Source organism: Streptomyces agglomeratus, assembly GCF_001746415.1.
In the GTDB taxonomy this organism is placed as follows: domain Bacteria; phylum Actinomycetota; class Actinomycetes; order Streptomycetales; family Streptomycetaceae; genus Streptomyces; species Streptomyces agglomeratus.
The window spans coordinates 5,069,474-5,127,144 of sequence record NZ_MEHJ01000001.1 but is presented as its reverse complement, the minus strand read 5'-3'; the positions used below and the strand labels follow the sequence as shown (position 1 = coordinate 5,127,144).

Genomic DNA, 57,671 nt, shown 5'->3' with positions numbered 1-57,671 from the left:
TCCGTGCCGGTGGACGTGACCGCCGGGGACACCGTCACGGGCGCCACCGTCAACACCTCGGGCCGGATCGTCGTCGAGGCGACCGGCATCGGCTCCGACACCCGGCTCGCCCGGACGGCCCGCCTCGTCGAGGACGCCCAGAACGGCAAGGCGCAGGTGCAGCGCCTCGCCGACCGCGTCTCCGCGGTCTTCGTGCCGGTCGTCCTGCTCATCGCCCTCGGCACGCTCGTCACCTGGCTGCTGGTCACGGACGACGCGACGGCCTCCTTCACGGCCGCCGTGGCGGTGCTGATCATCGCGTGCCCGTGCGCGCTCGGCCTGGCCACGCCCACCGCGCTGATGGTCGGCACGGGGCGCGGAGCCCAGCTCGGCATCCTGATCAAGGGGCCGGAGGTGCTGGAGTCGACCCGGCGCGTGGACACCGTCGTACTCGACAAGACGGGGACAGTGACGACGGGCCGGATGGAGCTCCAGGACGTGGTCGCCGCGCCCGGCACCGACGAGGCGCTGCTGCTGCGCCTGGCCGGCGCGCTGGAGCACGCCTCCGAGCACCCGGTGGCGCGGGCCGTGGCGGCGGGCGCCGTGGCGCGGACCGGCCCGCTGCCCGCCGTGGAGGGGTTCCGGAACGTCGCGGGCCTCGGGGTGTGCGGCGTGGTCGACGGGCACGAGGTGCTCGTCGGGCGTGCGGCACTGCTCGCCGGAGCGGGCGTGGAGCTGCCGCCCGGGCTGGCCGCCGCGCAGGCCGCCGCCGAGGCGGAGGGGCGGACGGCGGTGGCCGTGGCGTGGGACGGCTCGGCACGCGGCGTACTGGCCGTCGCGGACGCGGTCAAGGAGACCAGCGCGGAGGCGGTGGCACTGCTGCGCGAGCTGGGCCTCACCCCGGTCCTGCTGACCGGCGACAACCGGGCGGTCGCCGAGTCGGTGGCGCGTGCGGTCGGGATCGGTCCCGGTGAGGTGTACGCCGAGGTACTGCCGCAGGACAAGGCCGACGTCGTGAAGCGGCTCCAGGCCGAGGGGCGCGGCGTGGCGATGGTCGGCGACGGCGTGAACGACGCGGCGGCGCTGGCCACGGCGGATCTCGGCCTCGCGATGGGGACGGGCACGGACGCCGCCATCGAGGCGGCCGATCTGACGCTCGTTCGTGGAGATCTCAGGGTGGCGGCGGACGCGATCCTGCTGTCGCGCCGGACGCTGGGCACCATCAGGGGCAACCTGCTCTGGGCCTTCGGTTACAACGTCGCAGCCTTGCCGCTGGCGGCCGCCGGGCTGCTCAACCCCATGATCGCCGGATTTACGATGGCGTTTTCCTCGGTGTTCGTAGTGACAAACAGCCTCCGGCTGCGTACCTTCACAGGACGCACACAAAGTGACACACGTCACTGAGATTTGAGGGTAACCATTCGGCTGGCTCGCGAGTCTAAGTGGGCGATGCCAAGAACGTCTTGGGGGACGTTCGCGGACATGTCTTGGGGGACATTCCGGGCAAGCGTTGGCCGGGACACGTGCACCGGGGAGCTATGAGCGGCCCTCCCGTACGTACGCGTCCCGGCAGACCGCGTGTGGAGCTTCTGCGCCCAACAGACGCCCGGCCGGATCCCGTGGGGGGAATCCGATCCGGGAAAAGGGAAGCGCCCCGCATCGTCGACCCGTGGGGGGATCGGCGGCGGGGCGCTTTCTGCACTGCGCCTGTACGAGGGACCGAGCGGTCAGCGACCCTCGACCGGGACGAAGTCGCGCAGGACCTCGCCGGTGTAGATCTGACGCGGGCGGCCGATGCGGGAACCCGGCTCCTTGATCATCTCGTGCCACTGGGCGATCCAGCCCGGCAGACGTCCCAGCGCGAAGAGCACCGTGAACATCTCGGTCGGGAAGCCCATGGCCCGGTAGATCAGACCGGTGTAGAAGTCGACGTTCGGGTACAGCTTGCGCTGCACGAAGTAGTCGTCGGCCAGCGCGTGCTCTTCAAGCTTGAGCGCGATGTCGAGCAGCTCGTCGTCCTTGCCCAGGGCGGAGAGGACGTCGTGCGCCGCAGCCTTGATGATCTTCGCCCGGGGGTCGAAGTTCTTGTAGACGCGGTGCCCGAAGCCCATGAGCTTCACGCCGTCTTCCTTGTTCTTCACCTTGCGGATGAAGTTGTCGACGTCGCCGCCGTCGGCCTGGATGCCTTCCAGCATCTCCAGCACCGACTGGTTGGCGCCACCGTGCAGCGGGCCCCACAGGGCGCTGATGCCGGCGGAGATCGAGGCGAACATGTTCGCCTGCGAGGAGCCGACCAGACGCACGGTGGACGTCGAACAGTTCTGCTCGTGGTCCGCGTGCAGGATCAGGAGCTTCTCCAGCGCCGCGACCACGACCGGGTCCGGCACGTACTCCTGCGCCGGGACCGAGAAGGTCATGCGCAGGAAGTTCTCGACGTACCCGAGGTCGTTGCTCGGGTAGACGAAGGGGTGCCCGATCGACTTCTTGTACGCGTACGCCGCGATGGTCGGAAGCTTGGCGAGGAGGCGGATCGTCGAAAGGTGACGCTGCTTCTCGTCGAACGGGTTGTGGCTGTCCTGGTAGAACGTCGACAGCGCGCTGACCACCGACGACAGCATGGCCATCGGGTGCGCGTCACGCGGGAAGCCGTCGAAGAACCGCTTCACGTCCTCGTGCAGCAGCGTGTGCTGGGTGATCTCGTTCCTGAAGGCGGCGAGCTCGTCGACCTTGGGAAGCTCACCGTTGATCAGCAGGTACGCCACCTCGACGAAAGTGGAGCGCTCGGCCAGCTGCTCGATGGGATATCCGCGGTAGCGCAGAATGCCCTGCTCACCGTCGAGGTAGGTGATCGCGGATTTATAGGCAGCCGTGTTGCCGTATCCGCTGTCGAGAGTCACCAGACCGGTCTGAGCCCGGAGCTTCCCGATGTCGAAGCCCTTGTCGCCGACGGTGCTGTCGATCACCGGGTAGGTGTACTCGCCATCGCCGTACCGCAGTACTACAGAGTTGTCGCTCACGTCATCCCTCACCGACGTAGTGCCTCTTCTTCGAGGTGCCCTGACTGTCTCTACCATCCCCCATTTGGCTCAGCAGAGTGCACTCGGGGTCGGCCATTAGGCCCATTCGCGGCACTCAGTGCCGCCAACCTGCTCATCCTGCCCCCTTACCCCCGGTTCTGGAAGTCGAGCGAGACGTTTGCCAGGAACAGTCCCTCTATGGTGCGGTTTGCTCCGTGGAGTGGCTCCTCACCATCCGCCCCGCGAGCCGGTGATCCAGCGCCGTGCACCGCCTGCCCGCCGAAACCGTGCGGACGGCCTGGCCGATGGCCTTGCGGGAGCCGACCAGCACGACCAGCTTCTTGGCCCGGGTCACCGCCGTGTAGAGCAGGTTCCGCTGGAGCATCATCCAGGCCCCGGTGGTGACCGGGATCACCACGGCCGGATACTCGCTGCCCTGCGAGCGGTGGATCGTCACGGCGTACGCGTGCGCCAGCTCGTCCAGCTCGTCGAAGTCGTACGGAACCTCCTCGTCCTCGTCGGTCAGCACCGTCAGGCGCTGGTCGTCCGGGTCGAGCGAGGTCACCACACCCACGGTGCCGTTGAAGACCCCGTTCTGCCCCTTCTCGTAATTGTTGCGAATCTGGGTCACCTTGTCTCCGACGCGGAACACCCTGCCGCCGAACCTCTTCTCCGGCAGGTCCGGTCTCGCCGGCGTGATCGCCTGCTGGAGCAGCCCGTTGAGCGTCCCGGCGCCGGCCGGCCCCCGGTGCATGGGGGCCAGCACCTGGATGTCCCGCCTCGGGTCGAGGCCGAACTTCGCGGGGATGCGGCGGGCGGCCACGTCGACCGTGACCCGCCCGGCGTCCTCGGTCTCGTCCTCGACGAAAAGGAAGAAGTCCGCGAGGCCCTGAGTGATCGGGTGGACGCCGGAGTTGATGCGGTGCGCGTTCGTGACGACGCCCGACTGCTGGGCCTGGCGGAAGATCCGGGTGAGCCGTACGGAGGGCACCGGTCCGCCGTCGGCGAGCAGGTCACGCAGCACCTCCCCCGCGCCCACCGAGGGAAGCTGGTCGACGTCCCCCACCAGCAGCAGGTGCGCGCCCGGCGCGACCGCCTTCACCAGCTTGTTCGCCAGCAGCAGGTCGAGCATGGACGCCTCGTCGACGACGACGAGGTCGGCATCGAGGGGGCGGTCCCTGTCGTACGCCGCGTCGCCGCCCGGCTTGAGCTCCAGCAGGCGGTGCACGGTGGACGCCTCGGCGCCGGTCAGCTCGGCCAGGCGCTTGGCCGCGCGCCCGGTGGGGGCGGCCAGGACGACCTTGGCCTTCTTGGCGCGGGCCAGCTCCACGATGGAGCGGACGGTGAACGACTTGCCGCAGCCGGGCCCCCCGGTCAGCACGGCGACCTTCTCGGTCAGCGCCAGCCTGACCGCCGCCTGCTGCTCGGGGGCCAGCTCGGCGCCCGTACGGCCCGCGAGCCACGCCAGCGCCTTGTCCCAGGCGACGTCCCGGAACGCCGGCATCCGGTCCTCCGGGGCGCGCAGGAGGCGCTGTGTCTGCGCGGCCAGGGACACCTCGGCCCGGTGGAAGGGAACGAGGTAGACGGCGGTGACCGGATCGCCTTCGCCGCCCTCCGGCGGCGGCACCTTCTCCCGTACGACGCCCTCGTCCGCCGCCAGTTCGGCGAGACAGTCGATCACCAGGCCGGTGTCCACCTGGAGCAGCTTCACGGCGTCGCTGATCAGCTGCTCCTCGGGGAGGTAGCAGTGGCCCTGGTCGGTGGACTGCGACAGCGCGTACTGGAGGCCGGCCTTCACGCGCTCCGGGCTGTCGTGCGGGATGCCGACGGACTGGGCGATCTTGTCGGCGGTCAGGAAGCCGATGCCCCAGACGTCGGCGGCCAGGCGGTACGGCTCGTTCTTCACGACGGAGATGGACGCGTCGGCGTACTTCTTGTAGATGCGCACCGCGATGGAGGTCGAGACCCCCACCCCCTGAAGGAAGATCATGACCTCCTTGATGGCCTTCTGTTCCTCCCAGGCCGCCGCGATCATCTTCGTCCGCTTCGGGCCGAGTCCCGGCACCTCGATCAGCCGCTTCGGCTCGGTCTCGATCACGTCCAGGGTGTCGACGCCGAAGTGCGTGGTGATCCGGTCGGCCATGACCGGCCCGATGCCCTTGATCAGCCCGGAACCGAGGTAACGGCGGATGCCCTGGATCGTGGCGGGCAGCACGGTGGTGTAGTTGTCCACGGTGAACTGCCGGCCGTACTGCGCGTGGGAGCCCCAGCGTCCTTCCATGCGCAGCGACTCGCCGGGCTGCGCGCCGAGCAGCGAGCCCACGACCGTGAGGAGATCGCCGCCGCGGCCGGTGTCGACGCGGGCGACCGTGTAGCCGTTCTCCTCGTTGGCGTAGGTGATCCGCTCCAGGACACCTTCGAGCACCGCCGGGGGCGCCACCGCCTGGGCCGCTGCTGGAACACCTGTGGGACTGGGCATGATCCGACGCTACCGCCAGGGTCCGACAGTGCGGCATGCCTGTGGACAGATCTCCCGCGGGCCGTCTCCCGCGGGCGATGGGCGGGCGGTGGGCGGCGATGGGGGACAAAAACCAAGGAGGCCCGGTCCGTCGACCGGGCCCCTCAGATTCCCCTCCGTACAGGCCTCCCTGAATCCCCCCGGATCCCCTCCCGGAAGCCCTGATGCCAAGTAGGACCCGCGGAGCGACGGAACGGTTGCACGGGGAGGCGGATTTATTTGAGGAGGACACGAGATGCCCGCAGGTGATCAACAAGTGATCAAAGATTGATCACTAGCTACAGCGTTTCGGTCATGTGGAAGGGATGGGAGGGGCGGGCAGGGCGTGCGTGACGTAGCGGTCCGCCACCTCCGCCAGCACTTCCGCGCCGTCCCGGGCCCACAGCCCCTCGTTGAAGATCTCCACCTCGATCGGGCCCGTGTAGCCGGTCGCGTCCACGAGTTCGCGAAAGCGGCGGAAGTCGACCACCCCGTCACCCAGTTGCCCCCGGCCCAGCAGAACGCCCGCGGGCAGTGGAGTGATCCAGTCCGCCAGCTGGAAGGCCGCGATGCGGTTCCCCGCGCGGGCGATGCCGGCCGCGACGCGGTCGTCCCACCACAGGTGGTACGTGTCGACGACCACCCCCACACGCTCCGCCGGGAAGCGTTCGGCGATGTCGAGGGCCTGACCCAGGGTCGACACCACGCAGCGGTCCGAGGCGAACATCGGGTGCAGCGGCTCGACGGCCAGCCGTACGCCCCGTTCGGCGGCGTAGGGCGCCAGCTCGGCCAGCGCGTCCGCGATGCGCTCGCGCGCCGCGTACAGATCGCGGCTGCCGGGCGGAAGCCCGCCCGAGACCAGGACCAGCGTCCCGGTGCCGAGGGTGGCCGCCTCGTCCACGGCCCGCCGGTTGTCGGCCAGCGCGGCGGCGCGCTCGGCGCCGGCGCCCGTGAGGAAGCCGCCCCGGCACAGGCTGGTGACGGCCAGCCCCGCGTCCCGCATCAGCCGGGCGGCGCGCTCGACGCCGTACTCCTGGACCGGGGCGCGCCACAGCCCCACCCCGGTCACGCCCGCCTTCACGCACCCCTCGGCGAGCTCCGGCAGCGACCACTGCCTGATGGTCTCCTGGTTGAGGCTGAGCCGGGAAAGGCCGCTCGGCGGTACGGCGCTCACTGGTCCACTCCGTGCAGTGTGAGGAAGGTCTTCATACGGGCTTCGGCAAGAAGCGGGTCCGGGAAGAGCCCCAGGCCGTCCGCCAGTTCGTACGCCTTCGACAGGTGCGGCAGCGAGCGCGCCGACTGGAGGCCGCCGACCATGGTGAAGTGCGACTGGTGACCCGCCAGCCACGCCAGGAGGACAACGCCCGTCTTGTAGAAGCGGGTGGGGGGCTCGAAGAGGTGCCGGGACAGCTCCACGGTGGGGTCGAGGAGTGCGCGGAAGGTCTTCGCGTCACCCGTGTCGAGGGTACGGACCGCTTCGGCGGCCAGCGGGCCCAGCGGGTCGAAGATGCCGAGGAGGGCGTGGCTGAAGCCGTGGTCGTCGCCCGCGATCAGTTCCGGGTAGTTGAAGTCGTCGCCCGTGTAGCAGCGCACACCCTTCGGCAGGCGGCGGCGCAGCTCGATCTCGCGCCGCGCGTCCAGCAACGAGACCTTGACGCCGTCGACCTTGTCCGGGTGCGCGGCGATGACCTCCAGGAGGGTCTCCGTGGCCGCGTCCAGGTCCGTACTGCCCCAGTAACCGGCGAGCGCCGGGTCGAACATCGGGCCCAGCCAGTGCAGGATCACCGGCTCGGCCGCCTGGCGCAGCAGGTGCCCGTACGCCGCCAGGTAGTCCTCGGGGCCGCGTGCCGCCGCCGCCAGGGCGCGGGACGCCATGAGGACGGCGCGGGCCCCGGTCGACTCGACGAGGGCGAGCTGCTCCTCGTACGCGGCGGTGACCGCCGGGAGGGTGGTCTCGCCGGGGGGCAACTGGTCGGTGCCGACGCCGCACGCGATCGCGCCGCCGGCCGCCTTCGCCTCCGCGGCCGAGCGGCGGATCAGCTCGGACGCCCCGGCCCAGTCGAGGCCCATGCCGCGCTGGGCCGTGTCCATGGCCTCCGCCACGCCCAGACCGTGCGACCACAGGTGGCGGCGGAAGGCGAGCGTGGCGTCCCAGTCGACCGCCGCCGGGGAGTCCGGCGACACATCGGCGTACGGATCGGCCACCACATGGGCCGCCGAGTAGACCCTGCGGGAGGTGAGGGGGGCGCCGTGCGGGGCCGGAGCCAGGGGCTCGGAGCGGGGTTCGTACGTGCCGTACGGGAGCCTGATCGTCACAGCGCCAGCTCCGGGACGTCGTAACGGCGGCCCTCGGCGGACGACTTGAGGCCCAGTTCGGCGAGCTGTACGCCGCGCGCTCCGGCCAGCAGGTCCCAGGTGTACGGCTCGTCGAGCGCGACATGGCGCAGGAACAGCTCCCACTGCGCCTTGAAGCCGTTGTCGTACGGCTCGTTGTCCGGGACCTCCTGCCACTGGTCGCGGAAGGAGTGCGACACCGGGAGGTCCGGGTTCCAGACCGGCTTGGGGGTCGCCGCGCGGTGCTGCATGCGGCAGTTGCGCAGGCCGGCGACGGCCGAGCCGTGCGTTCCGTCCACCTGGAACTCGACCAGTTCGTCGCGGTTGACGCGGACCGCCCAGGAGGAGTTGATCTGGGCCACCACGCCGCCTTCGAGCTGGAAGATCCCGTACGCCGCGTCGTCGGCCGTGGCGGCGTACGGCTTGCCGTGCTCGTCCCAGCGCTGCGGGATGTGCGTCGCGACGTGCGCCTGGACGGTCGTGACGCGGCCGAACAGCTCGTGCAGGACGTACTCCCAGTGCGGGAACATGTCGACGACGATGCCGCCGCCGTCCTCCGCGCGGTAGTTCCAGGAGGGGCGCTGGGCGTCCTGCCAGTCCCCCTCGAAGACCCAGTAGCCGAACTCGCCGCGGACGGAGAGGATCTCGCCGAAGAAGCCGCCGTCGATCAGGCGCTTCAGCTTGAGCAGGCCGGGAAGGAAGACCTTGTCCTGTACGACGCCGTGCTTGACGCCGGCGTCGCGGGCGAGGCGGGCCAGGCCGAGGGCGGCGTCGAGACCGGTGGCCGAGGGCTTCTCCGTGTAGATGTGCTTGCCCGCGGTGATGGCCTTTCTGATGGCGTCCTCGCGGGCGGACGTGACCTGCGCGTCGAAGTAGATGTCGATCGTCCCGTCGGCCAGGACCGCGTCGAGGTCCGTGGACCACTCGGTGAGGCCGTGGTGCCCGGCCATCTCCCTGAGCGCGTGTTCGCGGCGGCCCACCAGGACGGGCTCCGGCCACAGGACCGTGCCGTCGCCCAGCTCGAGACCGCCCTGTTCGCGGAGGGCGAGGACCGAGCGGACGAGGTGCTGGCGGTACCCCATCCGGCCCGTGACGCCGTTCATGGCGATGCGCACTGTCCTGCGTGTCACGAAAGTTCCCTTCGTACGGCCGTAGTACGTCGTAGCAAGCGCTTTCTATCCTTGATGAAGCTAGCCTGCGGGCAGTTGCTCGTACAAGACCCGGAGGTCGACCAGATGACAGTGACCTTGGCGGACGTGGCAGCCCGCGCCCAGGTGTCGCCGGCCACCGTCTCCCGCGTGCTCAACGGCAACTATCCGGTCGCCGCTGCCACCAGGGAACGGGTGCTGCGCGCGGTCGACGACCTCGATTACGTACTGAACGGCCCGGCGAGCGCGCTTGCCGCCGCGACCTCCGATCTGGTCGGGATCCTGGTGAACGACATCGCCGATCCCTTCTTCGGGATCATGGCCGGGGCGGCCCAGTCGCAGATAGGCGGGACGCAGGGGCCGGGTGCGGGGCGGGCGGGCGGCGAGAAGCTCGCGATCGTCTGCAATACGGGGGGCTCGCCGGAGCGGGAACTGACGTACCTGACGCTGTTGCAGCGCCAGCGCGCCGCCGCGGTGATCCTCACCGGGGGCGCGCTCGAGGACCCCGGGCACTCGGCGGCGGTCGCGGCGAAGCTCGGGAAGCTGGCGGACGGGGGCACGCGGGTGGTGCTGTGCGGGCGGCCGCCGCTGGCGCTGCCGGAGGGCGGGGACGGGGGGCCGGTGGCTGCCGCGCTCACCTTCGACAACCGGGGCGGGGCGCGGCGGCTCACCGAGCACCTGCTGGCGCTCGGGCACCGGACGATCGGGTACGTCGCCGGGCCGGTGGAGCGTACGACCACCCGCCACCGGCTGGAGGGGCACCGGGAGGCGATGGCGGCGGCCGGGCTGGGCGGCACGGTGGACGCCCTGACGGTGCACGGGCCGTACGACCGGCGGTCGGGGTACGACGCGACGCTGGAGCTGCTGCGGCGGGAGCCGGGACTGACGGCGGTGGTCGCCGCGAACGACACGGTGGCGCTTGGGGCGTGCGCGGCGCTGCGGGAGCGGGGGCGGAGCATTCCGGACGACGTGTCCGTGGCGGGCTTCGACGACCTGCCGTTCTCGGCGGACGCGATGCCGGCGCTGACGACCGTACGGCTGCCGCTGTACGAGGCGGGGGCGCGGGCGGGGCGGCTCGCGATGGGGCGGGAGGCGGTGCCGGGGGGTGTCGTGCCGGTGCCGGCGGAGCTGGTGGTGCGGGGGTCCACGGGGGTGGCCGCGGTTCGCGGGTGAGGCGGGGGTGCGGTTTCGCTGCGCGGAGCGGCGTGTGGTGCGGCTGTTGGTGCGAGCGGGGCAGGCTGGCGGTGGTGGTCGGTGCGGGCGGGCTCGCTCGCGGTGGTGGGCGCGGGCGGGGCTCGCTCGCGGTGGTGGGTGCGGGCGGGGCGGGCCGCTCCGGGGCGGCGTTCGGGACTGCATGATTTAGGCGCGCCGCCACCGCTCCTGGAACGAGTGGCCCGCGTCCTGCCCACAAATCACGCTTTACGTCCCGAACACCACCCCCTGCGCGTCCCGCCCCCTCGCGCCGGTGGGTGGGCGTCCCGGCCGCTCGCGCCGCCCCGCGCGTCGGTGGGTGGCTGTCCCGGCCGCTTGTGTTGTTGGGTGGCCTGGCGGCCTTGTGTCGGTGGGGGCCGGTCGGCCTTCGGGGTCAATGGGGCTTCAGGGCCTGGGCCGTTCGGGTGAAGAAGCGGGCGTGGGCCGCGCTGCTGGCGGGGAGTTCCGGGTTCCAGGGGATCACGCGGGCGCTGCCCAGGCGCGCGGCCTCCAGCGGGGCGGCGTTGGCGCGGGTGTCCGCCAGGACCACCTCGGGGGCGAGCGACCGCGCCTCGGTCCAGGTGACGGTGGACCAGTTGGCGCCGGCGCCGGTGGGCGGCTCCACCAGGCGTACGCCCAGTTCCGCCAGGGCGCGCAGGTCGGGCCAGGAGTGCGGGCGGGCCAGGTGGACCTGGTCGCCGCCCGCCGCGGAGAGGGCCAGGACGCGCGGCGCGTCGTCCGTGGCGGCCGTCCGCAGGCGCTCGCGCGCCGCGTCCAGGGAGACCGGGGGCTCCGCGCCGCCCAGGGAGGCCGCCAGGGCGGCGAAGCGCCCGCGGATCGCGTCGAGCGAACGGTCCTGCCCGACGTCCAGGACGACGACCGGCACCTGTTCCTCCAGACGCTTGGCGGCGTCGGGATCGATTCCGTACACCTGGCCGTTCTTGTAGCTGACAGCCACGACGAGATCGGCTCCGGAGGAGAGCAGACGACCGGGGTCGAAGGAGGCGCCGGCGCCGAAGTAGGTGACTTCGCCGAAGGGAAGGTGACCGGACTTGGCACGGTCGGGTGCGTCACCGTCGTGGTACGAGCCGAAGACACCCAGCGGGAGTAAGCCGTGGTCCCAGAGGGTGGCGCCGGCCTGGATGTAGGCGACGATCCGGGTGGCCAGCGCGAGGCGGACAGCACCTGTCCGCGGTCGTCGCTGAACTGCCATATCGCTTCTGCTGCTGTCATGGGCGAGTACTGCCCCGCCGCGAGCTCCCGTACGCCGCCGGGGGCACGGGGGCGGCTCCGGTGCCGGACGGGCCGGTGGTCCGTACGGTGATCGATTCGCTTACGCGGCGGGCTACAGGGAAGTCGTGCTGGGGACGAAGCATTGACCGGCGCGCCGGTTCACGCTCGTCGCCGCCGGCACCGGCGGCCTCGCTTCAGGAAGGAGCATCACAGTGAAGTACGCCTTCTCCACCCTCGGGGTGCCGGGCATGCCGATGAGCGATGTCGCACGGCTGGCCGACGCGACGGGTTACGACGGGGTGGAGCTGCGCGCGCACCCCGAGGAGCCCGTACATCCGTCCATCGGCGTGGAGGAACGGGCGGACGTCGTCGAGCAGTTCGACGCGGCGGGCGTAAGGATCCTGGCGGTGGCGGGGTACGCGCGAGTGGCGGCCCCGGGCGACGACGAGCCCGTGTACGAGGAGCTGCGCGGCCTGCTGGCGCTCGCGCGCGACCTCGGGGCGCCGTACGTCCGGGTCTTCCCCGGCGGCGGCGACGGACAGAGCCAGGAGGAGGCGGACGCGACGGCGGCCCGGCGCCTGGGGCTGGCGGCGGAGACCGCGGCCGACATGGGCGTACGGATCCTGCTGGAGACGCACGACTCGCACCGCACGGGCGCGGCGGCCGCGCGCGTCCTGGGGCCCGTGGGGCACAAGAACGTGGGCGCGCTGTGGGACGTGATGCACACCTGGCTGGGCGGTGAGACCCCGGTGGCGGCGCACGCCGTATTGGCCCCGCACCTGGGATACACCCAGGTCAAGGACATCGCGTCGGCCGACGACACGACCCCGCTGGCGCTGGGCGCGGGCGTCCTGCCGCTGGGCGAGTGCCTGGGGCTGCTGGACGACGACGCGTGGGTGTGCTGGGAGTACGAGAAGCGCTGGTACCCGCGGGCGGCGGACCTGCCGGACCTGCTTACGGTCGGCCGCGAGTACCTGGAGCAGGTGGGACGCTAGCGGGGGACCGGGCGCGTCCCGCCCCGGTGGTGGTGCCCCTCGCGCCTCGTCCGTACCCGTTCGGCGGAGGGCGCGCATTCGGCGGAACCCGCCGCCACCGGCCTTCGTCCAACCCGCGTACCGCCGGTGAGTCTCCGCGGGGCGGTGCCGGCGCTCGCCGGCTCCCCCTCTCCGGCCGCCCGCGGCCAGCGGTACGGCCGCCACTGGTGCGACGCCCCCTCCGAACGCGCCAGTGGCGGCGCCGTCCCTCCCCGGCCGGACCTGCCCGGATTCCGACACGAGCTCCTTTGTGCCGCCGCACCCTTGACCTGGCAGTTACTTTCCGGATATCCGTGACTCTCTGGAAGTTTCCTTCAACTCCCTTGTCGAGTACGGCCGTAAGGAGCTCACGTGCACCATCACCGCACCTCCAGACGCACCCTGCTCACCGCGACCGCCGCCGCAGTGGCCGCGACCGCCATCAGCACGACGCCGGCCGGGGCGGCGTCCGACGCGTCCGTCACGGCCTCCACCCGCGCCCGCCTCAAGCGCCTCGTCTCCCGGATGAGCCTGGAGGAGAAGGTCGGCCAGCTCTTCGTCATGCGGGTGTACGGGCACTCCGCGACCGAGCCCGACCAGGCCGACATCGACGCCAACCTGAAGGAGACGGGGGTCAGGACCGCCGCCGAACTCGTCGCGAAGTATCACGTCGGCGGCATCATCTACTTCGCCTGGGCGCACAACACCCGCGACCCCCACCAGATCGCCGACCTCTCCAACGGCATCCAGCGGGCCGGGCTCGCGCAGGACACGCCGGTCCCCCTGCTCATCTCCACCGACCAGGAGCACGGCATCGTCGCCCGCGTCGGCAAGCCCGTGACCCTCGTGCCGGGCGCGATGGCGCTCGGGGCCGGCGGGTCGCGCTCCGCCGCCCGCAAGGCGGCGCGGATCGCCGGGGCCGAGCTGGCCGCCATGGGCATCACGCAGAACTACGCGCCCGTCGCGGACGTCAACGTCAACCCCGCCAACCCGGTCATCGGCGTACGGTCCTTCGGCGCCGATCCGCAGGCGGTCGCGGGCATGGTCGCCGCGCAGGTCAAGGGCTACCAGGGGGCCGGGATCGCCGCCACGTCCAAGCACTTCCCCGGGCACGGCGACACCAAGGACGACAGCCACTACTCCCTGCCGACGATCCATCACACCGCCGAGCAGTGGGAGGAGCTGGACGCCCCGCCGTTCCGGGCCGCCATCGCCGCCGGCATCGACTCGATCATGACCGCCCACATCGTCGTACCGGCGCTGGACAAGAGCGAGGACCCGGCGACGCTCTCCAAGCCGATCCTCACCGGTGTGCTGCGCGAGCGGCTGGGCTACGACGGGGTCGTGGTGACCGACTCCCTCGCCATGGCGGGCGTGCGCCAGAAGTACGGCGACGACCGCGTGCCCGTCCTCGCGCTCCTCGCCGGGTGCGACCAACTGCTCAACCCGCCGGACCTGCCCGTCGCCTGGAACGCCGTCCTCAAGGCGGTGCGCGACGGCGAACTGAGCACGGAGCGGGTCGATGAATCGATCCTGCGCATCCTGCTGCTCAAGGCCAAGCTGGGCCTGTTCCGCGATCCCTACGTCTCCCACGAGGGTGTGGACCGGACCGTGGGCGTGCGTCCCCACCTCGCCGCGGCCGACCGGATCGCGGACGGGACGACCACGCTGCTCGCCAACGAGAGCGGTCTGCTGCCGCTCGGCCGTCGTACGCACCGGAACGTGCTCGTGGTCGGGGCCGACCCCGCTTCCCCCACCGCCTCCACCGGGCCGCCCACCACCGTCATCGCCAAGGCCCTCGGCGAACTGGGCTTCACCGCCACCGCGCTGTCCACCGGGATCACCCCGACCCCGGCGAAGATCAAGGAAGCGGTGGCGGCGGCCAAGGGCAGGGACGCGGTGATCGTGGCGACGTACAACGTCTCGGCGACCAGTCCGCAGCGCACCCTCGTGCGTGAGCTGGCCGCGACCGGCGTGCCCGTCGTGGCCCTCGCCATCCGCAATCCGTACGACATCGCCCAGCTCGCGGGGACCGGGTTCGGCGCGAGCGTCGCGGCGTACTCCTGGACCGATGTGGAACTGTGCGCGGCCGTACGCGTCATCACCGGCCATACGGTCCCCCGGGGGAAGCTGCCCGTTCCGATACAGCGCGCGGACGATCCGGCGAAGGTGCTGTATCCGCTCGGGCACGGTCTGACGTACCCGGTCGGCCGGGGAACGTAGGCGTCCGTACGCCGCTCCCCCGGCCGCCACCACCCCCAACTGGCGCAAAGCCCCCCGCACGCCTGGCGTGCGCCCGCTTCGGCGGGTCACGCTGGGCGGACGTACCCGGGGGGTTGTGGATGCGTCGCACGGATCGGTTCAGGGGGGCGGTGTGCGCGCTGCTGCTCGCGGCGGTGGGGGCCGCGGCGCTGACGGGCTGTCAGTCGGCACGCGGGGAGGGCTCCGGCGGCGGCCTCACCGGCACGGCACTCCCGTCGGGTTACGGCGCCACCTTCCTCGGCGCCGGCGAATGCAGCTCGCGCGGGGACGCGTTCAGGGAAGTGTCCTGCGGGAGCGAGAAGGCGGCGGCCCGGGTGCTGGCGCGGCACCAGGGGCTCCGGGCCGACGGGCCGGCCTGCCCGCCCCGTACGGACTTCGTGCTGCACATCTCGGAGAGCGTGCCCGCCTTCGACGAGGACGGCGACGGGGCCGTGCCGCGCGGGTTCGCGTGCATGCGCAACCTGGAGGCCCCGCATCCCGGCGATCCGGGGAAGGGCGGCGGGCCGCGAACGGTCGTCGGGGACTGCGTCCGCTCCGCCCGCGAGGGGCAGGTGAGGGAGACGCCGTGCGACGGGTCGGGCGGGGCCGCGCCGGAGTTCGAGGTGGCCGCCGCCGTGCAGCGGCGGGACCAGTGCCCGCCGGGGACGCGGTTGTACGTCCAGCTGGGCGGGGACAGGGCGGTGGGCTGCGCCCGGCGGGTGTGAGCCCGCCGGGCACATCCCGGCCGTACTACGGCCGCAGCGTCTGCCGCTGCTCGCGCTTGTCGAGCTTCGCGTCGTACGACGCCAGTGGCTTCGCCTTCGCCGGGTCCGCCTGGACGGCGGCCGGGGCCACGCCCGCCCATTCGAGGATCTCGGCGGTCGCCTTCGCCTTCTGCTCGGGCACGAGGCCCGCGACGTTGGCGCCGTGGTTGGCGCCGGGCGCGGTGTAGACGTACGAGTCGCGCGCGCCCTTGCCGAGGCGGAACGGCTCGGCGCTCCACGGGTCGTTCTGCCCGTTCACGAACAGCATCCGGGTGGCGTTGTGCCGCACCCAGCCGTCCACGTCACGCATGACGCGCGGGTCGAACTTCATCGGGATGTCGCGCGGCACGTAGACGCGCGGCTGGAAGAACTCCGGGCCGTACTTCATGAGCCCGTCGAGGTGCGGGTACTTCACCTGCGGCGCGCCCAGCTGGGTGCCCGCCTGGTAGTAGTACGGCGTGTACGTCGCCAGGCTCTCGTCGCTGTAGGCGGAGAAGCCGGAGATCGCGTCGACGTAGTCGTAGATGACCTGGTCGGACGAGTCGGCGGCGGGCACGTTCGCGCAGTCGCTCGCCCGGCTGTACTGCCAGAAGGCCCACACGAAGTCGAGGACCGTGGACTCGTACGCCTTGTCCAGGCTGCCGACGGTGTCGAAGGTGGCGTTGTTGGCGTCCGCCCACTCCTTGAGCTTCGCGGTCAGCGGACCGCGCCGCACGAGTGCCTCGCGCTGCACGGCGTTGAGCGCGTCGCGGCACTCCTTGGTGCCGACGTTCCGGAAGAAGCGGTCGTACGCCGCGTCCTCCTTGTTCACCACGTCGTTGGGGGCGACGTACGCGACGACGCCGTCCATGTCGCGCGGGTAGAAGCGCTCGTAGTACGTGGCGGTCATACCGCCCTTGGAGCCGCCGGTGGAGATCCACTTCTTGGAGTAGATCTTCTTCAGCTCCGTGAAGATGCGGTGCTGGTCGCTCGCGGCCTGCTTGATGTCGAGCTTCGACCAGTCGGCGGGCGACGGCCGGGACGGAGTGAAGAAGCGGTACTCCATCGACACCTGGTTGCCGTCGATGATCTGCGTCGGCTCACTGCGGCGCGGTGTCGTCGAGACGTTGTAGCCGCTGGTGAAGAAGACCGTCGGGCGGTTCGTGTCCTTGTGCAGCAGGGTGATCCGCTGCTTGAACGTGCCCTTGGACGGCTGCCGGTGGTCGACCGGCTGGGTGTAGTTCAGTACGAAATAGCGATAGCCGGTGTACGGCTTCTCCTCCACCAGGCTCATGCCCGGTATCGCGAGTATTCGCTCCTTGATGTCCTGCTGCTCCGGCTCCGCGGTGGTGACCGCCCCGGCCGGTGTGCTGCCGAGTCCTACGGTGCCTATGAGCACCGCGAACGACAGCAGCAAGCTGCGCGCCTTGCGCATTCGCCCTCCCCTGTTGAATCACAGACGACGGGGCGAACCTAGCGGTGCAACTCCCTTACCACCAGCCTCAGCAGAGAATCCAGCCGGTGGAAGCCTTCTCGGCGCCGACCGAACCGTGCGCCCGCACACAGCGGTTGAGGGCGTAGACGGTCACCGGTCCGGCGCGGTGGGTGAAACGGCCGCTGTCCTTTGCGGCGCGGCTGCCGCGCGCCTGGATGGTCACCTGCATGACCTGCCGTACGCCGGGGCGCTTGGAGACGGTGACGGCGCAGGCGTACCGGCGGCTCTTGTAGATGCGCAGCTCGCCGGTGGCGAAGCCGACCGTCTTCACCTTGCGGCCGGAGCAGGCGCCGAGCGCCTCGGCTCTCTCGGTGCCGGGGCCCGCGAGTGTCAGGCCGGCCACCGCTGTCAGGAGAGCAAGTCCGTACATCAGGTGTTTTCTCATCGCCCCGCTCACCGCATCGAACACACGTGTCCCCTTCCCCACTTGAGCGTACGTGCGTACGGACGCCGCGGAGGCCCGGCGCGGTTGCGGAGCAGCCGGGCGAAGAGCGCGGCTCGGGCGGCGGCGGGCCGGTTCGGGTGCCCGGGTTCTCCGCCGCCGTGCTCAGACGGCCGCCGGCTCGTCCTCTCCGACGAAGGTGCGCCACAGGCGGGCGTACGTCCCGTCCAGGGCCAGCAGTTCGTCGTGCGTGCCGTCCTCGACGACCCGGCCGCGGTCCATGACCACGACCCGGTCCGCGCGCGCCGCCGTCGTCAGGCGGTGGGCGACGACCAGCGTGGTGCGGCGGCCGGTGAGGCGGTCGGTGGCCTGGTTGACCAGGGCCTCCGTGGCCAGGTCGAGGGCCGCCGTCGCCTCGTCGAGCAGCAGGACGTCCGGGTCGACGAGCTCGGCGCGGGCGAGCGCGATGAGCTGGCGCTGTCCGGCGGACAGGTTGCGGCCGCGTTCGGCGACCTCGTGCAGGTAGCCGCCGTCCAGGGTCGCGATCATGTCGTGCGCGCCGACCGCGCGGGCCGCCGCCTCGACCTCGGCGTCGGTGGCGTCGTGCCGCCCGTACGCGATGGCGTCGCGGACCGTGCCCGCGAAGAGGTACGCCTCCTGCGGTACGACGCCGAGGCGGTGCCGGTACGCCGTGATGTCCAGGTCGCGCAGGTCGGTGCCGTCGGCGGTGACCCGCCCCGAGGTCGGGTCGTAGAAGCGGGCGACGAGCTTGACCACGGTGGACTTGCCCGCGCCCGTCTCGCCGACGAAGGCGACGGTCTGGCCCGCCGGGATGCGCAGGTCGATGCCGCTGAGCGCTTCCTCCGGCTGGTCGGCGGACCCGTACTGGAAGCGGACGTCCTCGAAGGCGATCTCTCCGCGCAGTGCCCCGACCTCCTTCGGCCGCTCGGCGGGGGCGGTCGAGGTGGGCTCCCGGAGGAGTTCCTGGATGCGCCGCAGGGAGACGGTGGCCTGCTGGTATCCGTCGAAGACCTGCGAGAGCTGCTGTACGGGAGCGAAGAACAGGTCGATGTAGAGGAGGTACGCGACGAGCGCGCCGGTGGTGAGCGTGCCCGCCTCTACCCGCCCGGCGCCGACGATCAGCACCGCGGCGGCGGCGACGGAGGACAGCAGCTGGACGAACGGGAAGTAGATCGATATCAGCCACTGGCCGCGTACCCGCGCCTGCCGGTAGCTGTCGCTGCGCCCGGCGAACCGCTCGGCGCCCGAGCGCTCGCGCCGGAACGCCTGGACGATGCGCAGTCCGGAGACCGACTCCTGGAGGTCGGCGTTGACGACACCGACGCGGTCGCGGGCGAGCTCGTACGCCTTGACGCTCGACTTGCGGAAGAAGTACGTGCCGATGATCAGGACCGGCAGCGTGGCGAAGACGACCAGGGCGAGCTGCACGTCGATGACGAGGAGGGCGACCATGATGCCGAAGAAGGTGACGACGGAGACGAAGGCGGTGACGAGTCCGGTCTGGAGGAACGTCGACAGGGCGTCGACGTCCGTCGTCATGCGGGTCATGATGCGGCCGGTCAGCTCGCGCTCGTAGTAGTCGAGGCCGAGGCGCTGGAGCTGGGCGAAGATCTTGAGCCGGAGCGCGTAGAGCACGCGCTCGCCGGTCCGGCCGGTCATCCGCATCTCGGCGGTCTGCGCGACCCACTGCGCGAGGACGGACAGCAGCGCCAGCCCGGCCGCCGCCCACACCGCGCCGAGCGCGAGCTGGGTGACGCCCTCGTCGATGCCGTGCCGGATCAGGACCGGCAGGAGCAGGCCCATGCCGGCGTCGACGGCGACGAGCACGAGGCTGACCAGCAGGGGAAGCCCGAAGCCGCGCAGCAGGCGGCGCAGGCCGTACGACTCCTCGGGGCGGACGGCGCGGGCCTCGTCGACGGCGGGTACGTCGTTCGCCGGCGGCAGCGCCTCGACCTGTGCGAGCAGCTCGGGGGTCGCGGGCATGCCGGGCGCGTGGTCGGCGGCCCGGTCGGCGGGCGAGGTCTCGTCCCGTACCCACAGGTCGGGCGTGATGCCGCGCTCGGCGTCGAACTCGGCGTCGAGCTCCGCCTGCACGGTCCGGTCGTCGGCCGGTTCGGGAGCCTTGGTGAGGATGTGGCCGGGCGATACGCCGCCGAGCTCGTCGGGGTCGGTGAGCAGCCGCCGGTAGAGGGCGGAGCGCTCCTGGAGTTCCTCGTGCGTACCGATGTCGGCGAGCCGGCCGCCGTCGAGCACGGCGATGCGGTCGGCGAGGTTGAGGGTGGAGCGGCGGTGGGCGATGAGCAGCGTCGTGCGCCCGGCCATGACGGACTTCAGCGCCTCGTGGATCTCGTGCTCGACGCGGGCGTCCACGGCGGACGTGGCGTCGTCGAGGAGGAGCAGGCGGGGGTCGGTGAGGATGGCGCGGGCGAGGGCGATGCGCTGGCGCTGGCCGCCGGAGAGGGTGAGGCCGTGCTCGCCGACGGTGGTGTCGTAGCCGTTCGGCAGCTCGGATATGAAGCCGTCGGCCTGGGCGGCGCGGGCGGCGGTCCTGACCTGCTCGTCGGTCGCGTCCGGCAGGCCGTACGCGATGTTGGCGCGGACGGTGTCGGAGAACAGGAAGCTGTCCTCCGGGACGAGCCCGATGGCGGCCCGCAGCGAGTCGAGCGTCAGCTCGCGCACGTCGTACCCGCCGACGAGGACGGCGCCCCGGGAGACGTCGTAGAAGCGCGGGAGGAGCATCGAGACGGTGGACTTGCCGCTGCCGGACGAGCCGACGACGGCGACGGTCTCGCCGGCCCGGATCTCCAGGGAGAAGCCGTCGAGGACCGGACGCTCGTCGTCGTAACCGAACGACACGTCGTCGAACTCGACGGTGGCCGGAGCGTCGGCGGGGAGCTCCTTGGTCCCGTCCTCGATGGACGGCTCGGTGTCGATCAGCTCCAGGACGCGCTCGACGCCGGCCCGTGCCTGCTGGCCGACGGTGAGCACCATGGCGAGCATGCGGACGGGCCCCACGAGCTGGGCGAGGTAGGTGGAGAAGGCCACGAACGTACCCAGGGTGATCTCCCCGCGCGTCGCGAGCCAGCCGCCGAGGGCGAGCATCGCGACCTGGCCGAGGGCGGGCACGGACTGGAGGGCGGGGGTGTAGCGCGAATTGAGCCGTACGGTCCGCATGCGCCCGGCGAACAGCCGGCGGCTGACCTCGCGCAGCTTGCCGGTCTCCTGGTCCTCCTGGCCGAAGCCCTTCACGACCCGTACGCCGGACACGGCCCCGTCGACGACACCCGCGACGGCGGCTACCTGGCCCTGGGCGTACCAGGTGGCCGGGAAGAGCCGGGTGCGGCTGCGCTTGGCGATGAACCACAGGGCGGGGGCCACGGCGAGGGCGACGAGGGTGAGCAGCGGCGAGAGCCACGCCATGATCACGAGCGAGATGAGGAAGAGCAGGATGTTCCCGATGGTCATCGGGAGCATGAACAGCAGGCCCTGGATGAGCTGGAGGTCGCTGGTGGCGCGGCCGACGACCTGGCCGGTGGACAGCTCGTCCTGTCGGCGTCCGTCGAGCCGGGTGATGGTCCCGTACATGTCGGTGCGCAGGTCGTGCTGGACGTCGAGGGCCAGGCGGCCGCCGTAGTAGCGCCGGATGTAGGTCAGGGCGTACACGACGACGGCGGCGGCTATGAGCAGGCCGGTCCAGACGGCGAGGGACCGCGTCCGCGCGCCGATGACGTCGTCGATGACGACCTTGGTGATCAGCGGGACGAGCGCCATGACGGCCATGCCGCCGAGCGACGATCCGAGCGCGAGCACGACATTGCGCCGGTACCTCCAGGCATAGCCCGCCAGCCGCCGTGCCCACCCCTGATCTGCCGCCACTGCTGCCTCCCGGTCGTCCTGATCTGCCGGAAGTCACCAACGCGGTAAGGTGCGGATTTCATCCCTCCGCAACAAATACGGGTCTCCGGTCCTAGGACCGAAGACCCGTTCGAACACCCGTCAGGGCTTGGGCACCGCCGGGATCGCCTCGCTCGGCGACTCGGTGGGGGCGTACAGGGTCGAGGGGGCGGCCGTCGGGTTGAGGGCCTTGTGGATCGCGCGGGACACGGCCTGGATGGTGTTCACGCCGTCGTTCATGGTCGGGTTGTCGTGGCTGAGCACGGTGATCCCGTAGTTGTGGCGGCCGCCCGTGAACGCGCCGATCGAGTGGACCCGCCAGCCGTGGGTGGAGCGGGGCAGCCAGCCGTTCTTCACCTGGATCTTGGCGGTGGAGGGGGCTCCGGCCGGGGTCCCCCAGCGCTGGGAGGAGATGACCTTGGCCATGAGGTTGAGGATGTACGCCCGCGAGTTGTCGCTCAGGACGGTGTTCTTCGCGGTGAGCAGCGAGAGCAGCTTCTGCTCGTCGCGCGCGGTGATCTGCGTCAGGCCCCAGTAGCCGCCGGTGCCGGGCACGGTGTCGGTCATTCTGGCGGCCGCCAGGAAGCCCTTGATCTTGGTCATGCCGAGCTGGCGCCAGAGCGTGCTGGTCGCGTTGTTGTCCGACTTGGTGATCATGGCACTGGCGAGCGTGTTCTCGCGTGCCGTCAGGTAGCGGTTCGTCTTCTTGGCGTCCCACAGCAGCGTGGCGAGGACGGTCACCTTGACCACGCTCGCGGAGTCGTACTTCTGCGCGGCGCGCAGGGTGCAGGTGGTCTTGGTGGTGCGGTCGTACATCGAGACCGCCGTCGTGGACTTCCGCCCTCTCAGCGCCGCGGTGATGTCCTTGGTCAGCTTCGCCGCGAGCCCCGCCTTGGCCGAGGTGCAGGTCACGGTCGGTGTGACGGCGGCGGCCGGCGCGGCCACGGCCACGGGCACGAGGACGGCCCCGGTCAGGGCTGCGGCCATCGCGGCGCGCGTTATTCGGCTGTGCGTCATGGTGTGGGTCCCTCCCCCTTGTGTTTCTGGTTCAGATGACCCACGAGGGGCGGAAAGGTTGTACGGCGGCGCGGGCGCCGAGGAACTGGGACGCGACCTTCCGCCCCCCTCTGACGAACAATGCCCGCCCGCAACCCACCCGACGCCGGGCTCAGCCGGGCCGGGTGCGGTGCGGGGTGCGGTGCTTCATGCGGTGCGGTGCGGGGTGCTGTTCAGAGGTGCGTCGGTGCGAACATCCGCAACAGCGCCGGGAGTACGAGCACCGAGGGGCCGGGCTGCGCGAGGGACTCGGCCAGGTCCTCGGTCAGGGTCTCCGATGTCGTCCGGCGGGCCGGTACGCCGAAGGACTCCGCCAGGGCCACGAAGTCCGGGCGGGCGAGCTCCGTGCCGGTGGCCTCGTCGAAGGCGTCGGTCATGTACTCGCGGAGGATGCCGTAACCGCCGTCGTCCACGATCAGCCAGGTCACCGGCAGATTGTGCTGGCGGGCCGTGGCCAGCTCGGCGATCGAGTACATCGCGCCGCCGTCGCCCGATACCGCGAGTACCGGACGGGTGCGGTCCGCCACCGCCGCGCCGATCGCCGCCGGGAAACCGTAGCCGAGCCCGCCCGCCCCCTGCGCCGAGTGCATGGTGTTGGGGCGGCGGGGGTCGAAGGCCGACCAGGCCCAGTACGCCAGAATCGTCATGTCCCAGAAGCTCGGGGACGCGGCCGGGAGCGCCTCGCGGATCGATGCGAGCAGCCGCTGCTCCAGCGGCAGGTCCTGGGACGCGATGCGGGCCCGTACCTTCGCCAGCACGTCGCTCACGCGCTCGCGCGCCTGTGCGTCCTCGCGGTCCTCCGCCGTCTCCAGCAACGCCGAGAGGGCGAGGCGGGCGTCCGCGTGGATGCCGAGCGCCGGGTGGTTGGACTCCAGCTTGCCGAGGTCGGCCTCGATCTGCACGACCCGGCCGCGCGGCTTGAACGTGTAGTAGTTGGAGGAGAGCTCGCCCAGTCCCGAGCCGACGACGAGCAGGACGTCCGCGTCCTCCAGGAAGTCCGTCGTGTGGCGGTCCTCCAGCCACGACTGGAGGGAGAGGGGGTGCTCCCACGGGAACGCTCCCTTGCCGCCGAAGGTCGTGACGACCGGCGCGTCCAGCTTCTCCGCGAGCGCGAGCAGCTTGCCGGAGGCGTCGGAGCGTACGACACCGCCACCCGCGATGATCGCCGGACGGGACGCCGTCGACAGCAGGTGGGCGGCGACCGCCGTCAGTTCGGGGCGCGGGGCCAGTTCGTGCGGGGTGGCGTCCATCGCCGTGACGACGGGCAGGGACGTCTGCGCCAGGAGTACGTCCTGGGGGATCTCGATCCACACCGGGCCGTGCGGGGCCGTGAGGGCCGATTCCCACGCCTCGGCGATCGCGGAGGGGATCTGCGACGCCGTACGGACGGTGTGGACCGACTTCACGATGTCGCGGAACGACGCCTTCTGGTCCCGCAGTTCGTGCAGGTAGCCGTGCCGGCCGCCGCCGATGCCCGGGGACGGGACCTGGCTGCTGATCGCGAGGACGGGGGCGGAGGCCGCCGCCGCCTCCTGGAGCGCGGCGAGCGACGTCAGGGCTCCGGGGCCGGTGGAGAGCAGCAGCGGGGCCGCCTCCCCGGTGATCCGGCCGTACGCGTCGGCGGCGAAGCCCGCGTTGTTCTCGACGCGCAGCCCGACGTACGAGAGCGAGGAGCGGCGCAGCGCGTCGAACATCCCCAGCGCGTGCTGTCCCGGAAGGCCGAAGACGGTGGTCGCGCCGAGGCCCTGGAGGGTCTCGACGACGAGGTCACCGCCGTTGCGGCCGGGGGGCGGGTTGAGCGCCGCGGCGGTCTGCGCCTCGGTGGGACGCAGGACCAGGTCGTGGTCGTGCGTCACTTGTCGGTCCTGGAGGCCGCGATCTGCCGGGACATGATCGTGGTCAGCTCGTACGCCGTGTGGGAGGCGGCCACGGAGGTGATCTCCGCGTGGTCGTACGCCGGGGCGACCTCGACGACGTCGGCCGACACCAGGTTGCAGGAGGACAGGCCGCGCAGGATCTCCAGCAGCTCGCGGGAGGTCATGCCGCCCGCCTCGGGGGTGCCGGTGCCGGGCGCGTGGGCCGGGTCGAGGCAGTCGATGTCGATGGAGATGTAGAGCGGGCGGTCGCCGATGCGCTGGCGGAGCTGGTCGGCGACCTCGTCGGCGCCGCGCCGGTAGACGTCGGAGGAGGTGACGATGCCGAAGCCCATCTTCTCGTCGTCGGTCAGGTCCTGCTTGCCGTAGAGGGGGCCGCGGATACCGACGTGGGAGAGCGCCTCGGTGTCGAGGATGCCCTCCTCGACAGCCCGGCGGAACGGCGTGCCGTGGGTGTACTCCGCGCCGAAGTACGTGTCCCAGGTGTCCAGGTGCGCGTCGAAGTGGAGCAGCGCGACCGGGCCGTGCTTCTTCGCGACCGAGCGCAGCAGCGGCAGCGCGATGGTGTGGTCGCCGCCGAGCGTCATCATGCGGGCGCCGGTGCCGAGGAGGTCGTCGGCGGCGGCCTCGATCGTCTCGACGGCCTCGTTGATGTTGAACGGGTTGGCGGCGATGTCACCGGCGTCCGCGACCTGCGCGAGCGCGAACGGCGACGCGTCCTGCGCCGGGTTGTACGGGCGCAGGAGGCGCGACGCCTCGCGGATGGCGTTGCCGCCGAAGCGGGCGCCGGGGCGGTAGGAGACCCCGGAGTCGAAGGGCACGCCGACGACGGCGACGTCGGCCGTGCCGACCTCGTCGAGGCGGGGCAGCCGCGCGAACGTCGCCGGGCCCGCGTACCGCGGGATGCGGGAGGAGTCGACGGGACCGCGGAACTGCTGCTCGCTGCTGCTGCTCATTGAATTGCCTTCTTTCCTACGCTTTGTTGCGTTATCTGACTTTAGCCCGGCGTGGGCACGGACTCGGGCTCGGGTTCCGCTTCGGCTCCCCGCCCGGCCAGCCGCTCGCGCCAGGCGGCGAGGACGGCCGCGTCGGTCGGGCGGGTGGCGAGGCTGACGACGACGTACGCCGCGAGGGACAGCAACAGGCCGTAGTAGACGGGCTCGTTGGCCAGGATGCCGTACCACGCCATGAGGCCGACGACCGCGAGACCGCCGACGGTCACGGACGCCAGGGCGCCGTGCACCGTGCCGCGCTTCCAGAGCAGACCGCCGAGAATCGGCACCAGCAGGCCGCCGACGAGGAGGTTGTAGGCGACGGTGAGGGCCTCGACGACGTTGTTGAGGGCGATGGCGATGCAGACGACCGCGATGCCCATGATCAGGATGAAGAGGCGGTTGCCGCGCACCTCGTCGTGGGTTTCGCCGTCCTTCTCGCGGGAGACCGCGCCGCGCAGCCGCGACCAGATGTCGTTGTTGGCGACGGTGGCGCAGGCGATCAGCGCGCCCGACGAGGTCGACATCACGGCCGCCAGCGCCGCCGCGAGGACCAGGCCGCGTACGCCCATGGGCAGCTCGTCCCGGACGATCGTGGCGAAGGCGTCGTCCGCGTGGGCGAGGTCCGGGTAGAGCACCTTGGCCGCGGTGCCGATGACGGCGCCGGCGAGCGCGTAGACCAGGCAGTACGTACCGGCTGCCGTGCCGCCGTAGCGGGCGACCTTGTCGCTGCGGGCGGTGAAGACGCGCTGCCAGATGTCCTGGCCGATGAGCATGCCGAACGTATAGATCAGTACGTACGTGAAGATCGTCTCGCCGCCGATGCCGAGTGGGTCGAAGTACTCGGTGGGCAGCTGCGCCTTCATCTCGCTGAAGCCGCCGGCCTTGACGACCGCGATCGGCAGCAGCAGGAGCAGCACACCGATCGTCTTGACGACGAACTGCACCATGTCCGTCAGCGTGATCGACCACATGCCGCCGAGCGTCGAGTACGCGACGACGATGGTGCCGCCGAGGATGATCGACAGTGCGCGGTCCATGTCGAAGATGACGTCGAAGATCGTGGCGTACGCGATGGTCGACGTGACGGCGAGCATGAGCGTGTAGGCCCACATGACGACGCCGGAGATGATGCCGGCCCGGCCGCCGCCGTAGCGGAGGTCGAGCATCTCGCTGACGGTGTAGACCTTCAGGCGGGCGATGCGCGCGGAGAAGAAGATGCTGAGCGCGAGGAGCCCGAGGCCGATGGTGAAGACCATCCAGGCACCGGAGAGGCCGTACTGGTAGCCGAGCCCGACGCCGCCGATGGTGGAGGCGCCGCCGAGGACGATGGCCGCCATCGTGCCGGAGTACATGCCGGGCCCGAGGCGGCGGCCGGCCACCAGGAATTCGCTCTTGGACTTGGCGCGGCGCATGCCCCACCAGCCCATGGCGAGCATTCCGGCCAGGTATATGACGATCACCGCGTAGTCGACGGCCATGGGCCATCCTCCTTCGAGCACCTCAGTGGCGTGTCGTGCAGGGGATACAGGGGAGCGGCGGCTCTTGTGCGGGGACATCCGCCCGTACCCGCGGCCGCCGGTCCGCTCGACATTAGGTGGCCGGAAGGCGACGCTGAAGTGTACGTTTCCTCCACTCCCCCGACCTCAGATGGATGGACCATCCATGCCGGACGCCCTGGCCTCCTCTTCCGCACCTCCGGCCCCTCCCACCCCGCCGATTCCGCTGGCCGCGCTGCTGGCGCGGGAGGAGCTCGGACTGCGGCTGATCGCGGGGCCCGAGGACACGGATCTGCACTGGGTGCACACCTCGGAGATGGGCGACCCGTACCCGTACCTCCTCGGCGGTGAGCTTCTGCTGACGGCGGGCGTCCAGCTCACCGACCCCGGCCATTACGTCTCCCGGGTCGTGGAGGCGGGCGCGGCGGCGCTCGGCTTCGGTGTGGCGCCGGTGTACGACACGGTGCCGCCGGCCCTGGTGGACGCCTGCGAGCGGCACGGGCTGCCGCTGGTGGAGGTGCCGCCGCCGACGACGTTCACGGCGATCGCCCGCGCGGTCTGGCGGCTGATGGCCGAGGCCCGCCACCGCGAGCTGCGCCGCGTCGCGCAGGCCCAGCAAGGGCTGGCCACGGCGGCGGCCCGCCCCGACCCCGTCCCGGCGGTGCTGCGCCAGCTCACGGCGCGGCTGGACGACGGGGCGTACGCGGTGCTGCTGTCGGCGGACGACGCGCCGCTGGCCACGGCGGGGCGGTCGCCGTCACCCCGGACGCACACGGCCCTGGCACGGCTCGCGCGCGTGGTCAGTCCGCCGCCGGAGCCGGCCGCGCCCGAGGGCGCAGGCCCCGCCGGCTCACCCCCGCCCAACGCCAGGACCGCGCCCGCCTCCGCCACCGACACGGCCGGTGGCAGTCATCTCGCCGCCTACGCCCTCGCGGGCGGCCGGCGGCTCGTGCTCGCGGTGGCCTCGGACCGGCGCGAGGCCGGGGACCACACCATCGCGGGGGTCGCCGTCGTCCTGCTGTCGCTGCTCACCACGCAGCACCAGGGCGCCGCCGAGTCCGACCGCGCCGCCGCGCTGGTACGGCTGCTGCTCGGGGCGGACGCGGGCGAGGTGGCGCCGCTGCTGGGCGCGGGCGAGTGGACCGTGGTGCACGCGCGGCCGGCGGCCGCTGCCGCCGCGCGCGATCCACTGGCCGCGGCGGCGCTCGGCGCGGCACTCGGCAGCGCGCTGGTGGACGCGACGGACGAGGGGGGCGTACGGGTGCTGTTTCCCGGCGGGGCCCGGGAGATCGAACCGCAGCCCGGCTGGACCCTCGGCGTCAGCTCCCCCGTGTCCCCGTCGGAGCTGCCCGCCGCCGGCCTCCGCGCCGAGCGGGCCGTACGCCGCGCCGAGGCGACCCGCAGCGCGCTCGTCCGCGACCGGGGTGAGGCGGGCTCGGGGTTCGCCTCGCTGGTCACGCCGGACGAGGCCCGCGCGCACGCCCGCACACAACTCGCCCCGATCGCCGCGTCGCCCGCGCTCGTCACGACCTTGCGCACCTGGCTCTCGCTGCACGGGAGCTGGGACCGTACGGCCGTCGCACTCGACGTGCACCGCAACACGGTCCGCCAGCGCGTCGCCCGCTGCGCGGCCCTCCTGGACGCCGACCTGGACGACGCGGACGTGCGGATGGACCTGTGGTTCGCGCTGCGCTGGCTGTGACGCGTACGACCGTCCCCAAGCCTGGACAGTGTTGGTGACTACCCGGTAACTTCGCCTGAGCAAGCGCTTAGACCAGTATCGCCAATGGAGCAAGAAGGGGGCGTCCCGTGCGCCGTAGCGTTTTCAACGAGGACCACGAGGCGTTCCGGAAGACCATCCGGGCCTTCATCGAGGCCGAGGTCGTCCCCGTCTACGACGAGTGGTTCGCCGCCGGCCAGGCGCCGCGCGACTTCTACTACAAGCTCGGCGAGCTGGGCGTCTTCGGCATCCGCGTCCCGGAGGAGTACGGCGGCGCCGGCATCGAGTCGCACAAGTACGAGGCCGTGATGTACGAGGAGACCTCGCGCGCGGGCGTCAACTTCGGCGGCTCCGGCGTGCACGTGCTGCTCGGCCTGCCCTACATCGAGATGCTCGCCACCGACGAGCAGAAGCAGCGCTTCCTGCCGAAGTTCGTCTCCGGCGAGGAGATGTGGGCGCTGGCGATGACCGAGCCGGGCACCGGCTCCGACGTCGCGGGCATGAAGACCACCGCCAAGCTCTCCGAGGACGGCACGCACTACGTCCTCAACGGCGCCAAGACCTTCATCACCGGCGGTGTGCACGCCGACCGTGTCATCGTGTGCGCCCGCACCTCCGCCCCGAGCGCCGAGGACCGCCGCTTCGGCATCTCGCTGTTCGCCGTGGACACCAAGTCCGAGGGCTACTCGGTGGGCCGCAAGCTGGACAAGCTCGGCCTGAAGACGTCCGACACCGCCGAGCTGGCGTTCGTCGACGTGAAGGTGCCGGTCGAGGACCTGCTCGGCGAGGAGAACAAGGGCTTCGGCTACCTCGGCAAGAACCTGGCCTCCGAGCGCTGGGGCATCGCGTTCGGCGCGTACGCCCAGGCGAAGGCCGCCATCCGGTTCGCCCAGCAGTACGTGCAGGAGCGCACCGTCTTCGGCAAGCCGGTCGCGTCCTTCCAGAACACCAAGTTCGAACTGGCCGGCTGCCAGGCCGAGGTGGACGCCGCCGAGGCCGTCGTCGACCGCGCCCTGGAGGCCCTGGACGCGGGCGAGCTGACCCCGGCCGAGGCCGCGTCCGCGAAGCTGTTCGCCACCGAGGTCGCGCACCGCGTCATCGACAAGTGCCTCCAGCTGCACGGCGGTTACGGGTTCATGAACGAGTACCCGATCGCCCGCCTGTACGCGGACAACCGCGTGAACCGCATCTACGGCGGCACCAGCGAGGTCATGAAGATGATCATCGCGAAGGACATGGGCCTCTAAGACCGCCCTGCCGGACCGCACTGTAGAACTGCCCGCATGAACAAGGCACTCGCAGCCCTCCTCGATCTGCTCGACCTGGAGCAGATCGAGGAGGACATCTTCCGAGGCGTGAGCCGCTCGGCGATCGTCCCCCGCGTCTTCGGCGGCCAGGTCGCGGCCCAGGCCCTCGTGGCCGCCGGCCGCACCGTCCCCGGCGACCGCCTCCCCCACTCGCTGCACGCGTACTTCCTGCGCCTCGGCGATCCGGGCGCGCCGATCGTCTACACGGTCGACCGGATCCGCGACGGCCGCTCCTTCACCACCCGGCGCGTCGTCGCCGTCCAGCACGGGCAGCCGATCTTCCACCTCTCCGCGTCGTTCCAGACGTACGAGGAGGGCCTGGAGCACCAGGCGCCCATGCCGCCCGCGCCGGACCCCGAGACCCTTCCGACGGCCGCCCAGATGCTGCCCCGGTACGCGGACCACTTCCTGGACTCCGGGGTCGTCGACCGCATGCTCGAAGCACGCGCGGCGGTCGACCTGCGCTACGTCGACGCCCCGCCGTACGGCAGCGTCGGTGAGCCGCGCGAGCCGCGCTCCCAGGTCTGGTTCCGTACGAACGGCAAGCTCGACGGCGCCATCGACGCGCCCCTGCTGCACGTCTGCCTCGCCACGTACGTCTCCGACATGACCCTGCTCGACTCGGTGCTGCTGGCCCACGGGCGCGGCGGCTGGGCGACCGGCGACGTGGTCGGCGCGTCCCTGGACCACGCGATGTGGTTCCACCGGCCCTTCCGGGCGGACGAATGGCTGCTGTACGACCAGGAGTCGCCGTCCGCGTCGGGCGGCCGGGGCCTGGGCCAGGCCAGGATCTACACCCAGGACGGCCGGCTGGCCATCTCCGTCATCCAGGAGGGCGTGGTCCGGGTCCCCCGCTGACCCGCGCGGCGTGGGGCGTCACCCGCCCGTACGCCGCCCGGTCAGGCCCCTTCCGCCAAGCCCGCCGCGTCCAGCAGGTACGCCGTCATCGGGTCGTAGTAGCGCGGGTCGGTGACGTGGTCGTCGAGCGGGACGGTGACCTGGAGGGTGCCCTCGGCCTCGCCGATGAACAGCGCCGGGTCGTTGCAGTCGGCGTAACCGATCGAGTCGAGTCCGCGCTGCCCCGCGCATCCCGCCCAGCCGTGGTCGGCGACGACCAGGTCGGGCAGGGGCCGTCCCTCGCGCTCCATGCCGTCGAGGATCGCCGTCATCGGCTCGGGCGAGTGCGTGTGCCAGAGGGTCGCGCCGCGCTCCAGCATCGCGACGTCCGCGAACTGGAACACCATGCCCTCGTCGGCCATGAGCCCGCCCGGAATCCGTACGATCTCGCAGCCCGCGCGGCGCAGCGCGTCCGCCGTCTGCCGGTGTACGTCGAGCAGCCCGCCCGGGTGCCCGGTCGCGAACAGCACACGCTCCTTGCCGGCGGCGGCCTTGCGCAGCCGGGCCGCCATCCGCTCCAGCGCGTCGACGGTCAGCTCGGGGTCGATGGTGTCCTGGCCCATGCGGTGCCCAGGGTCGTCACTGACGCCGCAGCGCTCGGCCATCACCGCGAGGACGTCCTGCTCGTCGGTCCAGCGGTCGCCGAGTTCGAGGCCGAGCCAGTAGTGGCGGTCACCGTTCGCGAGCTTGCGGTAGTGGGAGAGGTTGTTGTCGCGGGGGGTGGCCACATCACCGGCGATGCGGGTGCGGGCGAGGTGGTCGACAAGGGCGGCGCGGCTGGGTATCGGCATGAGCCCATTGTGCCGTCCGGCTTTCGGCCCCGTCCGGCGAAAGCGCCCGTGTCCGGCGGATTTCGCCCCCGTACCGCGCTCGGGGGAGGCAGCGGCACCGCACGCCCCTGCCGGCGCACGGGACCGTTCCGGGCCCCGGCGCCTCAGGCGCCCACGGGAGGCGCCAGCGCGCCGAACGCCCCGTGCGCCAGGCGGCGCAGCAGCGCTTCCGTCGCGGCGCGCCCCGGCAGCCCGTTGCCGTACGAACCGAGGTGCGGGGTGGAGTTGAGCAGCCCGAACACCGCGTGCACGGCCGACCGCGCCTCCGCCTCGGGTACGCCGGGATTGAGCTCCCGTACGACGGTGACCCACAGTTCGACGTACTGCCGCTGGAGCTGACGCACCCGCTTGCGGTCGCTCTCCCTGAGCCGGTCCAGTTCGCGGTCGTGCAGGGTGATCAGCGGCCGGTCGTCGAGCGCGAAGTCGATGTGGCCGTCGATGAGGGAGCCGAGGACGGCCTCCGGGCTGTCGGCCGACTCGGCGGCGGCGCGCTGCCTGCCGCCGTCCAGCAGCCGCTCGCTGATGCCGACGAGCAGCTCGGCGAGCATCGCGTCCTTGCCCGCGAAGTGCCGGTAGAGACCGGGGCCGCTGATGCCGACGGCGGCGCCTATCTCGTCGACGCCCACGCCGTGGAAGCCCCGCTCGGCGAAGAGGCGGGCGGCCTCCCTGAGGATCTGCTCGCGGCGGGTCGGGGCCGCGACGCGGGCGGCGTTGGTGCTCATGGGGACCATTCTAAACCGGAGGGTTAGCGGTCGTTAACCTGGCGGGAGCGCTCGCCGAAATGGGTGAACGCGCGCAGCACCCACTCCACCGACCCGAGCCGGTACCGGCGCATCAGCCGGCCGCTGACGGCGAGCTGCGCGGCGTACAGGACGAGCGCGATGCCGACGGGGACGGCCGTGCCGACGCGTCCGTACAGGCCGAGACCGTATCCCGTGAAGATCAGCGCCATGACCAGCGACTGGGTGAGGTAGTGGGTCAGTGCCATGCGTCCGGCGGGCGCGAGCACTCCGGCCGCCCGCGCCCCGCTCGGCGTGCCGAACCAGAGCAGCAGGCCGGCCACGTACGCGGCGCTGAGCGCCGGCGCCGCCACCACGCCGGTCATGCCCGCGAACAGCTCCCACCGGGCGGAGAGCAGGCCCGCCGCACCGGAGGCCGCGAAGGCGGCGGCCGGCACGCCCGCGCACAGGCCGGTCACCAGGACACGGCGCAGAGCCGCCCCGCCGGCCCGCGTGAGCCACTGCCGCTTGCCGGCCGAGAGCCCCAGCAGGAAGGCGGCGACCACGAAGCCGCTCATGACGACGAGGGCGAGAACGGCGAAGGGCAGCTGACCCAGGTTCGCGCCGACGACATCGCCGAAGCCGCCCCGGTAGGCGGCGGTGAGCTCGGCGGCCTCCTCCGCCGCGGCGGCCCGCTCGGCGGCGCTTTCGGGACCGGCCAGCGCCGCCAGCACGCCGAGGAGCAGCAGGAGCGAGCCGAAGACGCCCCACACCCAGAGCGCGGCGCGGTACGCCCCTTCGGGGGTGGCGCGGCGCGCGGCGAAGAGGATCAGCCCGAGCAGGGCATACGTCGTAAGGATGTCGCCGACGTAGAGGAACACCGCGTGCAGGGCCCCGAGGACGAACAGCCCCAGCAGCCTCCGCATCGTGCGCGGCCCGAGGCGGGTACCGGCGCGCTCGGCGGAGGCGGCCTGGAGGGTGAAGCTGTAGCCGAAGAGGAACGAGAAGAGCAGATAGAACTTGCTTTGGGCGAGGAAGTCGACCACCCACAGGGCCACGGTGTCGGCGGCGGCGGGCGGGCGGCCGCCCAGCACACCGTGCGAGCCGGCCATGGTCAGGGTGTTGACGAGGAGGATGCCGAGCAGCGCGAAGCCGCGCAGGGCGTCGACCTCCAGGACGCGCCGTCGCGACTGCGGCCCCGGCCGTATCGCCTCCTCCGCCCTCGCTGCCGGCGCCGTTCCCGCCGCTGTTCCCGCCGCCGCGCCAGTCGGCGCGCCCACCGTCGCCGTGTCCCGTGATGTCGTCACAAGTCCTGCCCCCGTGTCTGAGTCAGCTCAGATCCTGACATCACTTGATCTTCGTGACGTCATACCGAAGGACGAATCCACAGCCCTGGACAGGGGGGTTAGCGGTCGTTAACCTGAAAGGGCGTTAACGCTCATTAACATCACGTCGACCGGGCAAAGGGGCTCAGGAGATGCGGCAGGCACCGGTGCTGACCAGCACCGCCGATCCAGCAGCCGAGGCATGGCGGGCCAACGAAGCGGCCCACCGGGAGCTCGTGGAAGGACTGCGCGGGCGGCTCGCCGCGGCGCGGCTCGGCGGTGGCGAGAAGGCGCGGGCCCGGCACACCGCGCGCGGCAAGCTCCTCCCCCGCGACCGGGTGGACACGCTACTGGACCCCGGCTCGCCCTTCCTGGAGCTCGCTCCGCTGGCGGCCGAGGGCATGTACGGCGGGGCGGCGCCGGCCGCGGGTGTGATCGCCGGGATCGGGCGGGTGAGCGGCCGCGAGGTCGTGATCGTCGCCAACGACGCCACGGTCAAGGGCGGCACGTACTACCCGATGACCGTCAAGAAGCACCTCCGGGCCCAGGAAGTGGCCCTGGAGAACCGCCTCCCCTGCCTGTACCTGGTGGACTCCGGCGGCGCCTTCCTCCCCATGCAGGACGAGGTGTTCCCGGACCGTGAGCACTTCGGCCGGATCTTCTACAACCAGGCCCGCATGTCGGGTGCGGGCATCCCGCAGATCGCCGCCGTGCTCGGTTCCTGCACGGCGGGCGGGGCGTACGTCCCGGCGATGAGCGACGAGGCCGTCATCGTGCGCAACCAGGGCACGATCTTCCTGGGCGGGCCGCCACTGGTGAAGGCCGCCACCGGCGAGGTCGTCACGGCGGAGGAGCTCGGCGGCGGCGAGGTCCACTCCCGCACGTCGGGCGTGACGGACCACCTGGCGGAGGACGACGCCCACGCCCTGCGCATCGTGCGGAACATCGTGGCCACGCTCCCGGAGCGCGGCCCGCTGCCGTGGTCGGTCGAGCCCGTCGAGGAGCCGAAGGTCGATCCCGCGGGGCTGTACGGCGCGGTTCCGGTCGACTCGCGCACGCCCTACGACGTACGGGAAGTCATCGCGCGCACGGTCGACGGCTCACGCTTCCAGGAGTTCAAGTCGGAGTTCGGCCAGACGCTGATCACCGGCTTCGCCCGGATTCACGGGCACCCGGTCGGCATCGTCGCCAACAACGGCATCCTGTTCTCCGAATCCGCCCAGAAGGGCGCGCACTTCATCGAGCTGTGCGACCAGCGCGGCATCCCTCTCCTCTTCCTCCAGAACATCTCCGGCTTCATGGTCGGCAGGGACTACGAGGCGGGCGGCATCGCCAAGCACGGCGCGAAGATGGTGACGGCCGTGGCGTGCACGCGCGTGCCGAAGCTGACCGTCGTCGTCGGAGGGTCGTACGGCGCGGGCAACTACTCGATGTGCGGCCGGGCGTACTCGCCGCGCTTCCTGTGGATGTGGCCCAACGCGAAGATCTCGGTGATGGGCGGCGAGCAGGCGGCGTCGGTCCTCGCGACGGTCAAGCGGGACCAGCTGGAGGCCCGGGGCGAGGAGTGGCCGGCCGACGAGGAAGAGGCGTTCAAGACGCCGATCCGCGAGCAGTACGACGCGCAGGGCAGCGCCTACTACGCGACGGCCCGGCTGTGGGACGACGGTGTGATCGACCCGATGGAGACCCGGCAGGTCGTGGGCCTGGCCCTGACGGCCTGCGCCAACGCACCCCTGTCCGAGCCCGCCTTCGGCGTCTTCCGGATGTGAGAGACAGATGACGGAGTTCCCCATGGCCCCCATGGCCCCCATGTTCGACACCGTCCTGGTCGCGAACCGCGGCGAGATCGCGGTCCGCGTCATCCGCACGCTGCGGGAGCTGGGCGTGCGCTCGGTGGCCGTGTTCAGCGACGCGGACGCGGACGCCCGCCATGTGCGGGAGGCGGACACGGCGGTCCGTATCGGCCCGGCGGCGGCCTCGGAAAGCTATCTGCGGACCGACCGCCTGCTGGAGGCGGCCGCCCGTACGGGCGCACAGGCCGTCCACCCAGGCTACGGCTTCCTCGCCGAGAACGCCGCGTTCGCGCAGGCGTGCACGGACGCGGGCCTCGCCTTCATCGGCCCGCCGTCCTCGGCCATCGCCCTCATGGGCGACAAGATCCGGGCGAAGGAGACGGTACGGGCGGCGGGTGTGCCGGTCGTACCCGGCTCGTCCGGCAGCGGGCTGAGCGACGCCGAACTGGCCGCCGCGGCGCGGGAGATCGGCATGCCGGTCCTCCTGAAGCCGTCGGCCGGCGGCGGCGGCAAGGGTATGCGCCTGACGCGGGTCGAGTCGGCGCTGGCCGACGAGATCGCGGCGGCGCGGCGCGAGGCGCGGGCGTCGTTCGGCGACGACACGCTGCTGGTGGAGCGGTGGATCGACCGCCCCCGGCACATCGAGATCCAGGTCCTGGCGGACGCCCACGGCAACGTGGTGCACCTGGGCGAGCGCGAGTGCTCGCTCCAGCGCCGGCACCAGAAGATCATCGAGGAGGCCCCGTCGGTCCTGCTGGACGAGGCGACGCGCGCCGCGATGGGCGAGGCGGCGGTCCAGGCGGCCCGCTCGTGCGGCTACCGGGGCGCGGGCACGGTGGAGTTCATCGTCCCGGGCAACGACCCGTCGTCGTACTACTTCATGGAGATGAACACCCGCCTCCAGGTCGAGCACCCGGTGACGGAGCTGATCACCGGCCTGGACCTGGTGGAGTGGCAGCTGAGGGTGGCCGCCGGCGAGGAACTGCCCTTCACGCAGAAGGACATCACCCTCACCGGCCACGCGGTGGAGGCCCGGATCTGCGCGGAGGACCCCTCCCGCGGCTTCCTCCCCTCCGGCGGCACGGTCCTGACGCTGCGTGAGCCCCAGGGCGACGGCGTCCGGACCGACTCTGGCCTCACCGAGGGCACGGAGGTGGGCAGCCTGTACGACCCGATGCTGTCCAAGGTCATCGCGTACGCCCCGGACCGCGCCACCGCCCTGCGCCGCCTGCGCGCGGCCCTCGCGGACACGGTCACGCTCGGCGTCCCGACGAACGCGGGCTTCCTGCGCCGCCTGCTGGCCCACCCTGACGTGCTCTCGGGCGCGCTGGACACGGGCCTGGTCGAACGCGACGCGGACAGCCTGGTCATGGCGGGAATCCCGCCGGAGGTGTACGCGACGGCGGCGCTGCTGCGGGCCCGGGGGACGACTCCCCCGCCCGCCGGCGCGGCGCAGTGGGCGGACCCGTTCTCCGCCGGTACGGGATGGCGCCTGGGCGGCTCCCCCGCCTGGACCGTGCACCACGCCCGCGTACCGGGTCACGACCCGGTGGAGATCCGGCTGCGTACGACGGCGGCGGGCCAGGAGGTCCTGCTCCCCGAGGCGTCGCCCGCGTCCCCGGACCTGGCCACGGCCATCCCCCTGGAGACGGTGGCCCCGGACGGCGGGACCCGGCCGGCCGCCGGCGACACGACCTCCGCCCGGGGCGCGGACGCGGTCAGCCGTCCCGTCGGCGGCGGCGCCGAGCTGCCGCCCCGGGGACCCGGCGGCCTGCCTCCCGTCGCGGCGGACCCGCAGCCGGGGACGGGCGGGACGGGGGAGGACGAACGGCTGCCCGTCCGGGCCCGTGTCGTCACCGCCGACGCGGACACCGTCACCGTCGAACTAGCGGGCGTGACGCACACCTTCAGCCACGCGAGCGGCCCCGAGGGCAGCTGGCTGGGCCGCGACGGGGACGCCTGGCACGTCCAGGTCCACGATCCCGTCGAGGCCGGGCTGACCGGCGCCGGGCGTTCCGGCGTCGACACGCTCGCCGCGCCCATGCCCGGCACCGTCACGGTGGTCAAGGTGGCCGTCGGGGACCACGTCGACGCCGGGCAGAGTCTCCTCGTCGTCGAGGCGATGAAGATGGAGCACGTCATCTCCGCCCCGCACGCCGGGACCGTCACCGAGCTCGACGTGACGCCGGGCTCGACCGTCGCCATGGACCAGGTGCTGGCCGTGGTCACCCCGCTGGAGGAGTCATGACCGACGGACTGCCGATGCGCGTGACGGCGACCGGTCTGCCGGCCCGCGTACGCATTCACGAAGTCGGGGCCCGTGACGGTCTCCAGAACGAGAAGAGCGTCGTGCCGACCGAGGTGAAGGCGGAGTTCATCCACCGCCTCGCCGGCGCCGGACTCACCACCGTCGAGGCGACCAGCTTCGTGCACCCCAAGTGGGTGCCCCAGCTGGCCGACGCCGAAGCGCTGTTCCCGATGCTGCGGGACCTGGGGGGGGAGGCCCACCTCCCGGTGCTCGTGCCGAACGCCCGTGGTCTCGACCGCGCGCTCGCGCTCGGCGCGCGCCGCATCGCCGTGTTCGGGAGCGCGACCGAGACGTTCGCGAACCGCAACCTCAACCGGACCGTCGACGAGTCGCTCGCCATGTTCGAGCCGGTCGTGGCCCGCGCCAGGCAGGACGAGGTCCACGTACGCGGCTACCTCTCCATGTGCTTCGGCGATCCGTGGGAAGGCGCGGTCCCGGTCTCCCAGGTCGTCAGGGTCGCCAAGGCGCTCGTGGAGCTCGGCTGCGACGAACTGAGTCTCGGCGACACGATCGGCGTCGCCACGCCCGGCCACGTCCTGGCCCTGCTCACCGCCCTCAACGAGGCCGGAGTCCCGACCTCCGCGATCGGCGTGCACTTCCACGACACGTACGGCCAGGCCCTCTCCAACACGCTCGCTGCGCTCCAGCACGGCGTCACCACCGTGGACGCCTCCGCGGGCGGCCTCGGCGGCTGCCCGTACGCGAAGAGCGCCACCGGAAATCTCGCCACCGAAGACCTCGTGTGGATGCTCGACGGCCTCGGTATCGAAACCGGGGTCGATCTCGGCCGCCTCACCGCCACCAGCGCGTGGATGGCCGAACGGCTGGGCCGCCCCAGCCCCTCCCGCACCGTGCGTGCCCTGTCCCACAAGGAGTCGTAGCCATGTCCCTCGACCACCGCCTCTCGCCCGAGCACGAAGAACTCCGCCGCACGGTCGAGGAGTTCGCCCACGACGTCGTCGCCCCGAAGATCGGCGACTTCTACGAGCGCCACGAGTTCCCGTACGAGATCGTCCGCGAGATGGGCCGCATGGGGCTCTTCGGACTGCCCTTCCCGGAGGAGTACGGCGGCATGGGCGGCGACTACCTCGCGCTCGGCATCGTCCTCGAAGAGCTGGCCCGCGTCGACTCCTCCGTGGCCATCACCCTCGAAGCGGGCGTCTCGCTGGGCGCGATGCCCGTCTTCCGCTTCGGCACGGAGGAGCAGAAGCGCGAGTGGCTGCCCCGGCTGTGCTCGGGCGAGATGCTGGGCGCGTTCGGCCTGACCGAGCCGGACTGCGGCTCGGACGCCGGCGGCACGAAGACGACCGCGCGCCGCGAGGGCGACGAGTGGGTCATCAACGGCTCCAAGTGCTTCATCACCAACTCCGGTACGGACATCACCGGCCTGGTCACCGTCACCGCCGTGACCGGCCGCAAGCCCGACGGCAAGCCGGAGATCTCGGCGATCATCGTCCCGTCCGGCACCCCCGGCTTCACCGTCGCCGCCCCGTACTCCAAGGTCGGCTGGAACGCCTCGGACACCCGCGAGCTGTCGTTCTCCGACGTGCGGGTGCCGCTCGGCAACCTGCTCGGTGAAGAGGGCCGGGGTTACGCCCAGTTCCTGCGCATCCTCGACGAGGGCCGCATCGCCATCTCGGCACTCGCGACCGGCCTGGCCCAGGGCTGCGTCGACGAGTCCGTGGCGTACGCGAAGGAGCGGCACACCTTCGGCCGGCCGATCGGCTCCAACCAGGCGATCCAGTTCAAGATCGCCGACATGGAGATGCGCGCGCACATGGCCCGCGTCGGCTGGCGCGACGCCGCGTCGCGCCTGGTCCAGGGCGAGCCGTTCAAGAAGGAGGCGGCGCTGGCGAAGCTGTACTCCTCCACGGTCGCGGTCGACAACGCCCGCGAGGCCACCCAGATCCACGGCGGCTACGGCTTCATGAACGAGTACCCGGTGGCCCGCATGTGGCGCGACTCCAAGATCCTGGAGATCGGTGAGGGCACGAGCGAGGTCCAGCGCATGCTGATCGCCCGCGAGCTCGGCCTCACCGGCTGACATCCCGTAACACCGGACCAGACCGGCCCCGCACCGCACGGTGCGGGGCCGCTGTGCGTGCGGCGGGTGCGGGGAGGTGACGGTCCGGCACCGCGGTCCCGCGAGGGCTTCGGCGCGGTCCAGCGGCAACGCCGTTAGTCCCAGAGGCAGTTCGGCTCGCCCGCTCCCCGACGCTGTCCGCCTCGTGGAACCGGCCCCTGGACATCACGTGAGGTTAGGCTAACCTACCCTCGAACTTGTCCCGCGATGGACCCAGCCGCACGTACGAAAGCAGACACCGTCATGCCTCACGCCCCAGCTTCCCGCCTCTCCCGCCGCAGCCTGCTGGCCGTCGGCGGCGCCCTCGGCATCGGCGCCGCGCTGACCGCCTGCGGCGAGACCTCCGCGAAAAGCGAGGACAAGGCCGCCGGGAAGTCGGGGCCGTGGACCTTCAAGGACGACCGCGGCAAGACGGTGAAGAGCCCGGCCACCCCGAAGAACATCGTCGCGTTCACCGGCGTGGCCGCCGCGCTCCACGACTTCGGCGTCGAGGTCAAGGGCGTCTTCGGCCCCACCAAGACCGCCGACGGCAAGGCCGACGTGCAGGCCGGTGACCTCGACATCAACAAGGTCAAGATCATCGGAAACGCCTACGACGAGTTCAACGTCGAGGAGTACGTCGGCCTGAACCCGGACCTGCTGGTCACCGCCATGTGGGAGAAGGACAAGCTCTGGTACGTCCCCGAGGCGTCCAGCAAGAAGATCCTCAAGGTCGCCCCGAGCGTCGCCCTGTGGGCCGCCGAGACCACGATCCCCAAGGCGATCCAGCGCCACGCCGACCTCGCCGAGTCCCTGGGCGCGGACGTCAAGGGCAAGAAGACCGCTGACGCCAAGGCCCGCTTCGAGAAGGCGGCCGAGCGCCTGCGCCAGGCCGCCAAGGCCAACCCGAAGGTCAAGGTCATGATCGGCTCGGCGAGCCCGGACCTGTTCTACGTCTCCCTCGCGAAGATGTCCGCCGACACGCTCTACTTCCAGGAGCTGGGCGTGAACTTCGTCGAGCCGAAGGTCGACGCGGCCGGCTTCTTCGAGAGCCTGAGCTGGGAGAACGTCGACAAGTACAAGGCCGACATCATCATGATGGACAACCGGACCGCCGTTCTTCAGCCCTCCGCCCTGAAGGACAAGCCGACCTGGACCCGGCTGCCCGCCGTCAAGGCCGGCCAGGTCATCCCGCGCACCACGGAGCCGATCTACTCCTACGACAAGTGCGCGCCGATCCTCGAAGACCTCGCCGAGGCCATCGAGAAGGCCAAGAAGGTCGCCTGACGATGACAGGGACTGAAGCCGCCGCCGACACCACGACCGTCCCGTTCCGCTTCTTCGGCCTGACGGTCGTGCGGACGCGACGGCTCAGCACCTCCCTACTCAGGGTCACGTTCGGAGGCGAGGACCTGCGGGGCTTCGCCTCCGGGGGCCGCGACCAGAGCCTCTCGCTCTTCCTGCCGCACCCCGGCCAGCCGGAACCGGTGCTTCCGCCGGAGACCGAGCCGGACTGGTTCGGTGCGTACCGCGCGTTGCCCGAGAACGTGCGCGCGGTCATGCGCTCGTACACACTGCGCGAGCAGCGCCGCGCCGCCGACGGCGCCGAGGCCGACGAGGTCGACATCGACTTCGCCCTGCACGGCGACGGCGGACCCGCGAGCCGCTGGGCGGCGCAGGCGGGTTCGGGCGACCGTGTCGTGGTCCTGGGCCCCGCCGTCGAGGACAACACCGCCGTACGCTTCCGCCCGCCCCAGGACACCGAGTGGGTCCTGATATGGGCGGACGAGACGGCGCTTCCGGCCGCGGCCGCCGCCCTGGAGTGGCTGCCGGCGGGCACGAAGGCGAAGGTCTGGATCGAGGTCCAGCACGCCGACGACCGTCTGGAGCTGTCCACGGCGGCCGACGCGGACATCACCTGGCTGGTACGGGACGAGAAAGCGCCCACTCCCCTTGAGGCGGTGAGCGCGGCGGAGTTGCCCGGGGGCACGCCGTACACGTGGATCGCCGGCGAGTCCTCGTGTGTACGGGCGCTGCGCCGCCATCTCGTCCAGGAGCGGAAGTTCGACCGCAAGCGCGTGACGTTCGTGGGCTACTGGCGCCGCGGGCTGAGCGAGGAGCAGCTCCGCGAACGGGCGGAAGAGGAAGAGGCGTAGAAGCGCGGCCACCGGCCGTCCTTCCACCGTCCTTCCCGCCGCCGGCCCTATGGCCGGCTCCCCCGCCGACCCCGCAGCCTTCTCGCGGTTCGCGCTCCTTCCACCCGCTTCCCACCGTCTTGCCACAACAGCTGCGCCTCCTGGGGGGCGAGGGTCGTTGCGAGTTTAAGTAAGGGTAGGCTAACCTTACTTACACATCGCGCCCTCGCCCCCCTCTCCTGTCCTGAGGGCGCGTTGATTCCCGTACCCGGGAGGACAGTTCATGCGCTCACACCTGCTCAATGACACGACCGCCGAGCGGTATCGCCGGACCGCCACCGCAGCGGTCGAGCGGGTGGCGGACAAACTCGCCGCGACCGACCGGCCGTTCACCGGCATCACGCCGGAGCAGCTCGCCCCCAGATTCGACGCGATAGACCTCGACCGGCCGCTCGGTGACATCACCAGCGCCCTGGACGAGCTGGAATCCGTCTACCTGCGGGACGCCGTCTACTTCCACCACCCGCGCTACCTCGCGCACCTCAACTGCCCGGTCGTCATCCCGGCCGTCGCCGCCGAGGCCGTGCTCTCCGCCGTGAACTCCTCCCTGGACACCTGGGACCAGAGCGCGGGCGCCACCCTCATCGAGCGCCGCCTCGTCGACTGGACGACCGCCCGCATCGGCTTCGGTACGAACGCCGAGACCGGCGCCGACGGCGTCTTCACCAGCGGCGGCTCCCAGTCGAACCTCCAGGCACTCCTCCTCGCCCGCGAGGAGGCCAAGACGACCGACTCCGCCAAACTCCGCGTCTTCGCCTCCGAGTGCGGCCACTTCAGCGTCCAGAAGTCCGCGAAACTCCTCGGCCTCTCCCCCGAAGCCGTCATCGCGATCCCCTGCGACGGCGACAAGCGCATGCAGACCGTGGCCCTCGCCCGCGAGCTGGCCCGCTGCGCGAACGAGGGCCTCGTCCCGATGGCCGTCGTCGCCACCGCCGGCACCACCGACTTCGGCTCGATCGACCCGCTGCCCGAGATCGCCGAGCTGTGCGAGCTGTACGGCACCTGGATGCACGTCGACGCGGCGTACGGCTGCGGCCTGCTGGCCTCCCGCAGCCGCCGCCACCTCCTCGACGGCATCGAGAAGGCCGACTCGGTCACCGTCGACTACCACAAGTCCTTCTTCCAGCCGGTGAGTTCGAGCGCGCTGCTGGTCCGCGACGGCGCCACCCTGCGCCACGCGACGTACCACGCCGACTACCTCAACCCGCGCCGGATGGCCGAGGAGCGCATCCCCAACCAGGTCGACAAGTCCCTCCAGACCACCCGCCGCTTCGACGCCCTCAAGCTGTGGATGACGCTGCGGACCATGGGCGCGGACGGCGTCGGTGAACTCTTCGACGAGGTCTGCGACCTGGCGGCCGACGGCTGGCAGCTGCTCGCCGGCGACCCGCGCTACGACGTCGTCGTCCAGCCCACTCTCTCCACCCTCGTCTTCCGCTACATCCCGGCCGACGTCACCAGCCCCGCGGTGATCGACCGCGCCAACCTCTACGCCCGCAAGGCGCTGTTCGCCTCCGGCGACGCCGTCGTGGCCGGGACGAAGGTCGGCGGCAAGCACTACCTGAAATTCACCCTTCTCAACCCCGAGACGACGCTGACCGACATCGCGGCCGTACTCGACCTCATCGCCGGCCACGCCGAGCAGTACCTGGGAGAGTCCCTTGTCCACGCCTCTTGAGCCCCTCGCGCCTCTTGACTTCATCGGTATCGGACTCGGTCCGTTCAACCTCGGCCTCGCCTGCCTGACCGAGCCGATCGACGAGCTGGCCGGTCTCTTCCTGGAGACGAAGCCGAACTTCGAGTGGCACGCCGGGATGTTCCTGGAAGGCGCACACCTCCAGACGCCCTTCATGTCGGACCTGGTCACGATGGCCGACCCGACCTCGCCGTACTCCTTCCTCCAGTATCTGAAGGAGTCGGGGCGGCTGTACTCGTTCTACATCCGTGAGAACTTCTATCCGCTGCGGACCGAGTACAACGACTACTGCCGCTGGGCCGCCGCCAAGCTCAGCAACATCCGCTTCAACCAGACGGTCTCCTCCGTCGAGTTCGACGCCGAGGCCGAGCTGTACGTCGTCCGCACCCAGGACACCACCTACCGCGCCCGCCACCTGGTCCTGGGCACCGGCACCCCGCCGTACATCCCGGACGCCTGCCAGGACCTCGGCGGCGACTTCGTCCACAACTCGCGCTATGTGCAGAGCAAAGAGGCGCTCCAGGCGAAGAAGTCCATCACTCTGGTCGGCAGCGGCCAGAGCGCGGCGGAGATCTATTACGATCTCCTCTCCGAGATCGACGTGCACGGCTACCGGCTCAACTGGGTCACCCGCTCCCCGCGCTTCTTCCCGCTGGAGTACACCAAGCTCACGCTGGAGATGACCTCCCCGGAGTACGTCGACTACTTCCACGCGCTCCCCGAGAAGACGCGCTACCGCCTGGAGTCCCAGCAGAAGAACCTCTTCAAGGGCATCGACTCCGAGCTGATCGACGCGATCTTCGACCTGCTCTACCAGAAGAGCCTCAAGGGCCCGGTCCCCACCCGGCTGCTCACCAACTCCTCGCTGAACACCGCGAGCCACGACGCGGGGACCGGGACGTACACCCTTGGCCTGTGCCAGGAGGAGCAGGGCAAGGACTTCGAGCTGCTCACCGAGGGTCTGGTCCTGGCGACCGGCTACCGCTACCGCACGCCCGCCTTCCTGGAGGGCGTACGGGACCGGATCCGCTGGGACGGGCAGGGCCGGTACGACGTGGCCCGCAACTACAGCATCGACACCACCGGACGCGGCATCTTCCTCCAGAACGCCGCCGTCCACACCCACAGCATCACCTCGCCCGACCTGGGCATGAGCGCGTACCGCAACGCCTACATCATCGGTGAGCTGCTGGGCTCCGAGTACTACCCGGTCGAGAAGACCATCGCTTTCCAGGAGTTCGCCATATGAACAACTCATTCTCCATCCGCCCTCTCGCCCCCTTCGCGGACGCCGGGCTGCTGCACGGCTGGGTGACGCACCCCAAGGCGGCCTTCTGGATGATGCAGGAGGCGTCGCTGCCGGACGTCGAGCGCGAGTACATGGCGATATCCGCCTCCGAGCACCACGACGCCTTCATCGGCGAGTACGAGGGCGAGCCCGCCTTCCTCATGGAGCGCTACGACCCCGCCCACGTCGAGCTCGTCGGCCTGTACGACGCCCAGCCCGGCGACGTCGGCATGCACTTCCTGGTCGCGCCGACCGACAAGCCCGTCCACGGCTTCACCCGCGCCGTGATCGCCGCGGTGATGGAGACGCTGTTCGCCGACCCGGCCACCCGCCGCGTGGTCGTCGAGCCCGACGTGCGCAACACCGCCGTACACCGCCTCAACGAGGCAGTCGGCTTCGAGATCGTCGAGAAGATCGCCAAGCCGGAGAAGGACGCCTACCTGAGCGTCTGCACCCGTGAGAGCTTCCACGCCGCCGTGGGAGCCGCCCTGTGAACCCCGCCGCCGTGGACCCTGCCGCCACGACCCCGGCCGGCGCCGTCTCCCACCTCACCCCCGAGCGCTGGGCGCACGCGAGCCGCCTGCTCGTCCGCAAGGCGCTCGCCGAGTTCTCCCACGAGCGCCTGCTGACGCCCGAGCCGCTCGGTGACGACACCTACGCCGTCCGCTCGGACGATGGCGCGACCGAGTACCGCTTCGCCGCCCGCCGCCACGCGCTCGACCACTGGCAGGTCTCCCCGGAGTCCATCACCCGCCATCGCGACGGCGCCGAGATTGCCCTCGACGCGCTCGAATTCTTCATCGAGCTGCGCGGGGCGCTCGGCCTGAGCGCGGAGATCCTGCCCGTCTACCTGGAGGAGATCAGCTCCACCCTCTCCGGTACGGCGTACAAGCTCACCAAGACGCCCGTCACCTCCGCCGCCCTCAGCCGCGCCGGCTTCCAGGCGATCGAGACCGGGATGACCGAGGGTCACCCCTGCTTCGTCGCCAACAACGGCCGCCTCGGTTTCGGCATCAACGAGTACCGCGCGTACGCCCCCGAGACCGCCGCGCCCGTCCGGCTGGTCTGGCTGGCGGCCCGGCGCGACCACGCCACCTTCACGTCCGGCGCGGGACTCGACTACGAGAGCTTCGTACGGGACGAGCTGGGCGACGCGACCGTCGACCGGTTCGCGGCGACGCTGGCCGGCCTCGGGCTCGACCTGGCCGACTACTACCTCATCCCGGTGCACCCCTGGCAGTGGTGGAACAAGCTGTCCGTCACCTTCTCGGCCGAGGTCGCCCAGCAGCGCCTCGTCTGCCTCGGCGAGGGCGACGACACCTACCTCGCCCAGCAGTCGATCCGTACCTTCTTCAACACGAGCGCCCCGTCGAAGCACTACGTCAAGACGGCTCTGTCCGTCATCAACATGGGCTTCATGCGCGGACTGTCGGCCGCCTACATGGAGGCCACGCCCGCCATCAACGACTGGCTGGCCAACCTGATCGCCGGTGACGACACCTTCCGGTCCACCGGCCTGACGATCATCCGCGAGCGCGCGGCCATCGGCTACCACCACCGCCAGTACGAAGCGGCCACCGCCAAGGGCTCCCCGTACCTCAAGATGCTCGCCGCGCTGTGGCGCGAGAGCCCCGTCCCGTCGCTCGCGCCGGGCGAGCGCCTCGCCACCATGGCGTCGCTGCTGCACACCGACCACGACGGCGCGTCCTTCGCGGGCGCCCTCATCGCCGAGTCGGGCCTCGAACCCGCGAACTGGCTGCGCCGCTACCTCCACGCGTACCTCACTCCGCTGCTGCACAGCTTCTACACGTACGACCTCGTCTTCATGCCGCACGGCGAGAACGTCATCCTCGCCGTCGAGGACGGCGTCGTGACCCGCGCCATCTTCAAGGACATCGCGGAGGAGATCTGCGTGATGGACCCGGACGCGGTGCTCCCGCCGGCCGTCGAGCGCGTGCGCGCCGAGGTCCCGGAGGACATGAAGCTGCTGTCGCTGTTCACCGACGTCTTCGACTGCTTCTTCCGCTTCCTCGGCGCCACGCTCGCCACCGACGGCGTACTCGACGAGGAGACCTTCTGGCGGGCGGTCGCGGACTGCGTGGCCGACTACCAGCAGGCCCACCCGGAGCTCGCGGACAAGTTCAAGCAGTACGACATGTTCGCGCCCGAGTTCGCGCTGTCCTGCCTGAACCGGCTCCAGCTGCGCAACAACAAGCAGATGGTCGACCTTCAGGACCCGGCGGGCGCGCTCCAGCTCGTCGGCACCCTCGACAACCCGATCGCGCGGTACGCACCCGCCTGACCGGGACGGATGTGCGGGCGGGCGCCCGTGTCCAAGGCCCTCACGGACGCCCGCCGCACCATCTGCCGCCTGCTCCTCTACTCCGCGGGCCAGGGGACCTGCGCCGAGCGGTAGTAGTCGATCCCCAGCGCGGACATCCGCGGCCCCTGCGCCGCCAGCCGCACCTTGTACGTGTCCCAGTCGTGCGTGGCCGCAGGCGACCAGCCGAGCTCGGCGATCCCCGGCAGCCTCGGGAACGCCATGTACTCGACCTGGTCGTTGGTCCACACCGTCTCGGACCACATCGGCGCCTCGACCCCGAGCACCGACTCGGCCGGCGCGCCCGGCAGGTACGTCCCCGGGTCCCAGTCGTACGAACGCTGCACCTCGACGTAGCCCGCCCAGGCGAGGCCGAGCGGGGTGCTCTTGTCGTACTTCATGTCGAGGTACGCCCGGTCGGCCGGTGACAGCACCAGCTTCGTCCCGTTCTTGGCGGCGTCGGCGACCTGCGCCTTCTCCGTCGCCGAGGTCTTGTCGAGACCCCAGTACTGCGCGACCGCGCCCTCGACCGGGTTGCCGCCGGTCAGCTGGTGCCAGCCCATCACCGTCTTGCCGTACTCGCCGACGATGGCCTGCGCCCTGTCCATGAAGGCGACGTAGTCCTTGTGCGGCGTCGAGTGCGCCTCGTCTCCGCCGAGGTGGATGTACTTGCCGGGCGTCATCTCGGCGATCTCCCGCACCACGTCGTCCACGAACTCGTACGTGATGTCCTTGGGCACGCACAGCGAGCTGAAGCCCACCTTCGTGCCGGTGTAGAGGGGCGGCGCGACGCCGTCGCAGTTCAGCTCGGCGTACGAGGCGAGGGCCGCGTTGGTGTGGCCGGGCAGGTCGATCTCGGGGACGACCTCCAGGTGGCGGGAGGCGGCGTACCGGAGGATCTCCCGGTAGTCGGCCTTCGTGTAGTAGCCGCCGGGGCCGCCGCCCACCTGGGTCGAGCCGCCGTACGTCGTCAGACGCGGCCAGGAGTCGATGGCGATGCGCCAGCCCTGGTCGTCGGAGAGGTGCAGGTGGAGCTTGTTGACCTTGTAGAGCGCCATCTGGTCGATGTACGTCTTGACCTTGTCGACGCTGAAGAAGTGCCGCGACACGTCGAGCATCGCGCCGCGGTAGCCGTAGCGCGGCGCGTCCTCGATGGTGCCGCCCGCGACCGTCCAGGGACCGGGCTGCCGGGTGTCCTTCTCCACCGAGGCGGGCAGGAGCTGACGGAGCGTCTGGACGCCGTGGAAGAGCCCGGCGGCCTTGCGGGCGGTGATGGTCACGCCGTGGCGGCCGGACTCCAGCCGGTAGCCCTCGTCGCCCAGCGAGGTGTCCCCGGAGCCGAGCCGCAGCCGGATGCCGTCCTTGGCGTCGCGCGCGGTGACGGGCAGTTCGAAGCCGGTGGAGGGACGCAGTATGTCCGCGAGGTACGCGCCGATCCGCCGCGCCTCGCGCGAGTCCTCGTCCACCCGGATGCGCGTGCGACCCGTGAGGGCATAAGAAGGCCCGCCCTCGGAGACGGAGGCGGGCGCCGGAATCACTTGGCCCAACGGTCTCGCCCGCACGGCCTGCTCGGCGGCGGCCGGGACGGCGGCGACACCCGTCGCGCCGGCGGCGGCGACGAGGAGCAGCGGGGCGAACAGGCGTGGAATCCTTCTGCGTTGACTCACGGGCGGTCCCTTCAGCGGGCTTCGCGACAGTGGCGTGGTGCAGGCGAACGGTCACCATGCGTATCGCGCGCCCCGCTTCAGGGTCAAGGGTGTAGACCACTTCTCCGCTCCGTGTCGCCCGCCCGACGTACAAGCCGACAGCACACTGACCCACGGTTGCGAGCTGCATTTTTCGCCCTGTGACCGAAATCCTGCCCGATTACGGGCAGATTTCTTGCGAACGCCCCCGGCCCACCCGCAGTATCTACGGGTGCTCGAACGCCGCCCGTCGTCCCCGTACGACGACCTCATCGACCATCTGGTCCGCAGCACCGCGCTCCCGCGCGGTGAGGCCGGCCGGGTGGTGCTCGACGTACTGGCGTACTTCGACGAGACGGCGGAGGACTTCGTACGCCGCCGCCACCGGGAGCTCCAGTCCGGCGGACTGGTGAACGCGGAGATCTTCGAGCGGATCGCGGCCGAGCTGCCGCACCGCGCCGTGGCGCCGCCGGAGCTCTCGCTCCGGCAGCTGCGCCGCATCGTCTACGGCTGAGAGCACACACCCAACGACTCGAGGGATACCCATTACATGTGCGGAATCGTCGGTTACATCGGCAAGCGTGACGTCGCCCCGCTGCTGCTCGAAGGGCTCCAGCGCCTGGAGTACCGCGGCTACGACTCGGCGGGCATCGTCATCACCAGCCCGAAGGCCAGCGGCCTGAAGATGGTCAAGGCGAAGGGCCGCGTCCGCGACCTGGAGGCCAGGGTCCCGAAGCGCTTCGCCGGCACCACCGGCATCGCCCACACCCGCTGGGCCACCCACGGCGCCCCGAGCGACGAGAACGCCCACCCGCACCTCGACGCCGAGGGCAAGGTCGCCGTCGTCCACAACGGCATCATCGACAACGCCACCGAGCTGCGCGCGAAGCTGGTCGCCGACGGCGTCGAGTTCCTCTCCGAGACGGACACCGAGGTCCTGGTCCACCTCGTCTCCCGCTCGCAGGCCGTGACGCTGGAGGAGAAGGTCCGCGAGGCGCTGCGCCACGTCGAGGGCACGTACGGCGTCGCCGTCATGCACGCCGACTTCTCCGACCGCATCGTCGTCGCCCGCAACGGCTCGCCGGTCGTCCTCGGCATCGGTGAGAAGGAGATGTTCGTCGCCTCCGACATCGCGGCGCTCGTCTCCCACACCCGCCAGATCGTCACCCTCGAAGACGGCGAGATGGCCACCCTCAAGGCCGACGACTTCCGCACGTACACCACCGAGGGCTCCCGCACGACGGCCACGCCGACCACCGTGGAGTGGGAGGCCGAGTCGTACGACATGGGCGGCCACGACACGTACATGCACAAGGAGATCTCCGAGCAGTCCGACGCCGTGGACCGCGTGCTGCGCGGCCGCATCGACGACCGCTTCTCCACCGTGCACCTGGGCGGCCTGAACCTGGACGCCCGCGAGGCGCGCGGCATCCGCCGCGTGAAGATCCTCGGCTGCGGCACCTCGTACCACGCGGGCATGATCGGCGCGCAGCTCATCGAGGAGCTGGCCCGCATCCCCGCCGACGCCGAGCCCGCGTCCGAGTTCCGCTACCGCAACCCGGTCGTCGACCCCGACACCCTGTACGTCGCGGTCTCCCAGTCCGGTGAGACGTACGACGTGCTGGCGGCCGTGCAGGAGCTGAAGCGCAAGGGCGCCCGCGTCCTCGGCGTCGTCAACGTCGTCGGCTCGGCGATCGCCCGCGAGGCCGACGGCGGCATGTACGTCCACGCCGGTCCCGAGGTCTGCGTCGTCTCCACGAAGTGCTTCACCAACACCGTGGTCGCCTTCGCGCTGCTCGCCCTGCACCTGGGCCGCATCCGCGACCTGTCCGTCTCGGACGGCAAGCGCCTCATCGAGGGCCTGCGCAAGCTGCCCGCCCAGATCGCCGAGATCCTGGAGGGCGAGGACGACATCAAGAAGCTCGCCGAGGAGTACGCGGGCGCCCAGTCGATGATGTTCATCGGCCGCGTCCGGGGCTACCCGGTGGCGCTGGAGGCATCCCTCAAGCTGAAGGAGATCTCCTACATCCACGCCGAGGCGTACCCCGCCTCCGAGCTCAAGCACGGCCCGCTCGCCCTGATCGAGCCCGCCCTGCCGACGGTCGCGATCGTGCCCGACGACGAGCTGCTGGAGAAGAACCGGGCGGCGCTGGAGGAGATCAAGGCGCGCAGCGGCCGGATCCTGGCGGTCGCGCACCGTGAGCAGGAGAAGGCCGACCACACCATCGTGGTCCCGAAGAACGAGACGGAGCTGGACCCGATCCTCATGGGCATCCCGCTCCAGCTCTTCGCGTACCACACGGCGCTGGCCATGGGCCGCGACATCGACAAGCCGCGCAACCTGGCCAAGTCCGTGACGGTCGAGTAGCAGCCGGACGCCGCGTCGTCGTGGTCCCGTGCGCTACGGGATCACGATGACCGGCCGCTGCGCGCGCCGCGCCAGCCGGCCCGCCACCGAACCGAAGATCCGCCCGACGATGCCGTGCGTCGAACCGACGACGATGGCGTCGGCCGAGTACTCCTGGCCGACCTCCTCCAGCTCGTGGCAGATGTCGCCGCCGCGCTCGACGAGGATCCACGGCACCTCGGCGAGATAGTCCGCGCAGGCCAGTTCCAGCCCCAGCACCTCGGTGCGGTGATCCGGTACGTCCACGAAGACCGGGGGCTCGCAGCCCGCCCAGACCGTGGTCGGCAGCCGGTTGGCGACATGCACGATGATCAGGCCGGAACCCGACCGCACCGCCATGCCGATGGCGTACGAAAGCGCCCGCTCACTGGACGTGGAGCCGTCGAATCCGACGACGACACCGTGCTGGAAGGCGGGATCGCAGGAGTGGCGTGATTGTTCCACCGCCCGGAGGTCGTCCAGAGGATCTACGACCTGCTTGCGGTCCGCGGGTTCGGGGGTTTCGTGACCGGCCATGGGTGTCTCGGCGAAGAAATCCTCTTGGGAGGGGTCGCTTTTATTGAGGTGGGGAGCAGCAACGAGCGGTGGAGCTGTGTCCGGGAATCATCTTCCCAAGCCCATACCCCCAAGGGTACGGCGACACTTCTCTCCCGCCCAGAGCCCGCCTTCCCTCACTCAGCGTTCACAAGGCGCTCCAGGGAGCATGCACGAGCCCGGCCCGTAAGGCAATGCCGGTTGCCCCTTACAGGTGTCTCACCAGACGGACCTCAGTGACCCCACGGGCCCGCCGCCCGTTAGCCGGTCGCCGACCCGTGTACGTGAGGGAGCCCGCCGTGCCCGGAACTCCGACCGCCCCAGTCCCCGCCTCACCGCAGGCCGCCTCCCCGCCCGCCGCCGGCGCGCCGCCGCGCCGCCGCCGGCGGGCCGACCCGGCCGGCGACGTGGTCCGCTGGGCCGCGTTCAGCTGCGCCCTCGTCCCCGTGGTGCTCGTCGTGTGCGGCACCTCGTTCGGTGGCGCGGCGGCGGCCACGCTGGGGCTCGCTACTGTGACCGCCGTCTGCCGGGTGCTCCTGCGCCGGTCCGAGCGCGCGGCCGCCGAGGCTGCGGCGGCGGCTGCGGCCGAGGCCGCGGCCGCGCACTTGGCGAAAGCGGCGGGGTCGCACCGGAGCGGGCGTCATGCCGGAAAGAGCGCGCCGGGGGAATGACGGTCTCGCACACGCGGACCCGTACCTTTTCAGCCAACTTCCGGCTGTGATCCAACCCTTGGCGAAATGGCCTCCCAACCCCCGTTCCACCAGGCATGAAAGGACCGACTCCGGCCAATGCACCCTACGGGGACGGGCCATGAGCGGGACGCGCACTTCCCTGCGAGCGCCGCGAGTGGAACGCTTCGTGATCGAATGCTTCGCGCCAAGTTGCCTTGTCGACATAGTGCCGAATGCCGAAGTTGTCACGCCGGCGCCACGGGACACAGTAGATTCGATCATGGGTATATACGGCGGGGGAATCATGCAGGACCGAGGGGAAACGTGCAGGACCGAGAGGACGCGAACACCGAGGGGGGCTTAGCGTCATGAGCCAGGACTCCACTGCCGTACCGGAGGCCGCGCGGAAGCTCTCCGGACGCCGCCGCCGGGAGATCGTAGCGGTGCTGCTCTTCAGCGGCGGCCCCATCTTCGAGAGCTCCATCCCGCTCTCTGTGTTCGGCATTGACCGGCAGGATGCAGGAGTGCCCCGATACCGACTGCTGGTGTGTGCCGGCGAGGACGGACCACTGCGCACCACGGGGGGGCTGGAACTCACCGCCCCCTACGGCCTGGAGGCGATGAGCAGAGCAGGCACCGTCGTCGTACCGGCGTGGCGGTCCATCACCTCGCCGCCACCGCCGGAGGCGCTGGACGCGCTGCGCCGCGCCCACGAGGAGGGCGCCCGCATCGTGGGGCTGTGCACCGGCGCCTTCGTACTGGCGGCCGCCGGGCTGCTCGACGGGCGCCCGGCGACGACGCACTGGATGTACGCGCCGACGCTCGCCAAGCGCTATCCGTCGGTGCACGTCGACCCGCGCGAGCTCTTCGTCGACGACGGCGACGTCCTGACGTCGGCCGGCACGGCGGCCGGAATCGACCTGTGCCTGCACATCGTGCGGACGGACCACGGCACCGAGGCCGCCGGAGCGCTGGCCCGCAGGCTGGTCGTACCACCGCGCCGCAGCGGTGGACAGGAGCGCTACCTCGACAGGTCTTTACCAGAGGAGATCGGCGCCGACCCGCTGGCCGAGGTCGTCGCCTGGGCGCTGGAGCATCTCCACGAGCAGTTCGACGTGGAGACGCTGGCCGCGCGCGCCTACATGAGCCGCCGCACGTTCGACCGGCGTTTTCGTTCGCTCACCGGGAGCGCTCCCCTGCAATGGCTGATCACTCAGCGGGTGCTCCAGGCGCAGCGTCTGCTGGAGACGTCCGACTACTCAGTCGACGAGGTCGCGGGCCGCTGCGGCTTCCGGTCGCCGGTCGCGCTGCGCGGGCATTTCCGGCGCCAGCTGGGCTCGTCCCCGGCCGCGTACCGGGCCGCCTACCGGGCCCGGCGTCCGCAGAGCGAGATCCACGCGGTCCCGTCCGGGATGTCCGGGGGCGGCCAGGTCGCCGACGCGGTGCCGCAGCAGGCCAGGCGCACGGCGGCGGCGAGTACGCCGTCGGGCCCCTCGGCGACCACGTCCGCGGCGCAGGAGCCGGGCAAGCCCGGCTCCGACGTGTACACCCCCGGGCGTCCGACGCTGCCCGGCCAGCGGGAACGCCCCGTAGGGTGAGACACATGAACGATCGCATGGTGTGGATCGACTGCGAGATGACCGGGCTCTCGCTGACGGACGACGCACTCATTGAGGTGGCCGCACTGGTCACCGACTCGGAGCTCAACGTGCTCGGCGACGGGGTCGACATCGTGATCCGCCCGCCGGACGCGGCCCTGGAGACCATGCCCGAGGTGGTGCGGCAGATGCACACCGCCTCGGGCCTGCTCGACGAGCTGGCCGGCGGCACGACGCTGGCCGACGCCGAGGAGCAGGTCCTGGCGTACGTACGCAAACACGTGAAGGAGCCCGGCAAGGCCCCGCTGTGCGGAAACTCGGTCGGTACCGACCGCGGTTTCCTGCTGCGTGACATGTCGACGCTGGAGGCGTACCTCCACTACCGGATCGTGGATGTCTCGTCCATCAAGGAGCTGGCCCGGCGCTGGTTCCCGCGGGCGTACTTCAACAGCCCGGAGAAGAACGGCAACCACCGGGCGCTCGCCGACATCAAGGACTCCATCGCGGAGCTGCGCTACTACCGGGAGGCGGTCTTCGTGCCGCAGCCTGGGCCCGACTCGGAAACGGCGAAGAAGATCGCCGCGAAGTACGTGCTGCCCGCGGAACCCGGGCAGTAAGCACCGGTGAGGCCCGGTTAAACCCGGGCGCGAGCACCCTCTGGGACCCTGTACACTTTTTCTCAGCCGGTCGGAAACGACCGGCCACGGTGGGTGTAGCTCAGTTGGTAGAGCACCTGGTTGTGGTCCAGGTGGCCGCGGGTTCAAGTCCCGTCACTCACCCTGATCGATCCGAGCCCCTGACCTGGAAACAGGTCAGGGGCTCGGTCGTTTTGCCGTGGGGCCGCGCGGCGGCGCCGTCAGGACGACGTGCGGGTGATCAGTTCGGTCGGGAACACGCTCAGGCGCGGTGCCATCGCGCGGGTGCCCGCCGGGCGCCGGTCGGCGATCTCCTCCAGCAGCACGCGGGTCATCTCGCGGCCCATCTCCTCGATCGGTACGCGGACGCTGGTCAGCGGCGGGTCCATGTGGCGGGCGATGGGCGAGTCGTCGAAGCCCACCAGCGCCACGTCTCCGGGAACGCTGCGGCCCCGCTCCCGCAGGACCTGGCGGGCGCCCGCCGCCATCACGTCCGACGCGACGAAGACGGCGTCGAGGTGCGGGCTGCGTTCGAGCAGCTCGTTCATGGCGCGGCGGCCGCCCTCCTCGGTGAAGTCGGCGGGGGCGATCAGCCGCTCGTCGACGGCGAGGCCGCCCGCCGTCAGTGCCTCGCGGTAGCCGTCGAGACGGCACTGGGCGCCGTACACCTCCAGCCGTCCCGTGATGGTGGCTATCGTGCGGCGGCCGCGCGATATGAGGTGGGTCACCGCTCCGCGCGCGCCGGTGACGTTGTCCGCGTCGACGCAGGCGAGCGGCTCCTGCTCGGAGCGGCGGCCGCTGATGACCGTCGGGATGCCGAGCCGGACCAGCAGCTCGGGCAGCGGATCGTCGGCGCGTACGGAGACGAGCAGGACGCCGTCGACACGGTGGCCGGCGAGGTAGTTGGCCAGGCGGCCGCGCTCGCGGTCGCTGCCGACGATGGTGAGCAGCAGCTGCATCTCGGTGCTGTCGAGGGCGGCGCTGACGCCGCGCACGATGTCGGAGAAGTACGGCTCGGCGAAGAAGCGGGACTCGACCTCGGGGACGACGAGCGCGATGGCGTCCGTGCGGTTGGCGGCGAGTGCGCGGGCCGCGCGGTTCGGTACGTACCCCAGCTCGTCCACGGCGGCCTCGACGGCGGCGCGCGTCTCGTCGCTGACGCGCGGGGAGCCGTTGACCACCCGGGAGACGGTGCCCCGGCCCACACCCGCCCGTGCGGCCACTTCTTCGAGAGTGGGCCGCCCGCCGCTCCGGCTCCCCCGGCCTGCCTGACCCCGGATTCCCCGCGTCACCATCGTCCCGACCTCCCCATACTGTGCGCCGTCCGGGCGCCCTCCGGTCGCCGTCCGGCGCTGCGCAATATCTCATAGCGATCCGGGACAGCAAATCCTGCTGTCCGGCGCCTTGACACCCCCGCAAGGAGCCGCGAACCTTCAACACATCACACATGGGAGCGCTCCCACAGTACCTGAGTCATACACATCCCGCACGTTCCCCGCCCGCGCCGCAGCCGCAACTCACGTACGTATCCATGCAGTTGGCCGGGGGGTCGGCACGTCAGGGCACAAGGAGGACGCAATGCGCACCAGCACCCGAACACGTCGCAGAGCGGTGGTCGTCGCCGCCGTGGTCGCACTCGGCGCGGGTCTGCTCGGCGGCTGCGCCGAGGACAGCGACGAGGGAACCGGCGGCGGTGGCTCCGGTGGCAGCAAGAAGGACGCCAAGGGCAGGACCGTCATCGAGATCGGCACCTTCGGCGTCTTCGGCTACAAGCAGGCCGGGCTCTACGACGAGTACATGAAGCTGCACCCCGAGATCCTCATCAAGGAGGACGTGACCGAGCGCGTCGACACGTACTACCCGGAACTGCTGACGCACCTCGCGGCCAACAGCGGCCTCCAGGACATCCAGGCCATAGAGGTCGGGAACATCAACGAGATCGCCACCACGCAGGCGGACAAGTTCGAGGACCTGTCGAAGGCCCCGGGCATCGACAAGTCGAACTGGCTGGACTGGAAGTGGGCGCAGGGGACCGCCAGGGACGGGCGGACCGTCGCGCTCGGTACGGACATCGGGCCGATGGGCCTGTGCTACCGCAAGGACCTCTTCGCGAAGGCTGGGCTGCCGACCGACCGCGAGGCGGTGGGCAAGCTGTGGGCGGGCGACTGGCAGAAGTACGTCGACGTGGGCAAGCGGTACAAGGCGAAGGGGCCCGGGGGAACCACCTTCACCGACTCGGCGGCCGGTCTCTTCGCCGCCGTCAACAACGGTTACGCGGAGCGGTTCTACGACGGCGACGGCAAGCTGATCTACAAGGACAGCCCGGCCGTGAAGACCGCCTGGGACCTGGCGATGCAGGCGGCCGAGGGCGGACTGACCGGCAAGCTGAAGCAGTTCGACAAGGCGTGGGACCAGGCGTACGCCAACGGGACCTTCGCCACCGTCTCCTGCCCGCCGTGGATGCTCGGCTACATCAAGGAGAAGGCGGGAACGGCCGGCGAGGACAAGTGGGACGTCGCGGCGGCGCCCAAGCCGGCCAACTGGGGCGGCTCGTTCATCGGCGTACCGAAGGCCGGCAAGAACAAGGCGGAGGCGATCAAGCTCGCGGCGTGGCTGACCGCGCCCGAACAGCAGGCGAAGCTCTTCGACAAGCAGGCGAGCTTCCCGTCCACCCCGCCGGCGTACGACCTGGACGTGGTCTCCGGCGCCAGGAACCCGTACTTCGGCGACGCGCCGACCGGCCAGCTCTTCGCCGAGGCGGCCAAGGGCATCCCGACCCTGGTGCTCGGCCCGAAGGACCAGCAGATCGGTACCGCTTTCGGTGATGTCGGCATCCTCCAGGTGGAGCAGCAGGGCAAGAGCCCGCAGGAGGGCTGGAAGGCGGCTCTGAAGGAGATCGACAACGCGGTGGACGGCTGATGCGTCCGTACACCGACCAGTCCGGCCCGGCCGCGTCCCCTTCCTCGGGGGACGCGGTCCCGGCCCCGGACCGCCGGGCGACAGCGGCGGTGGAGCGGCCGCAGGCCGGTGACCGCCGCCGGGCGTGGCGCAGCAGGCGCTACCGCTGGGACA

The 57,671-nt window shown here is 71.2% G+C and carries 44 protein-coding genes and 1 tRNA gene (2 of these 45 running past the window's edge); 26 read left to right on the top strand and 19 right to left on the bottom strand.

Annotated features, from left to right (window positions below; translation table 11 throughout):
• Positions 1-1,383, top strand: partial view of a heavy metal translocating P-type ATPase gene (locus tag AS594_RS22300; protein WP_069935301.1) — the 3' portion only. The gene continues 969 nt to the left of window position 1, outside the view; 1,383 of the gene's 2,352 nt are visible here — the last part of the coding sequence; its start codon lies off the left edge, out of view; the stop codon is at positions 1,381-1,383.
• A 323-nt stretch (positions 1,384-1,706) separates the two neighbouring features.
• On the opposite strand, the gene AS594_RS22295 is transcribed toward AS594_RS22300, so the two are convergent.
• From AS594_RS22295 to AS594_RS22275, 5 genes are all read right to left on the bottom strand, one after another.
• On the bottom strand, positions 1,707-2,996 hold the full coding sequence (locus AS594_RS22295; RefSeq protein ID WP_069928695.1) for a citrate synthase: 1,290 nt from the start codon (positions 2,994-2,996) through the stop codon (positions 1,707-1,709).
• A 196-nt stretch (positions 2,997-3,192) separates the two neighbouring features.
• Complete coding sequence (gene recD2, locus AS594_RS22290) at positions 3,193-5,475, bottom strand: SF1B family DNA helicase RecD2 (protein ID WP_240509074.1); 2,283 nt, start codon at positions 5,473-5,475, stop codon at positions 3,193-3,195.
• Positions 5,476-5,806: 331 nt separating this feature from the next.
• Positions 5,807-6,667, bottom strand: a complete 861-nt coding sequence (locus AS594_RS22285; protein ID WP_069928693.1) for a sugar phosphate isomerase/epimerase family protein — start codon at positions 6,665-6,667, stop codon at positions 5,807-5,809.
• The gene (locus AS594_RS22280) at positions 6,664-7,809 is read right to left on the bottom strand and encodes a dihydrodipicolinate synthase family protein (RefSeq protein ID WP_069935300.1); all 1,146 of its coding nucleotides are present in this window, start codon (positions 7,807-7,809) and stop codon (positions 6,664-6,666) included. Before AS594_RS22280 ends, AS594_RS22285 begins: the two co-directional genes overlap by 4 nt.
• Positions 7,806-8,957 carry a Gfo/Idh/MocA family protein gene (locus AS594_RS22275; RefSeq protein WP_069928691.1) on the bottom strand — a complete coding sequence of 384 codons (1,152 nt, stop codon included), beginning with the start codon at positions 8,955-8,957 and terminating at the stop codon, positions 7,806-7,808. The genes AS594_RS22280 and AS594_RS22275 overlap by 4 nt, the downstream gene beginning before the upstream one ends.
• Before the next feature lie 105 nt (positions 8,958-9,062).
• On the opposite strand from AS594_RS22275, the gene AS594_RS22270 reads away from it, so the two are divergent.
• Complete coding sequence (locus AS594_RS22270) at positions 9,063-10,148, top strand: LacI family DNA-binding transcriptional regulator (RefSeq protein WP_069930698.1); 1,086 nt, start codon at positions 9,063-9,065, stop codon at positions 10,146-10,148.
• Positions 10,149-10,560: 412 nt separating this feature from the next.
• On the opposite strand, the gene AS594_RS22265 is transcribed toward AS594_RS22270, so the two are convergent.
• Entirely contained in the window at positions 10,561-11,379 is an 819-nt protein-coding gene (locus AS594_RS22265; protein ID WP_338120176.1) for a substrate-binding domain-containing protein, read from the bottom strand.
• Positions 11,380-11,611: 232 nt separating this feature from the next.
• On the opposite strand from AS594_RS22265, the gene AS594_RS22260 reads away from it, so the two are divergent.
• The 3 genes from AS594_RS22260 to AS594_RS22250 all read left to right on the top strand — a co-directional run bounded on the left by AS594_RS22260 (position 11,612) and on the right by AS594_RS22250 (position 15,378).
• The gene (locus AS594_RS22260; RefSeq protein WP_069928689.1) at positions 11,612-12,394 is read left to right on the top strand and encodes a sugar phosphate isomerase/epimerase family protein; all 783 of its coding nucleotides are present in this window, start codon (positions 11,612-11,614) and stop codon (positions 12,392-12,394) included.
• 390 nt (positions 12,395-12,784) lie between these two features.
• Positions 12,785-14,635 (top strand): glycoside hydrolase family 3 protein, encoded by a 1,851-nt coding sequence (locus tag AS594_RS22255; RefSeq protein WP_069928688.1) that lies wholly within the window; start codon positions 12,785-12,787, stop codon positions 14,633-14,635.
• Positions 14,636-14,754: 119 nt separating this feature from the next.
• Positions 14,755-15,378 carry a hypothetical protein gene (locus tag AS594_RS22250; RefSeq protein ID WP_240509073.1) on the top strand — a complete coding sequence of 208 codons (624 nt, stop codon included), beginning with the start codon at positions 14,755-14,757 and terminating at the stop codon, positions 15,376-15,378.
• Positions 15,379-15,403: 25 nt separating this feature from the next.
• On the opposite strand, the gene AS594_RS22245 is transcribed toward AS594_RS22250, so the two are convergent.
• The 7 genes from AS594_RS22245 to AS594_RS22215 all read right to left on the bottom strand — a co-directional run bounded on the left by AS594_RS22245 (position 15,404) and on the right by AS594_RS22215 (position 26,591).
• On the bottom strand, positions 15,404-16,831 hold the full coding sequence (locus AS594_RS22245; protein ID WP_069928687.1) for a S28 family serine protease: 1,428 nt from the start codon (positions 16,829-16,831) through the stop codon (positions 15,404-15,406).
• A 67-nt stretch (positions 16,832-16,898) separates the two neighbouring features.
• On the bottom strand, positions 16,899-17,276 hold the full coding sequence (locus AS594_RS22240) for a hypothetical protein (RefSeq protein ID WP_107364802.1): 378 nt from the start codon (positions 17,274-17,276) through the stop codon (positions 16,899-16,901).
• A gap of 162 nt (positions 17,277-17,438) precedes the next feature.
• Positions 17,439-21,170, bottom strand: a complete 3,732-nt coding sequence (locus AS594_RS22235; protein WP_069935299.1) for an ABC transporter ATP-binding protein — start codon at positions 21,168-21,170, stop codon at positions 17,439-17,441.
• 120 nt (positions 21,171-21,290) lie between these two features.
• Positions 21,291-22,205: a serine hydrolase gene (locus AS594_RS22230; RefSeq protein ID WP_069928684.1), complete on the bottom strand. Its 915-nt coding sequence runs from the start codon at positions 22,203-22,205 to the stop codon at positions 21,291-21,293.
• A 212-nt stretch (positions 22,206-22,417) separates the two neighbouring features.
• Positions 22,418-24,100, bottom strand: coding sequence for a thiamine pyrophosphate-binding protein (locus AS594_RS22225; protein ID WP_069928683.1), 1,683 nt, complete (start codon positions 24,098-24,100; stop codon positions 22,418-22,420).
• A complete protein-coding gene (gene speB / locus AS594_RS22220; protein ID WP_069928682.1) occupies positions 24,097-25,074 on the bottom strand; it encodes an agmatinase in 978 nt (325 codons plus the stop codon). The genes AS594_RS22225 and speB overlap by 4 nt, the downstream gene beginning before the upstream one ends.
• Positions 25,075-25,115: 41 nt before the next feature.
• Positions 25,116-26,591 (bottom strand): sodium:solute symporter family protein, encoded by a 1,476-nt coding sequence (locus AS594_RS22215; protein WP_069935298.1) that lies wholly within the window; start codon positions 26,589-26,591, stop codon positions 25,116-25,118.
• Positions 26,592-26,775: 184 nt separating this feature from the next.
• On the opposite strand from AS594_RS22215, the gene AS594_RS22210 reads away from it, so the two are divergent.
• The 3 genes from AS594_RS22210 (at position 26,776) to AS594_RS22200 (ending at position 30,494) form a co-directional block, all read left to right on the top strand.
• The gene (locus AS594_RS22210; RefSeq protein ID WP_079144465.1) at positions 26,776-28,311 is read left to right on the top strand and encodes a PucR family transcriptional regulator; all 1,536 of its coding nucleotides are present in this window, start codon (positions 26,776-26,778) and stop codon (positions 28,309-28,311) included.
• Positions 28,312-28,418: 107 nt separating this feature from the next.
• Positions 28,419-29,576: an acyl-CoA dehydrogenase family protein gene (locus AS594_RS22205; protein ID WP_069928680.1), complete on the top strand. Its 1,158-nt coding sequence runs from the start codon at positions 28,419-28,421 to the stop codon at positions 29,574-29,576.
• 36 nt (positions 29,577-29,612) lie between these two features.
• Positions 29,613-30,494, top strand: coding sequence for an acyl-CoA thioesterase (locus tag AS594_RS22200; protein WP_069928679.1), 882 nt, complete (start codon positions 29,613-29,615; stop codon positions 30,492-30,494).
• Between the two features lie 41 nt (positions 30,495-30,535).
• Here AS594_RS22200 and AS594_RS22195 read toward each other — a convergent pair whose 3' ends face one another.
• From AS594_RS22195 to AS594_RS22185, 3 genes are all read right to left on the bottom strand, one after another.
• Entirely contained in the window at positions 30,536-31,324 is a 789-nt protein-coding gene (locus AS594_RS22195; protein ID WP_069928678.1) for a phosphatase, read from the bottom strand.
• Positions 31,325-31,467: 143 nt separating this feature from the next.
• Entirely contained in the window at positions 31,468-32,085 is a 618-nt protein-coding gene (locus tag AS594_RS22190) for an SACE_7040 family transcriptional regulator (RefSeq protein WP_069928677.1), read from the bottom strand.
• A gap of 23 nt (positions 32,086-32,108) precedes the next feature.
• Entirely contained in the window at positions 32,109-33,362 is a 1,254-nt protein-coding gene (locus AS594_RS22185) for a DUF418 domain-containing protein (RefSeq protein ID WP_079144466.1), read from the bottom strand.
• A gap of 197 nt (positions 33,363-33,559) precedes the next feature.
• On the opposite strand from AS594_RS22185, the gene AS594_RS22180 reads away from it, so the two are divergent.
• The 10 genes from AS594_RS22180 to AS594_RS22135 all read left to right on the top strand — a co-directional run bounded on the left by AS594_RS22180 (position 33,560) and on the right by AS594_RS22135 (position 47,051).
• Positions 33,560-35,176, top strand: a complete 1,617-nt coding sequence (locus AS594_RS22180) for a carboxyl transferase domain-containing protein (RefSeq protein WP_069928676.1) — start codon at positions 33,560-33,562, stop codon at positions 35,174-35,176.
• 40 nt (positions 35,177-35,216) lie between these two features.
• Positions 35,217-37,448 (top strand): ATP-binding protein, encoded by a 2,232-nt coding sequence (locus tag AS594_RS22175; RefSeq protein WP_069930694.1) that lies wholly within the window; start codon positions 35,217-35,219, stop codon positions 37,446-37,448.
• Positions 37,445-38,389: a hydroxymethylglutaryl-CoA lyase gene (locus AS594_RS22170; protein WP_069928675.1), complete on the top strand. Its 945-nt coding sequence runs from the start codon at positions 37,445-37,447 to the stop codon at positions 38,387-38,389. The genes AS594_RS22175 and AS594_RS22170 overlap by 4 nt, the downstream gene beginning before the upstream one ends.
• Before the next feature lie 2 nt (positions 38,390-38,391).
• Positions 38,392-39,552 carry an acyl-CoA dehydrogenase family protein gene (locus AS594_RS22165; RefSeq protein WP_069928674.1) on the top strand — a complete coding sequence of 387 codons (1,161 nt, stop codon included), beginning with the start codon at positions 38,392-38,394 and terminating at the stop codon, positions 39,550-39,552.
• 282 nt (positions 39,553-39,834) lie between these two features.
• Positions 39,835-40,857, top strand: a complete 1,023-nt coding sequence (locus AS594_RS22160; RefSeq protein ID WP_069928673.1) for an ABC transporter substrate-binding protein — start codon at positions 39,835-39,837, stop codon at positions 40,855-40,857.
• A 2-nt stretch (positions 40,858-40,859) separates the two neighbouring features.
• The gene (locus tag AS594_RS22155) at positions 40,860-41,726 is read left to right on the top strand and encodes a siderophore-interacting protein (protein WP_069928672.1); all 867 of its coding nucleotides are present in this window, start codon (positions 40,860-40,862) and stop codon (positions 41,724-41,726) included.
• Positions 41,727-41,988: 262 nt separating this feature from the next.
• The gene (locus AS594_RS22150) at positions 41,989-43,443 is read left to right on the top strand and encodes a pyridoxal phosphate-dependent decarboxylase family protein (protein WP_069928671.1); all 1,455 of its coding nucleotides are present in this window, start codon (positions 41,989-41,991) and stop codon (positions 43,441-43,443) included.
• Positions 43,427-44,710 carry a lysine N(6)-hydroxylase/L-ornithine N(5)-oxygenase family protein gene (locus tag AS594_RS22145; protein WP_069935297.1) on the top strand — a complete coding sequence of 428 codons (1,284 nt, stop codon included), beginning with the start codon at positions 43,427-43,429 and terminating at the stop codon, positions 44,708-44,710. The genes AS594_RS22150 and AS594_RS22145 overlap by 17 nt, the downstream gene beginning before the upstream one ends.
• A complete protein-coding gene (locus AS594_RS22140; RefSeq protein ID WP_069935296.1) occupies positions 44,707-45,243 on the top strand; it encodes a GNAT family N-acetyltransferase in 537 nt (178 codons plus the stop codon). Before AS594_RS22145 ends, AS594_RS22140 begins: the two co-directional genes overlap by 4 nt.
• Complete coding sequence (locus tag AS594_RS22135) at positions 45,240-47,051, top strand: IucA/IucC family protein (RefSeq protein ID WP_276207412.1); 1,812 nt, start codon at positions 45,240-45,242, stop codon at positions 47,049-47,051. Before AS594_RS22140 ends, AS594_RS22135 begins: the two co-directional genes overlap by 4 nt.
• A 77-nt stretch (positions 47,052-47,128) precedes the next feature.
• Here the strand turns inward: AS594_RS22135 and AS594_RS22130 are convergent, their stop codons facing one another.
• A complete protein-coding gene (locus tag AS594_RS22130) occupies positions 47,129-48,736 on the bottom strand; it encodes a beta-N-acetylhexosaminidase (protein WP_069935295.1) in 1,608 nt (535 codons plus the stop codon).
• A 250-nt stretch (positions 48,737-48,986) separates the two neighbouring features.
• On the opposite strand from AS594_RS22130, the gene AS594_RS22125 reads away from it, so the two are divergent.
• Positions 48,987-49,268, top strand: coding sequence for a hypothetical protein (locus AS594_RS22125; protein ID WP_069928667.1), 282 nt, complete (start codon positions 48,987-48,989; stop codon positions 49,266-49,268).
• A 36-nt stretch (positions 49,269-49,304) separates the two neighbouring features.
• Positions 49,305-51,122 (top strand): glutamine--fructose-6-phosphate transaminase (isomerizing), encoded by a 1,818-nt coding sequence (gene glmS, locus AS594_RS22120; protein ID WP_069935294.1) that lies wholly within the window; start codon positions 49,305-49,307, stop codon positions 51,120-51,122.
• 33 nt (positions 51,123-51,155) lie between these two features.
• On the opposite strand, the gene AS594_RS22115 is transcribed toward glmS, so the two are convergent.
• Entirely contained in the window at positions 51,156-51,677 is a 522-nt protein-coding gene (locus AS594_RS22115) for a universal stress protein (RefSeq protein ID WP_069928665.1), read from the bottom strand.
• 317 nt (positions 51,678-51,994) lie between these two features.
• Here AS594_RS22115 and AS594_RS22110 point away from each other — a divergent pair, with 317 nt between their 5' ends.
• The 4 genes from AS594_RS22110 to AS594_RS22095 all read left to right on the top strand — a co-directional run bounded on the left by AS594_RS22110 (position 51,995) and on the right by AS594_RS22095 (position 54,743).
• Positions 51,995-52,366 (top strand): hypothetical protein, encoded by a 372-nt coding sequence (locus tag AS594_RS22110; protein ID WP_420877817.1) that lies wholly within the window; start codon positions 51,995-51,997, stop codon positions 52,364-52,366.
• A gap of 368 nt (positions 52,367-52,734) precedes the next feature.
• Positions 52,735-53,964 carry a helix-turn-helix domain-containing protein gene (locus AS594_RS22105; protein WP_069928663.1) on the top strand — a complete coding sequence of 410 codons (1,230 nt, stop codon included), beginning with the start codon at positions 52,735-52,737 and terminating at the stop codon, positions 53,962-53,964.
• Positions 53,965-53,969: 5 nt separating this feature from the next.
• On the top strand, positions 53,970-54,581 hold the full coding sequence (gene orn, locus AS594_RS22100) for an oligoribonuclease (protein ID WP_069928662.1): 612 nt from the start codon (positions 53,970-53,972) through the stop codon (positions 54,579-54,581).
• 89 nt (positions 54,582-54,670) lie between these two features.
• Positions 54,671-54,743: transfer RNA gene (locus tag AS594_RS22095), tRNA-His, on the top strand.
• A 77-nt stretch (positions 54,744-54,820) separates the two neighbouring features.
• Here the strand turns inward: AS594_RS22095 and AS594_RS22090 are convergent.
• A complete protein-coding gene (locus AS594_RS22090) occupies positions 54,821-55,894 on the bottom strand; it encodes a LacI family DNA-binding transcriptional regulator (RefSeq protein ID WP_079144468.1) in 1,074 nt (357 codons plus the stop codon).
• A gap of 283 nt (positions 55,895-56,177) precedes the next feature.
• On the opposite strand from AS594_RS22090, the gene AS594_RS22085 reads away from it, so the two are divergent.
• Complete coding sequence (locus AS594_RS22085; protein WP_069935292.1) at positions 56,178-57,518, top strand: ABC transporter substrate-binding protein; 1,341 nt, start codon at positions 56,178-56,180, stop codon at positions 57,516-57,518.
• Positions 57,518-57,671, top strand: the 5' portion of a protein-coding gene (locus AS594_RS22080) for a carbohydrate ABC transporter permease (protein ID WP_069932340.1). 878 nt of this gene lie beyond the right edge of the window; 154 of the gene's 1,032 nt are visible here — the first part of the coding sequence; the start codon lies at positions 57,518-57,520; its stop codon lies beyond the right edge, outside the window. The genes AS594_RS22085 and AS594_RS22080 overlap by 1 nt, the downstream gene beginning before the upstream one ends.

Bases quoted from the DNA above. Each gene is read 5' to 3' on its own strand.
- AS594_RS22085 (WP_069935292.1), top strand. From the start codon at position 56,178: ATGCGCACCAGCACCCGAACACGTCGCAGAGCGGTGGTCGTCGCCGCC.
- recD2 (WP_240509074.1), bottom strand. From the start codon at position 5,475: ATGCCCAGTCCCACAGGTGTTCCAGCAGCGGCCCAGGCGGTGGCGCCC.
- AS594_RS22265 (WP_338120176.1), bottom strand. From the start codon at position 11,379: ATGGCAGTTCAGCGACGACCGCGGACAGGTGCTGTCCGCCTCGCGCTG.
- AS594_RS22230 (WP_069928684.1), bottom strand. From the start codon at position 22,205: ATGACGCACAGCCGAATAACGCGCGCCGCGATGGCCGCAGCCCTGACC.
- AS594_RS22090 (WP_079144468.1), bottom strand. From the start codon at position 55,894: ATGGTGACGCGGGGAATCCGGGGTCAGGCAGGCCGGGGGAGCCGGAGC.
- AS594_RS22115 (WP_069928665.1), bottom strand. From the start codon at position 51,677: ATGGCCGGTCACGAAACCCCCGAACCCGCGGACCGCAAGCAGGTCGTA.
- glmS (WP_069935294.1), top strand. From the start codon at position 49,305: ATGTGCGGAATCGTCGGTTACATCGGCAAGCGTGACGTCGCCCCGCTG.
- AS594_RS22165 (WP_069928674.1), top strand. From the start codon at position 38,392: ATGTCCCTCGACCACCGCCTCTCGCCCGAGCACGAAGAACTCCGCCGC.
- orn (WP_069928662.1), top strand. From the start codon at position 53,970: ATGAACGATCGCATGGTGTGGATCGACTGCGAGATGACCGGGCTCTCG.
- AS594_RS22250 (WP_240509073.1), top strand. From the start codon at position 14,755: ATGCGTCGCACGGATCGGTTCAGGGGGGCGGTGTGCGCGCTGCTGCTC.
- AS594_RS22245 (WP_069928687.1), bottom strand. From the start codon at position 16,831: ATGCGCAAGGCGCGCAGCTTGCTGCTGTCGTTCGCGGTGCTCATAGGC.
- AS594_RS22170 (WP_069928675.1), top strand. From the start codon at position 37,445: ATGACCGACGGACTGCCGATGCGCGTGACGGCGACCGGTCTGCCGGCC.
- speB (WP_069928682.1), bottom strand. From the start codon at position 25,074: ATGAGCAGCAGCAGCGAGCAGCAGTTCCGCGGTCCCGTCGACTCCTCC.
- AS594_RS22215 (WP_069935298.1), bottom strand. From the start codon at position 26,591: ATGGCCGTCGACTACGCGGTGATCGTCATATACCTGGCCGGAATGCTC.
- AS594_RS22155 (WP_069928672.1), top strand. From the start codon at position 40,860: ATGACAGGGACTGAAGCCGCCGCCGACACCACGACCGTCCCGTTCCGC.
- AS594_RS22175 (WP_069930694.1), top strand. From the start codon at position 35,217: ATGTTCGACACCGTCCTGGTCGCGAACCGCGGCGAGATCGCGGTCCGC.
- AS594_RS22240 (WP_107364802.1), bottom strand. From the start codon at position 17,276: ATGAGAAAACACCTGATGTACGGACTTGCTCTCCTGACAGCGGTGGCC.
- AS594_RS22210 (WP_079144465.1), top strand. From the start codon at position 26,776: ATGCCGGACGCCCTGGCCTCCTCTTCCGCACCTCCGGCCCCTCCCACC.
- AS594_RS22190 (WP_069928677.1), bottom strand. From the start codon at position 32,085: ATGAGCACCAACGCCGCCCGCGTCGCGGCCCCGACCCGCCGCGAGCAG.
- AS594_RS22160 (WP_069928673.1), top strand. From the start codon at position 39,835: ATGCCTCACGCCCCAGCTTCCCGCCTCTCCCGCCGCAGCCTGCTGGCC.
- AS594_RS22180 (WP_069928676.1), top strand. From the start codon at position 33,560: ATGCGGCAGGCACCGGTGCTGACCAGCACCGCCGATCCAGCAGCCGAG.
- AS594_RS22150 (WP_069928671.1), top strand. From the start codon at position 41,989: ATGCGCTCACACCTGCTCAATGACACGACCGCCGAGCGGTATCGCCGG.
- AS594_RS22270 (WP_069930698.1), top strand. From the start codon at position 9,063: ATGACAGTGACCTTGGCGGACGTGGCAGCCCGCGCCCAGGTGTCGCCG.
- AS594_RS22105 (WP_069928663.1), top strand. From the start codon at position 52,735: ATGAGCCAGGACTCCACTGCCGTACCGGAGGCCGCGCGGAAGCTCTCC.
- AS594_RS22200 (WP_069928679.1), top strand. From the start codon at position 29,613: ATGAACAAGGCACTCGCAGCCCTCCTCGATCTGCTCGACCTGGAGCAG.
- AS594_RS22140 (WP_069935296.1), top strand. From the start codon at position 44,707: ATGAACAACTCATTCTCCATCCGCCCTCTCGCCCCCTTCGCGGACGCC.
- AS594_RS22195 (WP_069928678.1), bottom strand. From the start codon at position 31,324: ATGCCGATACCCAGCCGCGCCGCCCTTGTCGACCACCTCGCCCGCACC.